Source organism: Mucilaginibacter litoreus (genome assembly GCF_042676805.1).
Lineage (GTDB): Bacteria > Bacteroidota > Bacteroidia > Sphingobacteriales > Sphingobacteriaceae > Mucilaginibacter > Mucilaginibacter litoreus.
Window position 1 is genome coordinate 115343 of sequence record NZ_JBHTHZ010000012.1, and the last position, 48724, is coordinate 164066.

Genomic DNA, 48724 nt, shown 5'->3' on the forward strand with positions numbered 1-48724 from the left:
TGGCTGATAGCGGCACGCATTGCTCTTGCTTTACGCATTGCAGCAAACTGCGGCGAGTTAGGGTCAAATGCCCGGCGTTGTCCCCGTTGTTGTGGTTTAGCAGCTTCCATTTCGGCAAGCTGCTCGTCGGTATAGCGTTCCAGATCGGGCTTGGTTATGCGTTTTAAAGTGTTTTGCGTGTCAAATATCACTATTTTACCGGCAAGCTTACCTTTGTATTTGTCCAGATCAGTAGTCGTATCGGCTTTAACCAATATTACTTCGCTTTTTATCGGGCCGTTGGTTCCGGGTGTCCATGCCTTTGGTATCGCTATAATGGCATGATAGTAAGGTACGGTAATGGCAGCATAATTTTTTTGCACTTCCCAGCCTTTACCGAATTTACCCCACGGCTCTAATTTTGCATTTGCAAGTCCCCAGCTCTTCAGTTGGTTAACCGCCCATGCCTGCGCTTTTTTCAAACCCGGTGAATTTGCCAGTCGCGGCCCGGATACATCGGTCAAATAAAATGCGGTTTCCATTACTTTGGAGTGGTTTAAGCCCTCCTCGCGAATTTTTGAAATAGCGGCCTGATCAACGGTTTCCTGCGCAAAAGCAGTACCCGCCAAACCCGTTACCGCCAAACAAGTGTAAAGTAGTTTTAATTTCATAATGAGTCAGTTAGTTTAACAACAAACAAACTTATTCAATTAGCATTGTAAAAAGCTACACTTCGGTTTAACAAAGTTGTTACACGTGTAAGAAATAATCGATAGAGGCTGGAAATTAATCTAATCCCGGAAATACACTTTTTTAATTTATCAGCAGCTTATACCCCCTGCCATGCACGTTAATGATCTCGACAGACGGGTCATCCCTTAAATATTTTCTTATTTTGCTTAAAAATACATCCATGCTACGACCGTTAAAATAATTATCGTCATGCCAGATGTTCAATAGCGCCTCTTCGCGGGTGAGCACTTCATTTCTTTTTAAACACAGCAGGCGCAGCAGCTCCGCCTCTTTGGTTGATAATTTCTGGATCTGATCTCCATGGGTGATCATCTGTGAGGTATAATCAAAATTATAATTGCCCAGTTGAAATTGTGAAGGTGAATCCTGTGTTTTTTTATCCGCGTTTTCAGCGCGCTTCAATAAAGCGTTTATACGCAGTAACAGTTCTTCGATGCGAAAAGGCTTGGTAATGTAATCATCGCCGCCAAGGTTAAACGCCTGGGTCTTATCCTCAATCATGGCTTTGGCGGTAGCAAAAATAATTGGCACCTGCGGGTTTACTTTTCGTATATCCTTACCTAAGGTAAACCCGTCTTTTTTGGGCATCATCACATCCAATATTACCAGGTCGTAAGTTTGTTTTGTGAAAGCGCGCAGGCCTTCTTCTCCGTCGGGGCTTAGGGTTACGTCAAACTTTCCCTTAAGCTGCAGATAGTCCTGCAGCAGCAAGCCCAGGTTCGGGTCATCTTCAACAAGTAATATTTTTTTCATATATGTTAGTCAGGATGCCTGCCAAAAGCAAACCCCAATCATTTATCAGGTATGATACTTATTATACGACGCTAAGCTTCAGCACTTGTTACAATGTGCCAAATTTTAATTCAAACTCAGATCCTTTATCTTTTTCAGACCGTACGCTTATTATGCCTTCCAGCCTTTTTACAATCGTATTCACATAGCTTAAGCCCAGGCCAAAGCCTTTTACATCATGCAGGTTACCGGTTGGTATCCGGTAAAACTGCTCAAATATCTTTGTCTGCTGGTCGCGGCTCATGCCAATACCTTTATCAGCAACTTTTATGATCAGCTGCCCGGCCTTGTTCAACGTGCTTATGGTTATTTCGGGCGCCTCTTTGCTGTATTTCAGCGCATTATCTATCAGGTTGTACAGTACGTTGCTAAAATGCAGGTCATCTGCCATGATTACCGGGTTATGCGCATCCAGATGAAGATGAGTAACCGCGTTGTACTTTTGAATTTTTAACGCCATGCTATCCAGCACAACGGTTATCATCTCGTTAACATCAATCTCTTTTTTATTAAGCTTAAAGTCGTTTTTCTCTATACGGGCTATGTTCAGTACACGCTCTATATGGCTGCCTAACCTTACGTTCTCTTCGTAAATCACATTGGCCAGCCTTGCAACCCGGTTTTTATCTTCAGCGATCTCGTCGTCTTTAAGGGCCTCGCTGGCTATCATGATGGTTGATACCGGAGTTTTAAACTCGTGGGTCATGTTGTTAATGAAATCTATCTTCATCTCAGATACCTTCTTTTGCCGGATGATAGAGAAGATGGTATAGCCAAAGCAAAATATCAGCACGAAGAGCAGGCCTGCGGTTGTGCTCATGGTAGCCGTCATGTTGCCTAAGATGAACGAGTTTTTTTGCGGAAATGATATTTTTATTTTACCGGGGTCGTTGATCAGTTCGTTACTGAAAATGGCCTTTTGATAGGTGTTGGCGGGAATAAACACCGGCTTTTGCCCCTTGGTATCCATAGCGCTTGAAAAGATAAGCGAATCGCTACTGGCGGTGCTCACCTCGTAGCTGAAAGGCAAAAATATGCCGCGGTTATGCAGCTCAAAACGCAACAACGAATCTATCCATAAAGGGTTGATGCGCTTATCAAGCGGCTCGTCAGATTTACGGTATTCTTCGGCCAGGTTGGCAATAACATTAGAAGGCGCCTTTTGCTTGCTTGGTAAATTAGCAATAGAATCGGCCTCAAGCATTTTTTTAACCTGCGAAAGCTGCTTTTCTTTTTGCAGGCGCTGCTGCTCGCGCACCCAAAGCGGGTTTAACTGTCTGGCAGAAATAACCTGTTTGCCAAATTGCGGGTCGATGTAGGTTGCATAAAGGGTATCGTACTTATATAATTTACGTTTTGGGCGCGGTGGCGTCTTCACAATCTCAGGGATGAACCGGCCATGGACATCGCCATATTCATCGGTAAACTCCTCAATGCGGATCCTTAAGTTTACCGATCCCTGCTGCATCAGGCTATTGATCTCATCGTCGGCCTTTTTATGCATGATCATGCGTTTAAGGCTATCCCGCAGCATAGCCAGTTTCTGCATCCGTTTACTTTGCTTTTTAACAATGCTTAATGAATCATCTGCCGGATACTTTTGCCCGTTGATACTGATCTCTGTTTTTTTATCACCGGCGTTTATATGGCTGATAGTAAAAATACGCTGCGATTTTGCATTTAAAAAGTTGATGGCATCCTGCTTTGAAACTTTACTTACCACGCTGTTAAGCGCCTCGTTAACCGATTGGTTAAACAACTCCGACTGCATCTGATAAGATTGCCGCAAAAAGTATAATTGCATGGCAACTACCCCAAGCAGCGCAAAACCCATCAACCCTATAATTAAACCTATGCTTCTTTTTTTCATGCAAATACAAAAATATCTGAAAATAGCAGCCCCGGAATGCTTTTAACAATTTTTAACAAATGCACATATGTGTTTAACAACTTGATTAATAACTCTTTTATAACTTTGTATCATAAAACTCACCTCAGCAGTAATCATAGTAATGAAAATAATTAATAAACCGGGATTTGAATTTGTGTTTACCTTGAGCCTGATGGGTATACTTGTATTGCCTTTGCTTGTATTTTCGCAAAACAAAAAAACGATCAGCATTAAGATTATCAATACTGATACCACCGTTAATGGAGTTGATATTAAGAAACTGTCTGAAGGCGAACGAAAAGAAGCGCTTGCCGCTATCCAGGACATACCCACTCCTCCACCGGTTCCCGAAACGTTTGCAAAATCTAACGCTACCATCTCTATACAAGCTGACACCAAAGCGAATAAGAATGTAATTATAGAAAGAAGAATAAGAACTAACGTTGAAAAACCAGTTAACGCCGCAGTTAAAGAGAATGACAGCACACAAGTACGTGTGCGGCTTAAAAAACTGAACGGTAGCGAAGGGGCTTTTACTTATCGCTTTGATAACGATTTGCCTCCTTTAGAAAACCATATCAATAAACTAATGCCTCACGGGCCGGATCATTCTTTTAATTTCAGAAACCGCAACTCTCAAAATTTTAATTACAGCAATACGGATAATGATGGCATCAGCACTACTATTAGTTATAGTGTAAATGATGCTGATGCAGAAAAGCTTAAAAAACTTACCGGTGCAGGTAAAGCAACGCTGGAGGTTAGCGATCTTAATTTGAGTTACGAATTCAGTACCGGTAAAACCATATTGACGTTGACCTTACCTTCCCCCGGCGCTGCAGAATTGAAACTTACCAACAGTAACGGTAAACAACTATGGGCAGATAAAATCTCGTCGGCCGGTTTCACTAAAAAGTTTGACCTAACGCTTAATGGTGTTTACTATCTACAGATTAAACAAGGTAATAAGGTTGCGCTTAAAAAGATAATAAAAGAATAGTAGGCGGTTTGAAGTCAGTATTTGGCGGTTAGCCGTTTGAAAAATAACAAAGCCCTTTCGATACTCGAAAGGGCTTTAATTTTTTGCCTGCTCACTGCAAACTTAAAACTGCCAACTAATTAAAACGGCAGATCGTCATCATCAGGTGCAGAGCTGATATCTGCAGGTGCCGCATATTCAGGTGCAGAGCTGCTGCCAGCACCGCCTAATACATTAACGCGCCAAAGCTGCAGGGAGTTAAAATATGTTTTTTTGCCTGTTTTATCCGTCCAGGGACGGCCTTTAAGATTAAAGAACACCTCTACATCGTCGCCAACTTTTACACTGTCAAGCAGGTTGCAGCGGTCTTGTATGGCCTCAAATTTTAAGTATTCCGGATATTGAGGGTTTTCTATGTATTCAAGTATTAATTCTCTCTTCTTTAACGACTCGGTAACCTGTTGGGTAGCCGACACTTCATGTACCTTACCTTTAACTTCCATAATTCAGAAATATTTAAAATGTAAAGTTAATAACCTAAAATTAAATAGCGGCGTATTTAATTCATAAATTCGCAGAATTATTATGCAAGTTTTCCACACTGAAAGTAAGATCATTATCACCTGCAATAAACGGCTTTCGCCATATCTGCAACAGGAAGTTGAAGCCCTTGGGTACAAGCCAACACGCGTTTTTTCTACCGGCGTAGAGCTGCAGGGAAACATCACTGATACCATCCCGCTAAATTTAAACCTGCGTTGTGCCAGCCAGATACTTTACCTGCTGAAAAGCTTTGAAGCTGAAGATCCGCAGGAGCTATACAACGAACTGGTAAAAATTGAATGGGAAGAGCTGATTGATTTTACCGGCTATTTTTCGGTAACATCCAATGTTAACAACAAGCACATCACCACCCCGCTTTTTGCCAACGTTAAGGTTAAGGACGCTATTGTTGACAGAATTAAAGATAAAAAAGGCATCCGCCCAAACTCCGGAGCCGATGTTAACAAAACTGTTGTGCACCTTTACTGGCAGGACAATAAAGCTGATGTTTTTCTGGATACTTCCGGCGAAACTTTGGCTAAGCACAGCTATCGAAAAATACCGGGCAAAGCCCCCATGCTCGAGGCTTTGGCTGCTTCAACCATCATTGCTACCAATTGGGACCGTAACAGCCATTTTATTAACCCCATGTGCGGCTCGGGTACGCTGGCTATCGAGGCCGCTTTATTGGCAACAGATAAGCATCCGGGCCTGTTCAGAATGAATTATGGCTTTATGCATATTATAGGTTATGATGAGCAGGTGTTTTTTACCGAACGCCGCAAGCTTAAGGATAAAGCGAAGAAGGCCGTGAGCTTTAAAATAATTGCTACTGATATTTCGGCTGATGCTGTCGATGTGGCCCGCCGCAATGCAAACACCGCCGGTGTAGAACATTTGATAGATTTTGACGTTTGTGACTTTGAAGAAACCGATGTGCCTGAAGGAAGCGGCGTTGTGATGTTCAACCCGGAGTATGGCGAGCGTTTAGGCACTCATACCAAACTGGAAATTACTTACAAACGCATAGGCGATTTTCTGAAAAAGAAATGCCTGGGTTATCGGGGCTATGTATTTACAGGGAACCCGGACCTGGCTAAGAAAATAGGTTTAAAAGCATCGCGAAAGATTGAATTTTACAACGGCAAGCTGGATTGCCGCTTATTTGAATATGAGCTGTACGAAGGCAGCAAACGAGAACAAAAAGAACAATAAATGAAAAAAATACTTGTAATAGCATTACTATTAGCATCATCGGTTTACTGCAAAGCGCAGCAGGAGTTAGCTTTTCCATTCCAGGGAGGGGCATTGATCATGAACCGTTTTTTTAAGGACAGTATTGCTATAAGCCCCGAAATGATAGCAAAAAAAGCATCGGGCGTTGCCGTGTTTAAATTTACTGCAGATATAAACGGTAACCTGCAAAAAATAGTGATTTATTATGCCGACGATTACGTGCTGACCATGCCAGTGATTGAAGCATTAAAAAAATCAACCAAAAAATGGATCATCCCTGATAAGGAAAAATTCCATGATTTTATCATACCATTTTCCATCAGCTATAACAGCCCGTCAACCAACCAGGCTGATGTACAAAAGGCAGCATACGAATTCTACAAGAAACGCAAGCCTATTTTAGCGAACGACCAAATACCGCTCAACTCGGCTACTTTGCTGCCTACTGTGGTGGTTAAGTATGACTTAAAATAAGGTTATTTAAGATGTTAATAAATGGGCTGCAGATTAATATTGCAGCCCCTTTTTATTTTACAGGCTTATCCACTGTTATTTATTCATAAATAACGGCACATCATTACGGTTTATATTGCATAGCATCAAGGAAATCCTTATGCCGAAAAAAATTTAATTTTAAATGTAACTTCTAAAATCCGCAATTAAATTAATCTCGTTAGTATAGCGATGTCACAATTGTTTAATACTAATGAATAATACGCTGAGCAAAAAGGTTAAAGCAATAGCGGCTAACATACGCAGCCGGCGCGAAGAGATGAATTATACGCAAGAATATCTGGCCGCAAAACTTAACATATCACAAAACGCTTATAGCAAAATCGAGTTGGGATATACTAAAATCACTGTAGAACGCCTTTTCCAGATAGCAGAGATCCTGGGTGCCGAATTAACTGAACTCATTATGGCTGATAATGCTGAGGCAGCCTGATTTTTTAAAGCTTACCTTAAAAAACAATGCTTTATATTTACAGCAGCAACTGTAAGTATGAACAATGATATTATCATCAATAAAACGGTATCTTTTGTAAAGGACACCCTTAAAAATGCTGAAAGCGGGCACGATTGGTGGCATATCAACCGGGTTTGGACCAATGCCAGGCACATTGCGGCAGCAGAAGATTGCAACCTGCTTGTTGTAGAACTGGCCGCTTTGTTGCATGACATTGCTGACAGCAAATTTCACAATGGCGATGAAGAAATTGGCCCCCAAACAGCAGGAAACTTTTTAAAAACCATTGATGCAGATGCACAAACTATTGAACACGTGCAGCAAATTATACGCTATATGTCGTTCAAGGCCAGCTTTAACAAATCGGGCTTTCACTCGCCTGAACTGGCCATTGTGCAGGATGCCGATCGCCTTGATGCTATAGGCGCTATCGGGATTGCACGCGCTTTTGCGTATGGTGGCCATAAAAACAGGGAGATCTATAATCCCGAAATTGAACCTAACCTCAATATGTCTAAAGAGGAGTACAAAAGCTCAACGGCCCCTACCATCAATCATTTCTACGAGAAACTTTTGTTACTTAAGGATAAAATGAACACTGCCGAAGGTAAAAGATTGGCGATGGAAAGGCATGAGTTTATGGAGCAATTCCTAAAGCAATTTTACAGCGAGATATCATTGCCCTCATTATTTTAAGCTTTTAATCATGAAAAAATCTCTTCTATTATTATCGTTAACAATATTGTTAACAAGGCTTTGCTATGCCCAGGATTCGTTAAATCAGCGCTTCAATGTGCATTTCCAGCAAACTATCATCTCGCAGTATAAACCGGCTTTCAGCGCTTCGTATACCGGCAACAACAGCCTTATCACTAATCAGGAAACACAAACCTCGCTAACAACCACACTCTTCGGCGGGGCCCGGTTATGGAAAGGTGCCGAAGCGTATTTTAATCCGGAGATGTCTGGGGGCTCTGGTTTAAGTAAAACATTGGGCATTGCCGGCTTTCCAAACGGCGAAACCTTTAGAGTTGGTGGTGCCGAGCCTAAGATATACATAGCGCGCCTGTATTTTACCCAAACATTTGATTGGGGTAGCGATAAGGAATATGTGAATGACGATGTAAATCAGCTTGGTGGATGGAAAAGCAAAAGATACCTGAAACTGACAGCCGGCAAGTTTGGCATGGCCGATTTTTTTGATGGAAATGAATTTAGCCATGATGCCCGTTCGCAATTCATGAATTGGAGCCTGATGGATAATGCCGCCTGGGATTACCCGGCCAACACGCGAGGCTATGTGTTTGGTGCAATTGCCGAACTTGGCCAACCCAACTGGGCGCTGCGCTTTGCCTTTACCATGACCACTACCACTGCCAACGGTGCTATCTGGGATGAGCGCCTTGGACGCGCCAACACGCAAACCCTGGAATATGAGAAACGCTATACACTTGATGGCCACAACGGTACCGTAAGGTTGTTAGCATTCAGAAACAACGGTAAAATGGGCGTATACCGGCAGGCATTCAACTCAAATCCAGCGGCACCGGACGTTGATGCTACACAGGCCTATGGCAGGCATAAGTATGGCTTTAGCATTAGTGCCGACCAGTATTTAACCAATGACTTTGGCGTATTTGCTAAAGCAAGTTATAATGATGGAAAGACCCAAACCTGGGCATTCACAGAGATTGACCGATCTTTAAGTTTAGGAGCGGTACTCAGGGGCAGTTCATGGCATCGTGCGGATGATGAACTGGGGTTGGCATTTGTGGGCAATGGCATCTCACGAGATCATCGTGATTACCTTGCAGAAGGTGGCTATGGCTTTATCATCGGCGATGGCGCGCTCGATTATTCGCCGGAACTGATAGCTGAACTTTATTATAAACTTAACGCTTATCAACATAAATTGTGGCTATCTCCTGATTACGAGTTTATTGCCAACCCAGCCTATAATCATGCCCGCGGACCAGTTAATGTGCTTTCATTAAGGGCGCATGTGGAGTTTTAATGGCTTATAAAAATTAGCAATTAAACCTTAAAGCGTTAAAATCATCCTATTAGCAACATGAAGACTTTTTTTTCAGCTATTATATTATTTGTTAGCACTGCAGGTGCTTTTGCACAATCGGCAAATGATATCACCAAATCAAAGATCAGCTTTGAACTAAAAAACCTTGGTATTAAAACCGGTGGTACAATTGATAAGGTACAGGCTAACGTGCAGTTTGACCCTGCACAGCTTGCAGGGAGCAAGATTGAAGCGGTTGCAGAAGCTGCATCTATCAATACCGACAATTCCATGCGCGATAATCACCTAAAAAATGAGGATTATTTTGATGTAGACAAATATCCGAGGATAACCATGTCGTCCACCTCGTTCAGGAAAAAAGGCAATGGATTTACAGGTTTTTTCAACCTCACTATTAAAGATAAAACCAAATTGGTTGAGGTACCATTTACTTATACCACACTAAGCAACGGGCACCTTTTTAAAGGCAGCTTTAAAATCAACCGTAAGGATTTTGGCATAGGCGGCAACAGCATGACTATGAGCGATGAAGTGACCGTAAATATTGAAGCCGAAACCGCTAAATAATAACAATATTTTAATACCTCTACGCGTGGTTTTATAGTATCTTTATGTTATGAAATTGCGCGTTCTCATTTTAATAAATGCTGCAGCTGTTGCTATTACTCTTTCGGCTGTAAACTATTATTTTCAGCATAAATGGTACGATATGATGGTGACTTTCCTGGTTACCTTTATTACCAGTTATATTGTTTTTTACTACCTGATAGAAAAGTACATCTACTCAAAAATTAAACTTATCTATAAACTTATACATAACCTTAAACTCGGGCGCGACTTGCGCGATGCGCTTGGCGAGCATGTTTCTGCCGACCCGATCAATGATGTGGAGCACGAGGTAAAAGAATGGGCAAAGCAAAAGAAAACCGAGATTGATGAGTTAAGAAAACAGGAGAAGTTTCGTCGCGATTTTCTGTCAAATATCTCTCATGAATTTAAGACGCCGCTTTTTGCCATACAGGGATACATTGAGGCATTGCAGGATGATGGGTTTGAGGACAAGGAAATGGCTGCCCAGTTTTTAGAAAAAGCATCTAAAAATGTCGACCGCCTAAGCTACCTGATTACCGACCTGGACGAGATATCAAAACTTGAAAGCGGCGAGATACCCATTAACTATACCAAATTTAAGATCAATGATCTGATAAAAGAGGTTTTTGAATCGCTTGAACTGAAAAGCAAGCAACACAATATTAAATTAACGTTTAAACAAAAATACGATGAAGGTATTTTTGTAAATGCCGACCGCGAAAAAATAAGGCAGGTTTTAGTGAACCTGATTGATAATTCTTTTAAATACGGGAAAGAAGGCGGTAACACATCGCTAAGTTTATTTGTATTGCACGACCAGGTATTGATAGAAGTTACCGATGATGGCATAGGCATTGAAGAAAAGTATCTCCCACGCCTGTTTGAGCGCTTTTTTCGTACAGACACTAGCCGCTCCAGGCAAATAGGCGGCTCTGGCCTTGGTTTGGCCATTGTTAAGCATATTATAGAAGCGCATCAGCAAACTATCAATGTACGCAGTACCGAAGGCCTAGGTTCTACATTTGGATTTACACTGCAAATTGCCAAGCAAACCCTTCCGTTTCCCAATATCCCAGTGTTAAAAAGTTAACATTAACTTAACATTACAACCGTACCTTTACTGAAATTTAACAAGTCAAAATGTCACTTAACAGTATATTTCAGTATTTTGTACCAAAGGACAAAAAAACATTTTTCCCTTTATTTGAGCAGGCAGCAAGCAACGTAGTAGCTATGTCTACTGTATTGGTTGAGGCAGTTAACTCAAATAACCCGGCTACAAGGGAAGAACTTTTCAGGCAGATTGACAAGCTTGAAAACAAAGGCGATGAATTAACACACCAGGTATATCTTGAACTGGGTAAAAACTTCATTACCCCTTTTGACCGTGAGGATATCCATACACTGGCTACAGCTATTGATGATATTGCTGATTATATACATGGCGCCGCCAACCGCATGAACCTGTATAAAATAGATGATTTTAATGAGCATATCCGCAAATTATCTGAACTGATACTGCAGGCAGCTAATGACCTGGAAAAAGCCGTACGTGAGTTGAAAGACCTGCGTAATGTACGTGCGATTGCAGACTCTTGCATCCGCATTAACAGTGTTGAAAACCAGGCCGACTATGTATTTGACCGTGCCGTTGCCGACTTATTCCTTTACGAAACAGATGCCATCCGCCTGATAAAATATAAAGAAATACTATCTGCACTTGAAACCGCTACAGATATGTGCGAGGATGCAGCAAATGTAATGGAATCAATATTAATTAAAAACGCGTAAGCAAATCATCTAACATTTTTTAAATGGTTACCATACTTCTTGTTACTGTAGTTTGCCTTGCAATTATTTTTGATTTCATCAACGGTTTTCATGATGCAGCCAACTCTATAGCCACAATAGTTTCAACTAAGGTATTAACGCCTTTTCAGGCAGTATTATGGGCAGCGTTCTTCAATTTCCTGGCTTACATTGCCGTTAGGTACTGGGGCTTTCATGGTGGTAATTTTGAGGTTGCCAATACAGTTGCCAAAACCGTTTTGATACAATACATCAACATACATGTGGTGCTGGCGGGCCTGATAGCTGCCATAACCTGGAATTTAATAACCTGGTGGTTTGGTATACCCTCAAGCTCTTCGCATACGCTGATCGGCGGATTTGCCGGTGCCGGCATGACCAACGCCCTGCTAATGGGCGCCAATGCTTTTACGGCTGTAAATACCAAAGTAGTATTAACCACTATAGCATATATCTTTCTGGCTCCGTTTATCGGGCTTTTTATTGCCTACGTTGTAACTATCCTGATCTTGCACCTGTGCAAAAATGCGCGCCCTGCAAAAGCCGAAAAATGGTTTAAAAGCGGGCAGTTGGTATCGTCGGCAGCGTTAAGCTTCGCCCACGGTGGTAATGATGCACAAAAGGTAATGGGTATAATATATGTAGCCTTGCTGTCTCAGGATATTATAACAACCGGTACACCAATGCCAAACTGGATACCTATAGCCTGCTACACTGCTATTGCCCTTGGTACCATGTCCGGCGGATGGAAGATCGTAAAAACTATGGGTACAAAAATCACCAAGGTTACCCCGTTAGAGGGTGTCGCTGCAGAAAGCGCTGGCGCTATTACCCTTTTTATAACAGAAAATTTTGGTATCCCGGTATCAACCACACATACCATCACCGGTTCAATTATCGGCGTTGGCTTAACCAAACGTGTATCGGCAGTACGCTGGGGGGTAACCATTAACCTGATTTGGGCATGGATAATTACCATTCCTATCTCAGCACTGCTTGCAGGCCTGGCCTACCTTGTTGTAAGGCACTGGTAACAGCAAACATTTATTGCGCTTCTTTGTAATTTAATTGCTGCCGTTGGCGGCAATTTTTATTTATAGCCACATGAAAAAAATACTTTTACTTATCCCGTTTCTTTTTATAGGCTTATCCGGCTGCGATACACTTAATCAGGTAGCACAAAATACTGTACAACAATATGGCAATCCAACATCTTTGGAAATAAGCAATGGGTTAAAGCAAGCGCTTGAGCTGGGTACCGGCAAAAGTTCCGATCAACTTTCAGCGGTAGACGGTTTTTTTAAAAATGCAGCTATCAAAATATTATTCCCGCCAGAGGCCCAAAAGGTTGAAAGCACTTTACGCAGTATCGGACTGGGTAAACTTGCCGATAACGTAATATTATCGCTTAACCGCGCAGCAGAAGATGCAGCAGGCCAGGCAAAACCCATTTTCGTTAACGCCATAAAGCAGATGACCATCCAGGATGTTACCAATATACTTTTAGGCAGCCAGGATGCCGCTACGCAGTATTTCAGACGTACAACCACACAGCAGTTATCTTCTAATTTTAAACCGGTTATACAAGCCAGCCTTAACAAGGTGGGTGCAACAAAATATTATAGTGATGCAGCCGCCGCCTATAATAAAATCCCGCTGGTTACCAAGGTCAATCCAAACATTAGTGATTATGTTACCCAAAAGGCTATTGACGGCTTGTTTACCGTAATAGCCGGCGAAGAACTGAACATCCGCCAAAATCTATCAGCACGTACCACACCACTGTTGCAAAAAGTATTTGGCTATTACGATAGAAAGAAAAAATAACCAGTAATCAGGCCTATTCTTTGTTGCCGAATTTTACAATAACAACAACTTTTTCAGGTTGGCCATTAGCATTACCCAACCATTTTGGCCCATTTTTAATTAAGTCGATGGCATTGTTGTCAGCCCTGGTATTCAAGCTTTTAGTGACAGCAATATCTGCGATAGTGCCATCTGCACTTATTGTAAGCTTCAGGCCAACTGTTCCGGTTTTGCCATCGGTTAGCTTAGCCTTATCATCCAGATAACGCTTAAATGCTTTCCACCCGCCAACCGGGTAAGCTTTGTTGCTGATGCGCTTTGCTGAATAGCCTGCCACAACTACTTCACTCAGCGCGCTTTTGTCTACCTCAAGCTCTACCTTAATACTGTCAGATCTTTTAACATTAAGCGTTTGTCCGGTATAGCCTAAATAGTTAACGGAAACCTTATCATCCTTCTTAACATTGGGCAAGGTGAATTTTCCATTAACATCGGTTTGTGTAGCAGCAGAGCGGCCTTCTACCTTGACTATGGCCCCTGGCAAAGGCAAACCGTCTGTATGGCTTAGCACTACACCTGTAAGGCCCGGCGGAAGATTTGCACCCATTAAGGCTGCGTCGCCACGCCTGTCGCGTTCCTTATAGCTTGCACCTTTTGCCTTGCTGTTTAGCACCGTCACATTTGCTGCATTATTGGTAACGGCTATATGTTCTCCCCCTAAAATGGTATCCTGCTTTTTTGCATCCATAAGATCTTCAGCTACGGCTGCTTCCAGGGGGCTTACCTCAGGGCTTTTTACTTCTGGTATAACAGGCGGCCCTGCCACCTCTTTTTCTTCAGTTAAGGCGCGGGGGGCTGTAAGCTTTTGTCTGGACTGATTAAAAGCTATACGGTTATTTAGTTTCTTACTGCTTTTAATTTGTACAGATGATTGCATTTGTTGTTCCTGTTCTTGACCTGTAGCAGCCAGAACCGGTTGCTCTGTTTTTTCAACAGGCTGCGGTGCAGTAGTTGTAGCTGGCCGAGTCATGGCAACTCTTGATTCTGCCGGAACTACATCATTATTTTTAAGCAATAGTACGACAACGGCAAACCCAATTACCGAAGCAGCTATTGCAGTAAGAGCCCACGGTGTTAAACGTTTTACCTTAGTGCCTGTACGAGTACTTAAACGTTCGTGCAAGGCAGTTAAATTGGCTTCCTGGGCACTTTCGGTATTACCGTAGCCTTCCAGTGCATCCATCAAAAACGGATCGTCCTGAGTCTCGCGTTCAAGTTTGTGCATAGCTTTAGCATCAAGCTTGCCTGCAAGGTATTGTTGTATCTGCGATATGTTGGCACGTTTATCTTCCACCGTTTTTTTCGAGGCAAATTTTAAGGTTGCGTTTGCCGTTTTGTATATAGCTTTTTACTTCATTCATACTATAGCCGGTTTGCTCGGCTACTTCTTTGTAACACTTTTCATCAAGGTAAAATAACCTAACGCTTTGCTTCTGCGGTGGCGTCAGTTTATCCAGGCATTGTTCCAGTGCAAGAATGGCCCTTTCCCTATCCTCACTATCAGGATGCACAACCGGTGTAAATTCCACAAATTCATCCAGGCCAACCGTTTCCATCTTTTTTGACGAACGCAGTTGCATAAGGCAGTAGTTTCTGCTAAGCACATAAAGCCAGCTTCTGAACTGCTGAATATCATGCTGATGCACCTTTTGTGCCAATTCTTCAAAAATGCTCATAACAGCATCCTGCGCCTGTTCCTCTTCTTTTAGATATTTTAAAGCAACACCATAAACCAGCGGCATATAACGCTCATACAAGCTACCCAGCAGCTTTAAATTGCGCGTGCGCCGATAGCTGCCCAGTAGTTGTTCATCGTCGGTATCTTCAGGTTTAATTGGCTTGGTAAAAAACTTCATCAAGAAAGAACTGCAAAATATATTTTTTTTATGGCTTACGGAAATGGTTATCAAGCCGCAGAATCACGTAATGAACCGATAATACAGACTGGGTAAGCATGGCCCCCGGTAATATTCATTATTAGGCAACAGCCGGGCTTTGTCCAAAGGTTTTGCTTAACAGTTCATACAACTCAGGGTGCTTAGCCTGGAGTTGGTCTGGTTTCTCAAAAAAATACTCGGATACTACGGCAAAAAACTCAGCCTCGTTCGTCGCGGCGTAGGGGTTAATATCCGAGTGCCCCGCTTGGATCTTTTGTATTTCCCGGTGCATCATCTGCACCCAGGGCCTTACATACTCATGCGGCAGAAAGCCTTCGGGTATGCCATCGGTAGCGCCATCGGCTTTGTCTAACAGATGCACAAATTCATGTATACCTGTATTTTCTTTGCCGCTGTTTTTTGAAAATCCCTTAAGCAGGGCGTTACGCGATAATATCATTTGCCCGTTCATGTAACCGCTGCCTACCATTCCCATTATATTTCGTTCATCGCCTTCAAACTGAAAATCCTTATCAAAAGTATCAGGATACAACAATACGTTAGTAACGTTGCGGTAAGTCCAATCCTTAAAACCAAATATGGGTATTACTGCACTTGCGGCTATCATAATGCGGTCGGTATCATTAATCTCAAGGCCAACACCTTCAATATGTACCGCATCTAAAAATTGTTCTATTTTATCCTCAAAGTAAGCCTGATCAATAGCCGGCAGCTTATTATAAAAATCAATATGCTGTGTTAACAGCTTTTTCTGGTCATCGGTTAAGATAACTTGTGTTAAAGCGCCCCTTTTCTTTCTTCGCTGAAACAGCGAATAACTTATAACAATGGCTATGAGGATGGCTAAATATATCATGATGTAAGTTAATAACTAAAAAGCTTGCCAAATAACCTTGAAAACAAAAAAGAGCGATGGATAACCACCGCTCTTTTTTTGACTTTCGACTCCGGACTTCCAACTCCGGGCTTCCTGCTTATTATATCAACAGCCTTACCGGCTCTTCTAATAAAGATTTAAGTGTTTGCAGGAATGCAGCACCTGTTGCACCATCAACCACACGGTGATCTGCGCTTAAGGTTACCTTCATGATATTGCCTGGCACTACCGCACCATTTTTAACTACAGGCACCTGCTGTATACCGCTAACTGCAAGGATACAGGCATTTGGTGTGTTAATAATAGCGGTAAACTCATCTACGCCAAACATACCCAGGTTTGAGATAGTGAAGGTTGATCCTTCCATCTCTGCTGGCTGCAGTTTTTTAGATTTTGCTTTACCGGCAAACTCTTTTACTTCAGTAGATATGTGGCTAAGCGATTTGCCATCTGCAAATTTAACGACAGGCACCAATAGGCCTTCGTCAACAGCAACGGCTACACCAATATGTACATGTTCATTAGTGCGTATGGTATCACCCTGGAATGATGAATTAATAGCCGGATGCTGCCTTAAAGCAACCGCTACGGCTTTCACAACAAAATCGTTAAATGATATCTTAACCGGGGCTATCTCATTCATTTTGTTACGGGCGGCAATAGCCTGATCCATATCGATAGACATGGTAACATAGAAATGAGGAGCAGTAAACAAGCTTTCAGACAGGCGGCGGCTAATAGCTTTACGCATCTGGGTAACCGGCCTTTCGCTGAATTTCTCTTCGCCTGTAAAGGTTGGCAATACTACAGGTGCTTTTGCGCCTTGTGCAGCTTCTGCTTTTGATGCACTTTCAGATGCAGCTGCAGGTTTGGCTGATGGTGTATAGCCTTCAATATCTTTCTTAATAATGCGGCCGCCTTCTGCAGAGCCTTTAACATCATTAAGGTTAATGCCTTTATCTTTCGCTATTTTACGTGCTAACGGAGATGCTTTTACACGGCTGTCATCAGCGGTAGAACCGCTTGCAGCTTCAGGTGAACCTTTAGACTCTGCGGGCGCTTCAGATTTCTCTGAAGTTTCTGCAGGTGCAGTTGCCTGTCCATCTCCGCCATCAGCATTATCCAGTAAAGGTTGTATATCTGTACCTTCTTTACCAACAATCGCAATAATATCGTTAACCTTTGCAGCCTCACCTTCTTTTACACCAATGTACAGTAGCGTACCCTCTTCATACCCCACAACTTCCATAGTAGCTTTGTCTGTAGCAACATCAGCCAATGAGTCGTCAGATTTCACTTTATCGCCCACTTTGAAGTTCCATTTTTCAATAGTACCTTCTGTCATGGTATCGCTAAGCAATGGCATACGTATTACCGTAGCCGGTATGCTTGATGTATCAACTTTGGGCTGTGCCGATGCCGATTTTTCGGCAGTAGCGGCAGGTTTGTTATCTTCAGCAGGAGCAGGCTTTTCTTCTGTTTTTGCAGGCTCGGCACTGCCTTCGCCTTCTAAAGCGGCTTTATAATCTTCGCCTTCTTTACCTAAAACGGCAATAACGGCATCAACAGGCGCCGCGCTGCCTTCCTGTATACCAATATACAGCAATACGCCATCCTGGTACGATTCAAAATCCATGGTGGCTTTATCGGTTTCAATCTCGGCTAATACATCGCCCGATTTTACCTTGTCGCCAACTTTCTTATGCCACTTAGCTACCACGCCTTCTGTCATGGTATCGCTCATTTTAGGCATTTTTACTACTTCAGCCATATACTGTGATGAATTTTGTTAGATGTTTTTATTTCAAAATGGTTAGTCGCGGATGTAAGGATAATCCTGTTGTACGTATACATCAGTATATAACTCTGATGCTTCTGGCCATGGCGACTCCTCAGCAAATTTAACAGCCTCGTCAACCTGTGCTTTTACCTTTGCTTCTATTTCTTCAAACCATTGGTCGTCAGCATAACCATTTTTTTGTATGGCAATTTTTACAGATTCAATTGGATCTTTTGCTTTATAGCTTTCCAGCTCTTCTTTGGTACGGTACTTTTGCGGGTCGCTCATGGAGTGGCCTTTAAAACGATAAGTACGCATTTCAAGAAAGGTAGGGCCTTCGCCGCGGCGTGCGCGTTGCACAGCCTCGTCCATAGCGTTATGTACAGCAACAGGGTCCATACCATCTACAGGTGACGACGGAATACCGTATGGCAAGCCCAATTTATAAATATCAGTTTGGGCGGTGGTACGCTCAACAGAAGTACCCATAGCGTAACCATTATTTTCGCAAATAAAAATTACAGGTAATTTCCAAAGCGCTGCCATGTTAAAGGTTTCTGTTAAAGCACCCTGGCGTACTGCACCGTCGCCCATATAAGTAATGTTAACATTATCGGTGCCCTTGAATTTTTCGGCAAATGCAATACCTGCACCTAGTGGTACCTGGCCACCTACTATCCCATGCCCGCCATAAAAGTTATTTTCTTTATCGAACATGTGCATAGACCCACCTTTACCTTTAGAGCAGCCGGTAGCTTTTCCATACATTTCGGCCATTATAGCATTGGGTGAAGTACCTTTTGCCAGGGCATGCGCGTGGTCGCGGTACGCGGTTATCAGGCTGTCCTCATGACGGATCACCGACATTGCGCCAGCCAAAACAGCCTCCTGACCAATATAAAGATGACAAAATCCGCGAATTTTTTGCTGACCGTAAAGTTGACCGGTCTTTTCTTCGAATTTACGCATTAATAGCATAGACTCGTACCACATCAGGTAGGTGTCTTTGGTTATTTCGATTGAACTCATTTATTAAATAAAGTTTCTATGAGAAAGTGCAAATCTAATTATATCCTGCAAATAACCGAAACTGCAACGAATTTGTTGTAAAGAATTATTGTACAACAAAGGTTATTTATTATCATTCAGAATTGTTGCACCACCTAATTGCAAAATTTCATTTTATACTGCTTCAATAATACATATAAATGTATTGGACAGTTTTATACTTTCCACAATAATGTTTCACCTAAAAAAAGTTATGCATGCATAGATAAACTACCTTCTCACATCTCTTTTTTTACGATACGCAAACAAATATTAACATTAGTTTAAAAAAATAAACTTTAACGATTTTTAAATTTTATTTGGATAATTAAAAATTATGGATAGTTTTGTATTCAACAATAGACATACTGTCCAATTTAAGAAACATTTGTCGTCCTAATTCGGCAAAATCAAGTGATTAAATGAAGAAATTTACAATTGCTATTGCATTATTCCTGAGTGTTTTAGCTGCACAGGCTCAAACAAAAAATGTTCCAAACCAAGCTTCAGACAATGAGGAGCAAGAAAGTTTAGCAAAGGATTATCTTTCGCAAATTATGGGTGTTGCAATGTCTGCGACATCAAACATGAAACTTTTTCATTTTGTATACGACTGGATAGGCACCCCATACCGTTTTGGAGGCAGCTCAAGAAAAGGCATCGATTGCTCTGCATTTACAAAGCAGTTATATAGCGATGTGTTTAACCTTTCGCTTCGCCGCAGCTCAAGGGATATGTTTAGTATGGTTAACCCCATCAGCAAAGATGATTTGAAAGAAGGCGATCTTGTTTTCTTTAAAATTCACAGCCGTAAAATATCACACGTAGGTATTTACCTTGGCAACAACAGGTTTGCTCATGCATCCTCCCGTGGCGTTGCCATCAGCAACCTTGATGAAGCTTATTACAAACGTTACTTTTACAAAGGTGGCCGTATATTAGAATCTTTTAAAGATGAGTTTTCATCTTCCAAATCTTCAGAAAAATTTGAAGAAGAACCTGCTGACTAATTAAACCTAAATTAAATACATCAATCCTTTCGCTTAATAGTGAGAGGATTTTTTTGCTTAATGGCACTTAGACAGATATTGATTTTTACCGGTGTAGCTGCCATGCTTTTAGCAGCCTGCACACATCCGGCTGCAATCAAACAGTTTTCGAAGCAAGGTAAAAATATGGTAGCCGATAGGCTTGCAAATATCAACACGGATACCATTGCTAATGACACTACTGTAAATATTGCCGCGGTAGGCGATATCATGCTTGGATCATCCTATCCGGATAGCTCGGGATTACCGGCAGACAAAGCCACGGGTACATTTCAATATGCCTTGAACGACCTTAAGAAAGCCGACATTGCATTTGGCAACCTCGAAGGTGTATTACTTGATACCGGCGCACCTGTAAACTATAAATTGAAATTTCGTAACAAAGGTTATTTATTCAGGATGCCCGAAGAATATGGCGGTATCTTAAAAAATGCTGGCTTTAACCTTTTAAGCGTTGGGAACAACCACTCTAATGATTTTGATTATGCCGGGCGCAAAAGCACCATGAAAATTTTGGATAGTTTGGGGATCCATACAGCCGGTTTCAAAACACATCCATCAAAAACTTTTACTATTAAAGGAGTTAAATATGGGTTCTGCGCATTCTCTCCAAATGCTCAAACCGTTCCATTACTGCAAACCGGTGCTGCTAAAAAGCTTATTGCTGAGCTGAAAGCCGCCAGTGATGTGGTTATTGTATCTTTTCATGGCGGTGGCGAAGGAGCGGATTTTGAACACGTGAAAGATAGTACCGAGGTTTTTAAAGGTGAGAACCGGGGCAATGTCAAACTGTTTGCACATGCTGCGATAGATGCAGGCGCTGATCTTGTACTCGGGCATGGGCCGCATGTTGGCCGTGCCATTGAAGTATATAAAAAGCGCCTTATTGCCTATAGTTTAGGCAACTTTGCCACTTATAAAGGCGTAAGCGTAAGTGGCGTTTGCGGGCTGGCACCATTACTTAAGCTAAAGCTCAGTAAAAAAGGTGAATTCCTGAATGGCGAAATCCGTTCCTACCGCCAGGATCATTTTGCCGGTGTTACGCCAGATACACTTAAACGCGCCATGCTGCGCATTAAAGCACTAACCCAGGCAGATTTTGTGCAACCCGGTATAATGATATCAAACTCGGGGTATATAGCCCCGGCTAATGCCAACTAAGCTTCGTCTTTAGTATTCCGTATAAGGCTTATGCCGGTTGAAAAGAAAATGATTGAGATGATGCCAACCACTATCAATGTTGTTGCTGTACCTGCATGCTGAATAATTTGCGCCCCTGTATAAAGCAGGCCAATTATACCAATCACAGTCAGTATTGTTCCAAAAGTACGTTTTAGGTTCATATTGTTATGTTTTAATACTTACCTCACATTAACCATATAATTTTTGCTTTGTTTTATAAGAATGTATGTATTGATTGCATAGTTATTATCATTAATTTGTAACTTTCGCACGCCTCGATGTATGATTTAGCAATAAATAACGTTAGAGGTATTGTAAGTGCCTCGCATTTACATTGTGATAAGGTTTAGGTTGAAAGTCCCCGGGCAGCGAGTGCCCGGGGCTTTTATTATCCCCTGTAAGCTTAAAAGAGTATTGTTAGAATTAATGAGCGAGTTGAAACAAAAACTTCATCAATTATGCGTTGCTTATGTACAATCGCGGATTGCAGCCGCCGGGCAGGCAATAACAGAAGCACAGCAGGCACAGTTGGATGATACCAAAAGCAGCGCGGGAGACAAATATGAAACCGGCCGGGAAATGGCTCAACAGGAAAAAAACCGCCATACGGCACAATTGAACGAAAGCAATAAATTATTGATAGCGTTAAACCAGATCCCTGTAAACGGCACATCTAAAACCGCTGAAAACGGTAGTATTATTTATACAAGTAACGGAAACTTTTATCTCTCGGTAAGCGCCGGTAGCATTACTATCCGGGGGGAAAGCTTTTTTGCTGTATCCCCGTCATCGCCAATTGGTGTAAAATTGAAGGGCCGGCAAGCCGGTGATGAGTTCATCCTGAATGGAAAAAACTACCGGATTATTAGTGTGAAATGATAAAAAATTTCAGAACGCACTTATTTTCAGAAAATAAAAACAATTAGTTTGATAAATATTTTGTACAAGTGATTAATTTCTATTCTATATTTGGGAAAAACAAAACAAAATGACAGGCAACAACCTGGGCATTATTAAACTATTTTTTGATGAACATATTCGTTGGAAGCCTTCCTTATTCATTACAGGAAGCAGATTTGCAAGAGCTTTTTGAAGCTTATGGTGAAGTAAGCACCGTTAAAATTATTATTGACAGAGAATCCGGAAGAAGCAAAGGTTTTGGATTTGTTGAAATGCCGGATGATGAAGCAGCTCAAAAAGCGATCTCGGGCTTAAACGGATCACAAATCAGCGGCCGCTCAATTGCTGTTAGCCAAGCGGAAGATAAAAAAGGCGGCGAGCGCAGAGGCGGTGGCGGTTTTGGCGGCGGTAATCGCGGCGGAGGCGGTGGTTACAGCGGCGGCGGAAACCGTGGCGGCGGCTATGGCGGTGGCGATCGCAGAGGCGGTTATTCAAAAGATAGCGGCAGAGACAATCGCTGGTCATAATATTAGTAAATAAAGGCATCGTATATTGGGCGATGCCTTTATAGCTTACACGCTATCAAATTTGTTAGCGTGCTTTTTTATGCCTTATCTTTTAGGCTCAATATGCGTTGATGTAAACAAGTGTGCCTGCTGCAATTTTATTTTAACAAAAGGTATAGCGGCTCCCGGCTTTGATACTTTTTACTATTTTTGTCAAAAAAATTAATATCAGATGAGCGAACTCATTAAAAAACAAGTAAGTGATGCAAAAGCATTGATGGAAAAAGCTATAAACCATACTGATAACGAATTGAACAAAATTCGTGCAGGCAAGGCAAGCCCATCAATGCTGGATGATATAGTAGTTGAATATTATGGCACCCCTACACCACTTAGCCAGGTGGGTAGCGTAAACACTCCGGATGCACGTACCATAGTGGTACAACCATGGGAAAAATCTTTATTGTCGCCTATTGAAAAGGCTATTAAAGAAGCAAACCTGGGTGTCAATCCTCAAAACGATGGTGTTATCATTCGTATCAATGTACCACCGTTAACTGAAGAGCGCCGCCGCGACCTGGTAAAAAAATCAAAAGGGGAAGCTGAAAATGGTAAAATCGCTATCCGTAATATCAGGAAAGATGCTAACGAAAAAATCAAAAAATTGAAATCTGAAGGCGTTTCTGAAGACGAAATAAAAACAGGCGAGGCTGAAGTACAAAAATTAACTGATGCTTTTATAGTTAAAGTTGATCAACTTGCTGAAGTAAAAGAAAAAGATATCATGACTGTGTAATTACAGCTTAAATTATTGTAAAAAGGGATGGATTAAATTCATCCCTTTTTTATTTATTAATATTTTGTAATACATTTGCGTAATCAATTACGTAATTAAGATTACAATGGAATTTTACAATAAAGTTGGTAAGATGGCGCTGGGAAGCCGTCTGCGCAGATTAAGCGAAAAATTAAGCGAACAGGCTGGCGAGGTTTATAGCCTTTACCATATTGATATGAACCCGAAATGGTTTCCGGTATTTTATGCTTTGGCCGAGGGAGAACCAAAATCAATCATGCAAATCGCGTCAGAAATTGGCCATTCACATCCTTCAGTAAGTACTATAGCTAAAGAAATGGTGAAGTATGGCATAGCCAAAGAAGTAAAGAGCAATACCGACGGACGAAAAAATTACCTGACCTTAACTGATAAAGGCTTACAGATCAATCAGCAGATACAGGTTCAGTATGCCGACGTAAACGCCGCTGTAGAAAACGCTTTGGCCGAAACACAGTATAATATCTGGAAAGCCATTGAAGAATGGGAGTTTTTGCTCGAACAAAAAAGCCTGCTTAACCGGGTAAAGCACGAACGCAAGCAACGGGAACAAAGCCATGTACAAATCATCGATTATACACCTCAACATCAGCAAGCCTTCAGGCAGCTGAATGAAGAGTGGATAACAACCTGGTTTAAAATGGAAGAATCGGACTATAAAGCGCTTGATCACCCTGATGAATATATTATAGATAAGGGCGGGCATATCTTTATCGCTTTATACAATGAAGAGCCTGTAGGTGCATGCGCCCTTATTAAAATGGACAACAACATGTATGAACTGGCCAAAATGGCTGTATCGCCTAAGGCAAAAGGAATGGGTATAGGATTTTCCCTCGGTCAGGCTTGCATAGAAAAGGCTAAAGAACTGGGTGCCGAAAAATTATATCTTGAAAGTAACACTATCCTTAAACCGGCTATAAGTTTATATCACAAGCTGGGGTTCAAAAAAATAACAGGCATTCCGTCCCCTTATGAAAGATGTAATATCCAGATGGAAAGGGAATTGTAACAAAGCAATACCATTTGCCGGTACCAATAATTAACATCAATGTCAAATTAAAGGGAATGAGCTACATAGCCGTTGTCTTTATATATTTTTGCCATTGAGAAAATGAATATACTTATAAATTATTTGAAAAAGCACCGCTGGATAGTAGTGCTTGCACTGTTTTTAGCCGCGATGAATATAGGGTTCTCTCTGTTAGACCCATATATTACCGGCCGCATTGTAGATAATGTTATTGAAAAGCGCGATGCCCTGCAGGAAGATGAATATCTTCACCGGGTACTCACCTTAGTAGGTTTAGCTATTGGGGTTGCCATGGTATCTCGCATAGCTAAAAATTTTCAGGATTACTTTACCAATATCATTACCCAAAAAGTTGGTGCCGAAATGTACGCCGATGGTTTGAAACATTCGCTGGAGTTGCCTTACCAGGTGTTTGAAGATCAGCGCAGCGGCGAAACGCTTGGCATCCTGCAAAAAGTACGTTTAGACTGCGAAAAGTTTATCACCCAGTTTATCAGTATCCTGTTTGTATCACTGATAGGGATGGTATTTGTGATGGTATACTCGGTATCGGTAAGTTACCAGGTGCTTTTAGTGTATGTGGCGGCTATCCCGATCATATCATTTGTCAGCATGGCCATGAGCCGCCGTATTAAGCGCATTCAGCGCAATATAGTAGCAGAGACCACAGCACTGGCCGGCTCTACTACTGAGTCGCTCAGAAACATCGAGCTGATCAAAAGCCTTGGCCTGGCCAAACAGGAGATTAAACGCCTTAATACCACTACTTACAAGATCCTTGACCTGGAGCTTAAAAAGGTAAAGTATGTACGCAGCATGAGCTTTGTGCAGGGTACTACGGTCAACCTTGTTCGTAGCGCCATGGTAGTGGTTTTATTAATGCTGATATTTAAAGGCAGCATATCCCCGGGCCAATACTTTAGCTTTTTGTTTTACTCTTTTTTTCTGTTTAACCCGCTGCAGGAATTGGGTAACGTTATCTTAAGCTGGCGTGAGGCGGAGGTATCTTTGGCTAACTTCAAAAAAATATTGAGTACGCCGATAGATAAAAAGCCTGAAAAACCTGTGCTGTTAGAAAAAGTGCGCAAACTCACCTTTAGCGATGTAAGCTTTAAACACCTTACCGCGAACCGTAACGCGCTTAACCATATCAGCTTTAACACCAACACCGGCGAAACCATCGCATTCGTCGGGCCATCTGGCTCGGGCAAAACTACATTGGTTAAGCTGTTGGTTGGCTTGTATCAGCCGTTGCAGGGTAATATTTTATATAATGATATACCAAGTAATGAGATTGACCTTGACCAGTTGCGTGAGCGCATAGGCTTTGTTACGCAGGATACACAGCTATTCTCAGGCACCATACGCGAGAACCTGTTGTTTGTACAGCCTGACGCTACTGATGAAGAATGCATGAGCGTTTTGCAACGCGCTGCCTGCCAAACACTGATGGCACGTGCTGATAAGGGGTTGGATACTGTTATTGGCGAAGGCGGCGTAAAAGTATCGGGAGGCGAAAAACAAAGATTATCTATTGCCCGCGCCCTGTTACGCAAACCGGATATACTGGTATTTGACGAGGCGACATCATCTCTCGACTCTATTACTGAAGAGGAAATAACAGGTACCATAAGGGATGTTTCTGTTTTACATGAACACATCACTATCTTAATAGCGCACCGTTTATCAACTATTATGCATGCTGATTGTATTTTTGTGCTGGAAAAAGGCAACATAGTAGAATCGGGTAAGCATCACGATCTGATTGACCAAAAAGGATTATACTACGCCATGTGGCGCCAGCAGATCGGCGAAAAGCATACGGTAGATGCGTAAGACCAATAACCTGTCACTTTGAACGGGGTACGAAAAGAAATCTTGTTAAATATGCAAAGTTCATAACGCTCTAACAAGATTTCTCACTATCGTTCGAAATGACAGCTTAATATATAATAAAGCCCTGCCGGTTATCCGGCAGGGCTTTTTAACTATCTTGAAATTTGATGTTATTTCACCAATGTGCCAATAGGCTCACCGCTGGCTATTTTCATAAAGTTGCCCTCTTTGTTCATATCAAAAACAATGATAGGCAGCTTATTTTCCTGGCACAACGTTATAGCCGTCATATCCATTACGTTCAAGCCTTTATCGTACACCTCTTGAAAACTGATTTCGTCAAAACGGGTAGCAGTAGGGTCTTTTTCGGGGTCGGCGGTGTAAATACCATCTACACGGGTGCCTTTTAATACTACGTCGGCTTTTATCTCTATAGCGCGTAACGAAGCTGCTGTATCGGTAGTAAAGTATGGGTTACCTGTACCGGCACCAAAAATCACTATCTTACCACACTCTAAATGGTGCATGGCGCGGCGGCGAATGTAAGGTTCGCAAATCTGCTCCATTTTGATAGCCGATTGCAGGCGGGTATCCACACCAATACTTTCTAATGCGTTTTGCAGAGCCATACAGTTGATCACAGTTGCAAGCATTCCCATATAATCGGCCTGGGCACGCTCCATGCCTGACTTTTCGGCGCTTAAGCCCCTGAAAATGTTTCCTCCTCCAACTACAATGGCAATCTCAATTCCCTGATCTTTTACTGCTTTTATATCCTGCGCATATTGCAGAACCTGCTTGTTATCGATACCGTACTGGCGTTCGCCCATCAAGGATTCGCCGCTAAGTTTAAGTAGGACTCTTTTATATTTCATTTATGAGGAAGATTTATCAAAAATAGATAATAAATACAATTGTTAAAATTTTAAGTGCTAATGATTGATGAATTGACCGTTCAACACGGTATTTAACACTTTAAATTCATCATTAAAGATTATTAAGTCGGCATCAAAACCAGCAGCTATGCTGCCTTTTGTTTGCCTTTTTGCTAATTGCGCCGGATATAACGATGCCATATTTATCGCTTCGGCCAACCCGATACCCACTTTTTCAACGCAGTTTTGAACAGCTTTAAGCATGGTAAGGCTCGAACCGGATAGGGTACCATCGGGCATTACATATTTATCTCCCTCCAACCTGTGCTGATATGCACCTTCTGTTGCTTCAGTTACGGCATCAGTTATCAGGAACAGCCTGTCGCCCAACTCGCGTTTTGCCAAACGTATCATCGGCCAATCCACATGGTTACCATCTGCTACTATGCTGGTATACGGACGCTCCTCAAATATAGCCGGTATGTACCCCGGTTCGCGGTGATGCATTTGCGGCATGGCATTAAACAGGTGGGTGACCGCCGGAATAGGATTATTCAAAAACTTTTTGCCCTGCTCATAAGTAGCATTGCTATGGCCGGATGATATGATAATACCCTGATCATCCAAATAATCAATCACTTCCTGATCCTGCAATTCAGGTGCAATGGTCATCATTGTGATAACACCATCAGCCTGCTCAACCCAGCTTCTAACTTCAGTCAGGGTAGCTCTTTTAATAAACTCAGCCGGATGCGCGCCACGTTTAGCTACATTCAAATAAGGCCCTTCCAGATGCAATCCCCAAAAGTTACCGTTTGCCTGCGCACGATAGGCTTTAGCAGATTCAATACCCGCTTTAACAACCTCGTTAGTATTAGTACCAATGGTAGCAAAAAATCCGGTGGTGCCTTGCCTCAGCAGGTCGGCTTCCATTTGCTGCAATGCTGCAACTTCCGGTTTACCGGCAAATAACTTACCGCCACTGCCATATATCTGCAGATCAATTAAACCAGGCGCAAGGTAGGCGCCATTAAGATCATGCTTTGTAGCGAGCGACGGAATAGCATTTTCATTGATGATTGCTGCGATTGTTTTGCCATCAATTAAAATTGCTTTATCATCACTGATAACGCCGTTTGTAATGAGCCTGAGGTTATGAAGTGCTATCATGTTGCTAATGTATGTCATGTTGAATTTATTTCAACATCTTTCATGATAATGATTTTGCGATAGCTGTTTTCATGTCTGATCCTTAAACAACTTCAGTAGGACGAACCATGTTAAAAATATTGCAAAAAAAATCCCCCTCGTTTAAACGAGGGGGATAATATAATTAAGCTCCTAAGGCTACCCGCTTAAAGGCGGTAACTGTGAGGCCTTTTTCAATTGAGTCAAGGAACTGACTAACGTTCTTAGATGAGTCTTTAACAAACTCCTGATTCAATAAAGTAGAATCTTTATAGAACTTGTTCAGTTTACCGGCAGCAATTTTTTCAACCATTTCTTCTGGCTTACCTTCTGCACGGATCTGGTCTTTAGCGATAGCTAATTCACGCTCTATGGTAGTAGCGTCAACGCCATCTTTATCAACTGCCACAGGGTTCATAGCAGCGATCTGCATAGCCACGTCTTTACCAGCTTCGTCTGCACCGGCAACAGCTTTGTTTAAGCTAACCAATACACCTAAACGGTAGTTACCGTGGATATAGGCAACAACTTTTTCGCCTTCGATAACTTCATATTTAGAAACGCCGATCTTTTCTCCGATTTTCCCGGTTTTTTCAACGATAGCGTCGCTGATTTTTAAGCGTGAGTTTTCTACGTCTACTTCAAGGTTATTCAGCTCTTCAATAGAAGCAGGGTTATTTTCAACAGCTGTATTAGCTATCTGGTTAGCAAAAGCAACAAACTCAGCATTTTTCGCTACGAAGTCAGTTTCGCAGTTAAGCTCGATGATAACGCCACGTTTGAAATCTTCTGAAGTACGGGCAATAACAACACCTTCGTTAGACTCGCGGTCCTGACGGCTGGCAGCAACTTTAGCGCCTTTTTTTCTTAAGTAATCAATTGCAGCTTCAAAATCACCGTTGGTTTCGGTCAAAGCTTTTTTGCAATCCATCATACCTGCACCGGTTTGCTGGCGCAGTTTATTTACGTCTGATGCAGAAATTTGTACTGTAGACATTTTTTTGTTTTTTATAAGTTAAAAGTCGCAAGTATTAAGTCTTTAGTCGGATTTACTCGAGACTATTGACTTATTACTTACGACTAAATAATATTACTCTTCTGTAGACTCAGCAGTTGGGGTACCGGCTTCAGCTTCTTCGGCTACTCTTTTAGCGCCGCGTGCACCTGAAGTTGTTTCCGGTTGATCAGCTTTAGCTTTTGCTGCTGCTGCTTCTCTTTCAGTTTCGTCTTCTTTCTCGCGTTTGCGCTCATCTAAACCTTCCTCAATCGCTTTGATGATGATACCGGTGATCAATGAAATTGATTTGGTAGCATCGTCGTTAGCAGGGATCGGGAAATCGATGTTAGACGGATCAGAGTTGGTATCAACCATCGCGAAAGTAGGGATGTTAAGCTTTAAAGCTTCAGATACCGCGATGTGCTCTTTCTTAACGTCGATGATGAATAAAGCAGCTGGTAAACGGTTCAGATCAGAAATACCACCTAAAAGTGTTTCTAATTTTACACGCTCACGCTGGATCATTAAACGCTCTTTTTTAGAAAGGATAGCGTAAGTACCGTCTTTAGTCAGTTTATCGATGTTTGACATCTTTTTGATTGACTTGCGTACGGTAGCAAAGTTGGTTAACATACCACCTAACCAACGCTCGGTGATGTAAGGCATGTTTACGCTTTTTGCATAATCGGCAACAATATCCTTAGCCTGTTTTTTGGTAGCTACGAATAATACTTTACGGCCTGATTTTACTATTTGTTTGATAGCTGAAGCAGCTTCTTCAACCTTAGCTAAGGTTTTATTTAAATCGATAATGTGGATACCGTTGCGCTCCATGAAAATGTACTGAGCCATTTTCGGATCCCATTTGCGGGTAAGGTGACCAAAGTGTACACCTGCATCCAGTAAGTCCTGATATGTTGTTCTTGCCATTGTTTGTGTCCTCCTTTGATATTAACGTTTACTGAATTGGAATTTCCTGCGTGCTTTTCTGCGGCCTGGTTTTTTACGCTCAACCATACGGTCATCACGTGTCATTAAACCTTTAGCGCGTAACGCTGGTTTCTTATCAGCATCAAGTTCAACAATGGCTTTAGCGATAGCTAAACGAACGGCCTCAGCCTGGCCTTTGATACCACCGCCTACTACGTTTACTTTAACATCATATTTACCTGCAGAACCAGATACTTCTGTAGACTGCATAACAATGTATTGTAAAGGCAAGGTAGGGAAATATTCTTTGTAATCTTTACCGTTAACGGTAACTGCACCATTGCCTTCGCTTAAGTAAATGCGGGCAACAGCGGTTTTTCTTCTGCCTGAAGTGTTAGTTGTTGGCATTGTGTTTTTTCTCCTTTAAAATTAAAAGTTAAATGGTTTTAGGATTTTGAGCGGCGTGTGGATGCTCGGCACCGGCATAAACATGCAGGTTACCATAAATAGCACGGCCCAAACGGTTTTTAGGTAACATACCACGAACCGCTTTTTCAATTACGCGCTCAGGATGTTTTGCCATTAACTCCTTAGGAGAAATGAAACGCTGACCACCTGGGTAACCAGTGTAAGAAACATATTGCTTGGTGGCAAATTTGTCTCCGGTCAGTTTTACCTTGTCTGCATTAATAACAATTACGTTATCACCGCAGTCTACGTTCGGGGTGAACCCTGGCTTATGTTTACCTCTGATCATCATAGCGATCTTAGTACACAAGCGCCCCAAAATCTCATTGTTAGCGTCAACAACAACCCATTCTTTATTAACGGTTTTTTTGTTGGCTGAGACAGTTTTGTAACTTAACGTATTCACTTGCTTTAAATTAAATAATTAAACTTTTTTATAAACCCCGCTTTTACGGGACTGCAAAGATACGCTTAATTGTTTAACTTACAAGTGGGTTGTGCTTTTATTTTAGCGAAGATAGATAACTTATTTAAGCCGTTACAAACAAGAAGAACTAATATACATCGTTATGAGTGCCGACGTCCAAAAGTAAAATAACTTCTTTATTGATGTCTGTTAAATCAGTTTCGATAGTAAAAATGATTCTGCAATCATATCCGCAGGAACATGCTAAATAGGCAGCGAGTTTTCCACTTAATTTATGTGTTCTTAGAGATGGATGATAAACATCCAATTCCATTTTACTAACAGTTTTAAGAATCGCGGATTTTAATGATTGATTATTATTTGCAAATTTCTTATAAGACTTTTCAAAAGCTTTAGATAAAACCAATTACGCTGCATGGTAACCTTGCTGATTATAGCGAATTTAATTTATCTATGACTTCTTCGGCTGATAAAGCAGTTAGTTTTCCGGCATGATAATCTTTTAAAGATTGTTTAGCCTTTTTAGAAACTTCATCTCTGCGAGCTTCAATCTGTCGCTTTTGCAATATTTCAAGCAACATTTCCCTGGATGTAAAATCCAGTTTCATAATATCTTCAAGCATAGAATTTATCGTTACCATATCAGTGTCTTTAATACAAAAATAATAAAATCATTTATCTCACCTTTTCTCCACCCTGTCATAAAACCCGCCGAATGAGTTAAGTTTCACGGCATCCTCGTTGAAGAAATCGCCCGGGAAGCCTAACTCTATTTTACTTGCTTCATCAAGCTTGGCGATATGCGCTGCAGATAAGGTTACATCAACAGTTTTAAGGTTATCTTTAAGCTGATCAACTTTAGTAGCGCCTACGATAGGTATGCACTGAAAGCCTTTGCTCATTGTCCACTGCAGGGCAACATGGCTTTCAGATACGCCCAACTCCTGCGCTATTTCCATCACCACGCGGGTAATTTGCTCGGCTTTCTCATTCAAGCGTTTGCTGTCGGGTTTAATGCGTCCTTTCTCGCCTTTTAGGTATTTACCCGTTAAGGCGCCACCGGCAAGTGGGGCCCATGGCGTCACCGTCATACCGAAGTGTTTAGCCATCGGGATCAGTTCGCGCTCGGCAGTACGGGCCAGCAAGCTGTATTCCACCTGCAAGGCTATAAACTGGCTCCAGCCCATCAACTCGGCAAGGGTATTGCCTTTTGCTACTATCCATGCAGGTGTATCGCTTATGGCAGCATAATTAACCTTACCCTGGCGTATCAGATCGTCCAGGCCGCGCAGCACCTCGTCAATGGGGGTAATATCATCCCATATATGCAGGTAAAGCACATCTATAAAATCTGTTTTTAAACGCTTAAGGCTTTCCTCAACGCTCCGCATCATGTTTTTGCGGTTATTGCCACTTGCATTGGGGTTGGTTTGGTTATCCTTTAAGGTATATTTGGTAGCCACAACAAAATAGTCGCGGTCATGGTTGCTCAGGTAGTCTCCTATAATCTTTTCGCTTGTTCCCAGTTTGTAAATATTGGCCGTATCTAAAAAGTTGCCGCCGGCTTCGGCATAGGCATCCATAATTTTAAAGCTGGTATCGGCGTCGGCCCCCCAGCCGGCTTCAGTGCCAAAGCCCATGGTGCCTAAACAAAGTTCGGATACTTTAAGGCCCGAGCGGCCAAGCAGTTTGTATTTCATAACATTAATGTTTCCTGGTAAACGTTACAGCAAAGCTGCTGTTTTAAAAGCTTAAATAAAAGCGCCGGTAAACAATAAGCTTAAGCCAATTGTAAATATTAACAAACATTAAACCCATGAAGATCATCAACACCGATAAACCCATACAGGCAGCACAATATGCCGAATACCTGCGCAATAAGCTAAACCCATTATTTAAAGAGCGCAGGCATCTGGATATTGACTTTGACATTGTTGATACTGCAGATAGTATTCAAATACTTTATCCTGAGCTATACGATGGTTTTTTGTTCCGTTATGAATTTAAGGGCGATGAAATAGATGTGATCAAATCAGAACATTATACAGATGATGTAAATGTGCTGACTATGGAAGATATCCTTAACAGCCTTTACATGGAGTACCCGGGAAGGGATAATATAAGTTTTATTGAGGAGGGGTCTTGAAATAGATGTAATTTATTTCCTAAATATTTTTTGATTTAAAGACGTATATTTACATATGTTCCCATTCTTTTTGTTTATTGTTATTGTAGCACCCTTTATAACATTAACAATTGTGCTGTTTTATTTTAAGAGAAAGGGCGAGTTACAATCAAAGTATAGTCGGTTACCATATTCAACATTGTGTCTTTCTATAACAAGCACTTTAATGGTTTCCTGGGCTTCATATTGCTTAAATAGGGCAAAAAATTATTCTTTTCAAGGTGTCATTGAAAAAGCCTATTATGAAAAACCTAAACAAATTCCATATATAACTATAAATGGCAAGGAATATAGTTTAACTTACATGAATTATAATGATTATGATACTATTGTTGCGGGGGATTACGCTATAAAAAAACCGGGGGCATTTAAATTTAAGTTAATCAAACAAAAAAAATAAGGCCTTTACGATCTGTAAAGGCCTTTCTTATAGTTTAGCGGTATCTCTATCCGTTTATCCAGCTGAATTTATACTCCAGCATTGGGTTCTTCATGCGTTCAGCTACGCGTAACAGACGGTCTGGCAGGGCCATAATGTAATCGCGCGCTTTCTCGCCGTCTTCCTTCAGGTCGGTTACGCTGGCAATATGCCAGTCGGCAATCAGCTCTTTCAATATATCCACATAGTCGATAGCTGTGTAGATGCCTAAACGTTGTGCCGCATCGGTAAAATGCCCAAATGTCTGGCCTATCTTCATGCCTATCTCGCGTAAAAAATGAGCGGGCATTACAATTTTTTTACGCATCATATCTTCAAAAGCCAGCATAGCTTCGTTTGCATCTACTTCAAAGGTACGTTCGATAAAATATTTATAGGCTTTAGCATGCCTTGCTTCGTCGCTGGCAATAACACCGCACATTTTAGAAAGCAGGGTATCACCGGCCTTTTTAGCCTGCGAAGCTACCCTGCGGTGCGATACGTTAGTAGCAAGCTCCTGAAACGAGGTGTAAATAAAGTTACGGTACGGGTCATGCCCGGTACCAATATCAAAACCATCGGCAATTAAATACTGTGTGGAAACTTCCATGGCGCGCATATTTACACGGCCTGTAAGGTAAAGGTACTTATTCAGCAAGTCACCGTGCCGGTTCTCTTCGGCGGTCCAGTGGCGGGTCCATTTCATCCAGCCGCCTTCCTCGTTATCGCTAACGCCCTCAACCATGGTCAGCCAGGATTCATAAGTAGGCAAAGCTTCTTCAGTAATAGTATCACCTATCAATACAGCAACCAGGTCATAAGATAAGCCTTGGGCACTTTCCTGCAGCTCTTTTATTTCGCTAAAAAACGTTTCCCTGGAACTATCCGGCAAAAAGTCTGACGGTTGCCAAATTGTGTCAATCGGCTTCAAGTACTCGTTCATCTTTTCAAGCATGAACTTTTCTATATGCTTCATTACCTCTCTGCGTTTTTCTTCAAAAAATTTCATATATCCTTATTACTGTGCAAAGTTAATCATTTAAGTGGTATTTATTTAGAACCAGTATATTCAATTGCTTGTTTCAGGTCACTTGATTTTTATTTATATCGGTTTAATACAATAAGCGGCAGTAAATATGTAAAGTATGCCTATTGTCTTACGGTAAGCTACTTTCTAAGGTTTATAATGTCTTCCATTTTATAACCAATACAACAGCGGTTATCTATGTCCACACAAAATGGTTGTATTTAAAAGAAAACTTTAACACCAACGTTTCGTATAAATTATATTGAAATTAACCATAAAGAAACGCCCTTATGCCGCATTCTTTATATTGAAAATGATGTTGATTTATTTTTATAAGAGGCGGGCATTGTTCCAAAACTTCATCAATGTGTGTAATTACTTTCTCAACAACCAAACGGTCATTACAAAAGCATTACCACGTTATTTTTTATTGAACAAAGCCCATAGCTTATGATCAAAAACACTCATTTGAATAATTTAGGCTGTGTTTTTATAAAAGGGTTGATCTGCCATATAACGGGCATAATCTATTTTATAAAAATTCAGCTTTCTAAATATCACCGGTTATGCTACTTAAATATGCTTGGATTGTTTTTTGCTTATTACACTCTTAAATTTAAAGCAAAACTAACAAGCAACTTAAAATTAGGTGCTGATGTTTATTTGGGTTGCTTTGGTAGTAATAAAAGCCTGATTATATTATTATTGATTAAATATTTATAATACCGAATGATTGTTCAGATTTCTAAAGAAGAGTACAGGAAGGAGATATCCAAAAAAGCATGGTATCAAACTAATAATATTATATGGTCAATTATCTGTTTATATCCCCTGTTCAGTGTAATCGACTTTATATATGCTGAAAATATCTGGCTGCAGTTTTTTATCGTACGCATTATAACGGTATTGATCGTATTAGGGCTTTATAGCGTATTTCAAACCAGGAAATACAATTACCGTACATTGCTTCATATCTGCTTTTTCCTGCTGTCTGTCACTGCGGCATTGCTATGCAATATTGTTTCCATTCAGCAACAAACCACTTATTTTCTTCTTTACGCTACAATCATTTTATTTTTTAACCTGCAAATTTTCTGGGAAGCTATAAATTCCATTATCCAGGCTTTAATAGCTTTATTATTGCTTACTATATTTTACCGCATTTTTAGTGAGTATACCATAGACCTGGTGATGAGCAACGGCGGCATACTTTTTTTCATTATTGCGTTCATATCCTGCCTTATTCCTAACGTAAGGTATAAGGTGATAGCCCGCGATGTACGTTCGCAGATACTTATCGAAAAATCTAACGAGCAGCTTAAAGAACAGAACAAAAACATCAACGAGAAAAACAATATCATCGACCGCCAGTATGAGCAGTTACGTAAGCTTGACGATCAGAAGAACAGTTTCATCAACATTGCAGGGCATGATCTGAAAAACCTGATAGGGCAGATTATTATGAGTAACAATATGCTCAGGGACGAGGATTACCGCCTAAGTACAGATCAGAAAGAATACAGTGGTTACATAGCTGAATCGGCCGAAAAGATGCAGTATATGCTTAACAAACTAATGGATGTTAAGGAGATCGAATCGCCTGAGATGAAATTTAACATGGAGATCTTTGATATTAATGCCGAAGTAACCCATGTATTTAAAGGCTTGCAGGAAACCGCCCACATGAAAAACATCCATTTAATTGATAACATTTTAAAGCTTCCGCTCAATGTTAAACTTGATAAAGTGTTTGTAGGGCAGGTTTTCCAGAACCTGTTATCAAATGCCATCAAATTTTCGCAAACCAATAACAGCATTAAGGTAGTTACCAGCTTACAGCGCCAGAAATTTGTTTTTGAAATTATTGATGAAGGCCTTGCCATTGGCCAGCAAGAGCTGGACATGATGTTCAATAAACTTAAAACCTTAAATGATGCCTCGGGCAATATCGAGAGCCGCCTGGGTTTGGGTTTATCAATAGCTAAACTGATGGCCCAGGAACTTGGCGGCGAACTTACCTATCGCAGCGATGATAATGGCAACTACTTTAGGGTTGAATTTTACGTAATAAACTAACGCTTATAACCGAACTAACTATAATATCTGATGAAAAGATTTTTAACTCTTCTGTCTTTCATACTTTTCTGCACCACTGTATACGCGCAAAACCAAAAGATCATATCATTTAAAGCGTTGGGGCATAACGATGACGAGCCGATATTCGGCATGAGCGGCGCTACATCATTTTATGTTAAAATAACGCCTCAGTACCAAATTTCAGGCAGCAAGCTGGTGATCTATCTGGAGCCATCGCAGGCTTTAGTGCGCGATAAGTCTTACGTCAACTTATTCTTAGGTAATAAGCCGGTTTACAGCGGGCACTTAACTAAAGATTCTATCCAGCGCTTACAGATCGACTTATCTCCGGCCGACGTATCTGCTGATAATTTTCTTAAAATACAGATCAAAACATCGCTGACCATAACAGACGACCAGTGCCGCGACCTGGATAACCCTGCCATGTGGGTAAAGGTTAAAAATTATTCATACCTGTCGCTTATAAAAAGTAATAAAAACTTCTTTTCAAACATCAATATAAGTAACTGCTTCGACTCTAAAACTGCCATTGTTTATAACAGCAACCCTACACTGCATGATCTGAAGGCCGTTGCATGGTCATACGCCAGGCTTAAAAAAACGCAGACTAAAAACATTGGCGTATATGATATTAAAAACCTGCCAGATAGTGTAAGAAATTACATCATGGTAGGTACGGTTAATAAACTACCTGCAGATAAGCGCTCCCTTGTAAAGGTTACGCCACAAAATAACCAGGGCTTACTTTACCTGCACAAATCGGTAAGTACGGTTACGGATACCGTAACCCGTATGGTTAACAATAATGGGCGTTTTGTACCGGTAAAAACCGTTTCACAGGAAGTTGTGCCCAACGAGATTTTATTTGTTACAGGCGGCGATGATGCTGGATACGAAAAAACCATTACCGCGATGGGCAACATGAATGTGCTTAACTCTACCTTTGGCGATTACCTGCTGATCAATAAAGCGCAAAACACATTCTTTAAAACCATCGACGAAAACCGCTCAAAACTGTCACTTAAGCAAATTGGCGGCGTCAGCGACTTTTTATCAGGCATTGGCTCACTCAAAAGCGCCTTTAACTTTAAAAACTCCGACTTTAGTTTTACACCGAAAGAAGTTGAGATACGCATTGTTGCCAATTACAGCAGCCTTAATCCCGGCGACCGTGGTTTTTTTAACATTTATCTAAATGGCTTATTGTTGAGCAGCGAAAAGCTTGATGCATCCGGCAAGCTAAATACATCAGTCACCATTAACAGGTATCAGCATCATAAATATAACACGCTTGAGGCCGAGTTTAGATTTTACCCCAACAGCGGTAACTGTAAAAACAGTTTTACCAATTACTTTGCCGAGATTGATGTAGATAAATCATACCTGGAATCTAAAAACCCGTTCATCACCAGCGACCTGAGCTTTTACCAGTATCCGGAAGCTTTTAACAGCGGTACAACACGCGTAATAGTATCTAAACCCTACGCTAAATATGCCGCCGGCGCCATGGGCGAGATCATTTATGAGCTTAACAACAACATCAACGCAAATAATTTCCCGGAGTTTTCTTACTCTGACGAAGTTAACGCATCAGATCTGAAAAAGAACAATGTGATCGCGTTGTTAGCTCAAGACGACAAGCTGATGCATGAGTTCCCGGACGCGCCTATAGATTTTGAACGGAATTTCAGGCTTTATAATACTGATAACAATACCGTAGTTTATTCGCTATCTGATACCACATCCAACGGCCTGGCGCAAATATTTTACGGCCGCAGTAATAACGCCACCCTGGTGCTTACCGCTACCGGCAAACACCTGGCCGAGGCATTCCTGGCCGCGTCAAAATCAATAACCGAGCAGTTGTCTACATTGTCCAGCAACGTATGTATATCTGATGTTAACAACAATAAGTACCTGTTCAACATTAATAAATCCAGCGAAAACCTTGAATACATAGATACCAAAAGCGCCCTTACCCGTTTTTGGGACAGCTACAACCTGTACATACTGTTAGGCATACTTGTACTCATCTTGCTATCGTTCTTATACGTACGCTCCAGGGTGCAAAAATCGCAGGAGTTGTTTAACGATTAATGATTTTTATACCAGTTTTACTGTAAGCATTTAAAAACAAGAGGATCATTAATGAGTATATCCATTCCTGAATTGTTAACCAATGACGGGTTTATCACTGCAGGTGAGCGCAAAGCGATTGAAGAATACGCTGCCGAGTCGGGGCTATCCTTCATCAAGATCGCGCTTACCTCGGGGTATATCTCACGTAAAAATTACGACCGTTCGCTCATCAATGCGGGTATAATCATCCAAGAGCATCCGCGCGATGAAGCATACGACCCTGAAGTACTGAGCAGGCTTGATCTGCCGTTTGTGCATGACCGCCTTGCCCTGCCCCTGCGTATTGAAAACGGCAAGGTGGTAACACTTATGGCAGCTCCGGACGACCAACTGGTAATCGACTTTGTAAAGTTTACTTATGATATGGAACCGGAGGTGATCATCACCTCCGACCTTGATATTACCTGGCTGAGCAATAAACTGCTTGGCGAGCGCTATGTTAAATCATCGGTATTTGAGCTGCTTAAACGCGACCCGGACAGCTCGGCCGTTGTAACCTTTTCTACCGCCCAGCTTATATTCATTTTCGTGCTGATAAGTTTGGTTGCCATAGGGCTGGTGCTGAGTTTTAAAAATACATCCATCATCATTAACGTACTTATCAGCTCTTTTTTCCTGGTAGCGATAATATTCAAACTGTTCCTGGCATTGGCAGGCTCCAGGTTTGAGCTGCACCAGGCCGTAACTCGTAATGACCTGCGGGGGATAAAGGATGATGAATTACCCATCTACACTATACTGCTGCCGGTTTACAAAGAAGATAAGCTGATAAAAAAGCTGATCTGGAACCTGCAGTCGATAGATTATCCGCGCCATAAGCTGGATATTAAGCTTTTGATAGAGGAGGACGACGATAAAACCTTCAACGCGGTAAAAAACCTCGATTTCCCCGCCGTGTTCGAGGTGATCGTTGTGCCTTTCCACATGCCTAAAACAAAACCAAAGGCATGCAATTACGGGCTGCATTTTTCCCGTGGAAAATATCTTACCATTTACGATGCCGAGGATATCCCCGATACCGATCAGCTTAAAAAGGTAGTAGCGCTGTTCAGTAAGCTCCCCGAAAATTATATATGCGTACAAAGTGCTTTAAACTATTTTAACCGTAATGAAAACTTCCTGACCAGGATGTTTACCCTTGAGTACTCTTACTGGTTTGATTATATGCTGCCCGGGCTGGATACCCTTGATATCCCTATCCCTCTGGGCGGAACCAGCAACCACTTTAAATTACAGGAACTGGTTGACCTGGGCGCATGGGACCCTTTCAACGTGACTGAAGATGCCGACCTGGGCGTACGCGCCTATGCAAAGGGTTATAAAATCGCTATCATCAACTCCACCACCTACGAGGAAGCCAACAACGAGCTCTTCAACTGGATACGCCAGCGTTCGCGGTGGATAAAGGGCTACATGCAAACTTACTTGGTACACATGCGCGACCCGGTAGCTTTATGGAAAGAAATTGGCTGGCGCGGATTTTTAGGCTTTAACTTTTTTATAGGGGCAACGCCGGTAACCTTTTTGGTTTACCCGCTGCTGCTTATAGTTTTCATCTCCTACGTAGTGTTTGATCTTTCGGGCATCCGAACGCTGTTTCCGGATTGGGTACTGTTCATGTCGATATTCAACCTTATGGTGGGCAACATCCTCATGATCTACGTAAACATGATAGCCGTTTTTAAACGCCGCTATTACGAGCTGATATTATTTGCCGTAGCCAACCCTATTTACTGGTTAATGCACTCCATAGCAGCTTATAAGGGTTTATACCAACTGGTGGTTAAGCCTTTCTACTGGGAAAAAACCAATCATGGCTTAAGTAAAGTAAACAACCCAATCAACGTTGTCAAATAAATGAAGCTTACCGGTACCATATTCCTCATTATAGTAACCATTATACTGGCAGCTTATTACCTGGTATGCGGGGTTTACCTCAATCACCTTAATTATTATAACCACGAGTCGTTATTTTATATCGAAAAAGCCCGGATCGTGTTTGAGGGCGTGGGCAACCGGCTTAAAACCATGGGCCTTACCGCGCCGCTGATACCCTTTTACGCTACTTTTATATTCACCCCGGTAAGTTATACGCTTGCGCCTGTGCTGGCATCGGCAATTGGCACGGCTGTTCTGTTTTACATAATAGCAAGTACCGTAGCCAGGCGATTGCATGACGAAGGTTATATACTGCTGCTGTTGTTACTATTCTTTGCCCACCCGGGGCTGATCTATTCGGCGGCATCCGGCAAAAATATTTATCTCATATTGATATTCTTTTTCCTGTTTTTCCTCAACCTGTTCAAATTCTATCGCTCAAATACTACCTTCCACGTATCCATAGCCAGTATATGCCTGGTAGCGCTTATATTTTGCGATTATAAGTTTGTATGGCTAACCCTGTTTTTTTTACCGCTGGTGCTGGCCATTACCATACACAGCTTAAACCTGGGCGAGCAGGAATCTATTTTCAGGCTGTTCCAGAGCTTTAACAGCCCATCATTAAGGCGTAAACTTATCAATAAAACGTTCGCGCTGTACATCATCATTTTCGCGCTGCCCCTGGTAGCGGTACTGTGCTATAAGCTGCTTAACCTTACCCACGCCAGCGACCTGAACTACTTTTCGGAAAGCCCTTACGCTACCTGGAACGTGCTGATTGATAAACTGAGCTTCGACCAGCAAACCACCAACACCAATTACAAGATACCTGAAATCTCCCTGCTGCTATCTGCCCGGGTGCTGTTGTTTTGCCCCATGATACTTATCGCTGTATACCTTTACCGCGAAAGTACCTACCAGGCCCTTACCATAATCATACCCTTCGCGTTCATCGAGTTTTTACACATTAAATACGATAAGGTTTTTTTGGCTTACCAGTATTACCTGATGTTTATTATACTGGCCTATTTGAGTGTGATTTTAAAAGCCCGGACGGTAAAAAACCAAAAGGCATTTAAAATTGTGCTGCTGTGCGTCATTCTTTTCCAGCTTTATTTTGGCTGGTATTACCTGCGCACATCAAGCATCCCCGAGGAGCAGAACTTTACAAAAGTACTGGTAGACCGCACGGAGGATAACGTAGAATCGGACGATATTGAGATTGCCGGCTACCTGAACAGCCTGCCATCAGAAGCCAGGGTACTGGCCGACGACGCCATTGCCTATCCTATCATCGCTTTTACGACTGATATTAAATCCATGATCATGCCGTACCAGGGCAATTTTCTGAGCGCGCTGGAGTCGCCGGATAAGTATGTGGATTATGTTATTGTAGCCACTGCCGATAACAATGTGGCCGGATACACGCAACTGAACAATAAGTACATCACCACCATCCGCAAAACTATTCCCGACTTAAATTTCCGCAAGGTATTTGAAACCCACGACTGGACGGTTTACCGCGTGATCACCAACGCCAGCGGCAGCGAGTTTGGAAGAATGTTGGGGAGGTAGTTTTTTTGTAAACGTTCTTTCAGCGCATTTCGGCTACAGTAGCCCCGCTATCTGCTCATACGCCGAAGGCCTTAGGCGCATGGCAGGTATTTGCTGCTATCGGGTTTAGATTGAATTGGGGATTTAAACAATTTATCTTACCGAGCTTTGTCATTCATTGTTTAGATGAGGAATCTCTTTTGTTGATATAGTTATTCTTTGTTAATTTACAATTATTACCAATATGATTCTAAAACTTCTTAAGCCTAAACAATCGTTAAATAAAGCCTATCTCAAGGAAAAGATAAGCCGTAATAATATCGAATTATTTAAAACTCAGTTTACAGAATTATTAGATAAAATTAATGCAAAAGGAGATGAAGAACATCTAAAATCGCTTATTGCAGATTTTTTAAAGCTTACTTGGTATAACAACTCACAGCATCAAATAAATCCAATTGCTAAGAATGATTTAGTTATTCATACCGGGAAATCACCTAATGACCCATTCGCAGCAATATTAGAAGTTAAGCGACCTGGTAATACTAGCGAAATGATATCTGCCAGCAACGCCAACCTTAAGGCTTTTCATGAACTTGTATTATATTATTTGGATGAACGGGTATCTAATAACCGTAATGAGCTTAAGCAATTAATAATTACTAATATTTATGAATGGTACATTATTGATGCTAATGAATTTGACAAAAAGATATATCGTAATACAGCTATCAAAAAGCTTTACGAGCTAAAAAAAGCTGATGGCAAAGATAACCCATGGTTTTATGATGAATTGAAAAAGCTGCTAACTGCAAACGAGGGACTTTCATTTGAAGCTACATTTTTTGATTTACTTGATTATAAAAAGATTTTAATTAATACGAGCAATAAAGATGACAAAGGCCTCATTGCATTATATAAAATACTTTCTCCAGTACATTTACTAAAACTGCCTTTTGCCAATGATAGTAATACACTTCAACCTAAATTTTATTCTGAATTATTACATCTAATTGGGCTGTATGAGTACAAAGAGGGAAGTAAAAAGCTAATAAGTCGAAAAAAAGATGGAGAACGCAACGCTGGTTCGTTATTAGAAAATACTATTGTACAATTAGATAGCCATGATAAAATATCGCGACTGGATAAACCATCGCAATACGGAGATACTTATCAGGAGCGCTTATACGCTGTTGCGCTTGAACTGGTAATTACCTGGATTAACCGGATATTATTTTTAAAATTGCTGGAAGCCCAACTAATCAATTACCATAAGGGCGACCGCAGTTATACTTTTTTAAACACAGATAAAATCAAAGACTTTGATGATCTTGATAAATTGTTTTTTAGAGTACTAGCTAAGATACCTGCTGAACGAACTGGAGATATTCAAAGGCTTTTTGATAAAGTACCGTATTTAAACTCTTCTTTATTTGAGCCAACCGATTTAGAGCATCAAACACTTTTTATAAATGGCTTAGAAGATTTTGTACAATTGCCAGTTTTGAGAACAACGGTGTTAAAAGATGCAAAAAGCAAAATACTTAAAGGAAATTTAAATACGCTCGATTACCTTTTCGCTTTTTTAAATGCTTATGATTTTAGCAGTGAAGGAAGCGAAGAGATACAAGAAGATAATAAAACGCTGATAAATGCCTCGGTATTAGGGCTGATATTTGAAAAAATCAACGGTTATAAAGACGGCTCATTTTTTACACCTGGCTTCATTACCATGTACATGTGCCGGGAAACCATCCGCAGAGCGGTGGTACAAAAATTTAATGAAGCCAAAAGCTGGGAATGTAAAAACTACAGCGAAATATATGATAAAATAGCAGATAAAATAGAAGCTAATAGCATAATCAACAGTCTTAAAATATGTGATCCAGCGGTAGGATCCGGACACTTTTTAGTATCAGCCTTAAATGAGATTCTTGCTATAAAAAGCGATTTGAAGATATTACTCGATCAAGATGGCCGTACTTTAAGAGATTACAGTATTACGGTTGAAAATGATGAGCTAATTATCACCGATGTTGATGGTGATATTTTTGAATATAACCTAAAAAGTAAAGAAAGTCAGCGCATCCAGGAAACACTTTTTCACGAAAAACAGATCATCATTGAAAACTGCCTTTTTGGTGTAGATATTAATCCCAATTCTGTAAAAATTTGCCGGTTACGCTTATGGATTGAGCTATTGAAGAACGCCTATTATAAAGCTGGCGGGAATGAGTTGGAAACCCTACCTAATATCGATATCAATATTAAAGTTGGAAACTCCTTAATAAGCCGTTTTGCATTAGATGCCGATTTAAAGCAGGCGTTAAAAAACACTAAGTGGAACATTAACGATTATAAAATAGCAGTTGGCGCTTATAAAAATGCAACTAATAAGGCTGAAAAGCGTGAATTAGTAACACTCATTGAAAGTATTAAAACTAATTTTCGTTCATCTATAAGTCGTAATTCAAAAGAATATAAAGAGTTAAGTAAGTTACGCGGGCGACTTGATAAATTGTTAAGTACTAACGAAGATCTTTTTGGTAACAAAAAAAAAAGTAAAAAAGATTTAGAACGGGAGCAACTTAGACTGACGCGTTCTATACAAAAACAAGAAGAAATCATTAATGAAATCAAAAACAACAAAATCTATGAAAATGCATTTGAGTGGCGTTTTGAATTTCCCGAGGTGTTGGATAATGACGGACTTTTTGTTGGATTTGATATAGTTATTGGCAATCCACCATACGGAGTTTCAATTAATGTTGGCTTAGCAACTTCAGAAAGTTACATTCTATTTTATATTCAAGGAATAGACATACTTAAGACTAAGGGGCAGTTAGCATTTATAACGCCAGATAGTTGGGCGATTAATAACAACGCCATAACTTTACGTAACAAATTCGTTAGTGAAGGCATGCTTTATATTATAAGAGATGTATATAAAGTTTTTCAGGATGCGCCAGATGTATGGTGTAATATTCTCTTTTTTAATAAGTCTGTTTATGATGGCCTTCTACAAATTATTAGAGACAAGCCTTATGATCAAAAATGGTTTAATTTTATAACAAATTGGTTACGATTTAAATCATTGAAAGGCTCGAAATGGTTTATAAACATAAACGAAGACTTTGATAACATATTCAGCAAAGTAGATAAAAATGAAAAAATAAGTAGTTTTTGTGAAATTAACAGAGGTTATAGCCCTACTCCTAACGAGAAAAATCTTGTGACAACTAAAACACAAAGACAGGTAATTGGTGGTGAGGACTTTGGAAGATATAGTTATAAAATAAAGCCCAAATACTTAATAGATACTTTTCAAAAAAGCAAGGATTCTATAAAACAAACATTACAAAAACCGTTTATTGGTATACAAAGGATAAGAACAAATAGTTTAAATTTTGAAAGCAGATGGTTAGTATGCCAAATATTTAATAAGGGTTATGTCCCAATTGATTCCATTAGTTATTTAACAAATAAATCAAAATATCACCTAAACTATTTTCTTGCTATTCTTAATTCTAACCTAATAAATAAGTACTATAAATTTCATTATACTGATAAAAATGTTAAACCACTTTATCTTAATGAATTGGGTTTTGCTATACCAACTGATGATATACATCTTAAAATAGTGAGAGATGTTGATGAAATATTGCAATTGAAACTTAATAATCATGATACCGCTGATTTGGAAAAGGAAATTGACGGATTAATTTATGATTTATACAATCTAACAGCTGAAGATATTAAAACTATAGAAGGTACAGGAAACCTTTAATTAAAGTTTACATTTAAATAAAATACTAATGATGTCAGAAGGTAATATTTTTATAAGTCACTCTAGTAAAGATCAGCAAATTGTATCTGCCTTTATCGAAAAAATACTCAATTTGGGATTGGGAATAAACAGAGATGATATTTTTTATACATCAGCAAAAGATACTGGTCCAAAAAGTGGTGTTGACTTTAAAAATACCATTAAAGAGAGAATAGTTACTTCTGTTGCAGTTATACAGATAATCACTACTAGTTACAAAGAAAGTGAAGTTTGTTTAAACGAAATGGGTGCGGCATGGGTGCTCACTGATAATGTAATTCCATTTATTTTAGAACCAATACATTTTGAATCTGTAGGATTTATACACAATACAACTCAGATTCTAAAACTTAATGAACCTGATGATTTATTTAAATTTCAGGACGATCATCCTGAGTTGTATACAAAAAAAATAAGTCAATCTAATTATCACAAACAAGTGTACGACTTCATTAAATTTTTAAAAGAAGGGAATTATAGATTTGGTGGGCATGGGCGCTTCTAATCATAAAGTTACTTCCTCATCAACTTATTAACACTTCCCAACGAAACATGCAACTCTTTACTTATTTGCCGCTGAGTAAGTCCTTTAGCTGCCAGTTCGGCTACTTTTGGTGCTGACAGGTCGCGGTTCAATAGTTTACGGGTACGCAGGTGCAGGCGTTCGTGGCTGTTGCCTTTAAACTGTACCTGCAAAAAGTTATGTGGTTTGGTGATGCGGCAAAGGCATACATTGTCTTCGCCGTAGACCTGCCCGGTGCTTCGCTGTTTGATTTGTTTGAGGTAACGCAGCTGAAGGTCGGCGCTGCTGGTGCCAATGGCAAAGGCGCTATCGGCCAGGTTGATGAGCAGTTTGCTGCCATGCAGATCGTTAGCCGAGAGCGGCGCGCCGGGGTTGCGGCGCTTAGGCGTGTGTGCCAGTACCAGGATGGATAGGTTATAGTCGGTTTTAAGCGCTTTAAGCTTTTTGATAAGGCTAAGCGCCACCGCGGCGTTCTCGGTGCCGCCGCGCAGGCAACTGATGTTGTCTATAACGAGCACGGTGGCCTTTACCAGCTTAATTTTATACTCAATGCCGGCAATAACATCATTATCATAGTTGCTGTACTGGTCGGCAAGGATATTATCGGGGTTAAACTGTGCACGGAAAAAATTATCGTTAAACGTATAGTCGTCCCCGGCATGGGTATAGCGCTGATAAAATTGCCTGGTAGAAAGTTCAAAGTCAATATACAGCACTTTAGTGGCCCCTGCGTTCAGGGCGAACGGCGCGATAGGCTGTCCACGGGCAATACTGTCGCCAATCTGAACGGCCAGCACGCTTTTGCCAACGTTGGTATCGGCAAACAGGATACAAAGTTCGCCCTGGTGCCAAAACTCGCCAAAAAGCATTTTAGATTCGGGCTCACGTTCGCCAAGTTCCATCCAGCGGTTGCCTGTCCCGACAGTAAACAGGTAGCGGCATGCCTCAGGGTCTGAAAGGGATGCGTTCACCTGCTTTTTTCTTTTAGCAGGGCGGTAGGTTAAACCCCTGGCCTCGGCGCGTATCCTTTCTATATACTCCGGCCGTTCGGCTGTATGGTATGGTGTCATGTTTTTAAGTTTGAATGGGTAATAAAAGCTGGGATAATGTCCGGATGATTTTAACTGTACCGAACATCCGACTGATGGTTCAAAGAGTACGGAATGTACCTTATACACAAATATAACCTTTGTAACTATGATAGGTGGTGACAGTGTTATGTCAGTGCGGGTTATCGAACCATTAACCCGCTTTGACAGGTCTTCGGCAAGCTCACACGGACACACTTATTGATTCATGGTGAGCCCACCTTTTGTCATGGTGAGCCTGTCGAACCATTAACCCGCTTTGCCAGGTCTTCGACAAGCTCAGACGGACACTTGATTAATGTTGAGCCCATTTCTTGTCATGGTGAGCCTGTCGAACCATTAACCCGCTTTGACAGGTCTTCGGCAAGCTCAGACGGACACTTATTGAGTCATGTTGAGCCTATCCTTTGTCATGGTGAGCCTGTCGAACCATTTAACAGCGCTGACGCGGTTATGTCACCAATATTTTGATAGATCTGATGCAGAGCGGTTTGCGCGTGTTCACGTTGTTCACCTGTGTGTTCGTGAACATGGAGTTAGGTGCGGCTTGCGGTGATGGGGCAGGCAACCCGCAACCCGCAACAGGCAACCGCTTTAAACGCAGAAAACCCTTCATCTTTTGGATGAAGGGTTACTGATAAAGGGTGGCACCGACCTACTCTCCCACATTTTACTGCAGTACCATCGGCTCTGGCGGGCTTAACTTCTCTGTTCGGA

47 protein-coding genes and 1 rRNA gene (1 of these 48 only partly in view) are annotated in these 48724 nt (G+C 41.1%); 26 read left to right on the plus strand and 22 right to left on the minus strand.

Features of this window, described 5'->3' with window-relative positions:
• The 3 genes from ACFQZX_RS13245 to ACFQZX_RS13255 all read right to left on the minus strand — a co-directional run.
• Nucleotides 1-650: the start of a M28 family metallopeptidase gene (locus ACFQZX_RS13245; protein ID WP_377116079.1), read on the minus strand. 922 nt of this gene lie to the left of the window's left edge; the window shows 650 of its 1572 coding nt (coding positions 1-650); its start codon is at nucleotides 648-650; its stop codon lies beyond the left edge, outside the window.
• 142 nt (nucleotides 651-792) lie between these two features.
• Nucleotides 793-1485, minus strand: a complete 693-nt coding sequence (locus ACFQZX_RS13250; protein WP_377116081.1) for a response regulator transcription factor — start codon at nucleotides 1483-1485, stop codon at nucleotides 793-795.
• Nucleotides 1486-1573: 88 nt separating this feature from the next.
• Entirely contained in the window at nucleotides 1574-3394 is a 1821-nt protein-coding gene (locus ACFQZX_RS13255) for a sensor histidine kinase (protein WP_377116083.1), read from the minus strand.
• A 142-nt stretch (nucleotides 3395-3536) separates the two neighbouring features.
• Between ACFQZX_RS13255 and ACFQZX_RS13260 the strand changes: the two genes are divergently transcribed.
• Complete coding sequence (locus ACFQZX_RS13260; RefSeq protein WP_377116085.1) at nucleotides 3537-4415, plus strand: T9SS type A sorting domain-containing protein; 879 nt, start codon at nucleotides 3537-3539, stop codon at nucleotides 4413-4415.
• A 119-nt stretch (nucleotides 4416-4534) separates the two neighbouring features.
• Here ACFQZX_RS13260 and ACFQZX_RS13265 read toward each other — a convergent pair whose 3' ends face one another.
• Nucleotides 4535-4897, minus strand: a complete 363-nt coding sequence (locus ACFQZX_RS13265) for a DUF3127 domain-containing protein (RefSeq protein ID WP_377116087.1) — start codon at nucleotides 4895-4897, stop codon at nucleotides 4535-4537.
• Nucleotides 4898-4979: 82 nt separating this feature from the next.
• Between ACFQZX_RS13265 and ACFQZX_RS13270 the strand changes: the two genes are divergently transcribed.
• From ACFQZX_RS13270 to ACFQZX_RS13315, 10 genes are all read left to right on the plus strand, one after another.
• Nucleotides 4980-6152: a THUMP domain-containing class I SAM-dependent RNA methyltransferase gene (locus ACFQZX_RS13270; RefSeq protein ID WP_377116089.1), complete on the plus strand. Its 1173-nt coding sequence runs from the start codon at nucleotides 4980-4982 to the stop codon at nucleotides 6150-6152.
• Nucleotides 6153-6647 carry a hypothetical protein gene (locus ACFQZX_RS13275; protein WP_377116091.1) on the plus strand — a complete coding sequence of 165 codons (495 nt, stop codon included), beginning with the start codon at nucleotides 6153-6155 and terminating at the stop codon, nucleotides 6645-6647.
• 232 nt (nucleotides 6648-6879) lie between these two features.
• Nucleotides 6880-7119, plus strand: a complete 240-nt coding sequence (locus tag ACFQZX_RS13280; RefSeq protein WP_377116093.1) for a helix-turn-helix domain-containing protein — start codon at nucleotides 6880-6882, stop codon at nucleotides 7117-7119.
• 57 nt (nucleotides 7120-7176) lie between these two features.
• Nucleotides 7177-7836, plus strand: coding sequence for an HD domain-containing protein (locus ACFQZX_RS13285; RefSeq protein ID WP_377116095.1), 660 nt, complete (start codon nucleotides 7177-7179; stop codon nucleotides 7834-7836).
• A 10-nt stretch (nucleotides 7837-7846) separates the two neighbouring features.
• Nucleotides 7847-9154, plus strand: coding sequence for a carbohydrate porin (locus ACFQZX_RS13290; RefSeq protein WP_377116097.1), 1308 nt, complete (start codon nucleotides 7847-7849; stop codon nucleotides 9152-9154).
• A gap of 57 nt (nucleotides 9155-9211) precedes the next feature.
• The gene (locus tag ACFQZX_RS13295; RefSeq protein ID WP_377116099.1) at nucleotides 9212-9742 is read left to right on the plus strand and encodes a YceI family protein; all 531 of its coding nucleotides are present in this window, start codon (nucleotides 9212-9214) and stop codon (nucleotides 9740-9742) included.
• 49 nt (nucleotides 9743-9791) lie between these two features.
• A complete protein-coding gene (locus tag ACFQZX_RS13300) occupies nucleotides 9792-10856 on the plus strand; it encodes a sensor histidine kinase (RefSeq protein WP_377116101.1) in 1065 nt (354 codons plus the stop codon).
• 50 nt (nucleotides 10857-10906) lie between these two features.
• Entirely contained in the window at nucleotides 10907-11557 is a 651-nt protein-coding gene (locus ACFQZX_RS13305) for a DUF47 domain-containing protein (protein WP_377116103.1), read from the plus strand.
• Nucleotides 11558-11580: 23 nt separating this feature from the next.
• Nucleotides 11581-12609, plus strand: a complete 1029-nt coding sequence (locus tag ACFQZX_RS13310) for an inorganic phosphate transporter (protein WP_377116105.1) — start codon at nucleotides 11581-11583, stop codon at nucleotides 12607-12609.
• Between the two features lie 70 nt (nucleotides 12610-12679).
• A complete protein-coding gene (locus ACFQZX_RS13315) occupies nucleotides 12680-13402 on the plus strand; it encodes a DUF4197 domain-containing protein (protein ID WP_377116107.1) in 723 nt (240 codons plus the stop codon).
• A gap of 13 nt (nucleotides 13403-13415) precedes the next feature.
• Here ACFQZX_RS13315 and ACFQZX_RS13320 read toward each other — a convergent pair whose 3' ends face one another.
• From ACFQZX_RS13320 to pdhA, 5 genes are all read right to left on the minus strand, one after another.
• Nucleotides 13416-14735: a carboxypeptidase-like regulatory domain-containing protein gene (locus tag ACFQZX_RS13320; RefSeq protein WP_377116109.1), complete on the minus strand. Its 1320-nt coding sequence runs from the start codon at nucleotides 14733-14735 to the stop codon at nucleotides 13416-13418.
• Nucleotides 14725-15297, minus strand: coding sequence for an RNA polymerase sigma factor (locus ACFQZX_RS13325; RefSeq protein WP_377116111.1), 573 nt, complete (start codon nucleotides 15295-15297; stop codon nucleotides 14725-14727). The genes ACFQZX_RS13320 and ACFQZX_RS13325 overlap by 11 nt, the downstream gene beginning before the upstream one ends.
• 121 nt (nucleotides 15298-15418) lie before the next feature.
• Nucleotides 15419-16195 (minus strand): M90 family metallopeptidase, encoded by a 777-nt coding sequence (locus tag ACFQZX_RS13330; RefSeq protein ID WP_377116113.1) that lies wholly within the window; start codon nucleotides 16193-16195, stop codon nucleotides 15419-15421.
• Nucleotides 16196-16316: 121 nt separating this feature from the next.
• Nucleotides 16317-17987 carry a pyruvate dehydrogenase complex dihydrolipoamide acetyltransferase gene (locus ACFQZX_RS13335; RefSeq protein WP_377116115.1) on the minus strand — a complete coding sequence of 557 codons (1671 nt, stop codon included), beginning with the start codon at nucleotides 17985-17987 and terminating at the stop codon, nucleotides 16317-16319.
• 42 nt (nucleotides 17988-18029) lie between these two features.
• A complete protein-coding gene (gene pdhA / locus ACFQZX_RS13340) occupies nucleotides 18030-19025 on the minus strand; it encodes a pyruvate dehydrogenase (acetyl-transferring) E1 component subunit alpha (protein WP_377116117.1) in 996 nt (331 codons plus the stop codon).
• A gap of 440 nt (nucleotides 19026-19465) precedes the next feature.
• Between pdhA and ACFQZX_RS13345 the strand changes: the two genes are divergently transcribed.
• Complete coding sequence (locus ACFQZX_RS13345) at nucleotides 19466-20053, plus strand: C40 family peptidase (RefSeq protein WP_377116119.1); 588 nt, start codon at nucleotides 19466-19468, stop codon at nucleotides 20051-20053.
• A gap of 60 nt (nucleotides 20054-20113) precedes the next feature.
• Nucleotides 20114-21253 carry a CapA family protein gene (locus ACFQZX_RS13350; RefSeq protein WP_377116121.1) on the plus strand — a complete coding sequence of 380 codons (1140 nt, stop codon included), beginning with the start codon at nucleotides 20114-20116 and terminating at the stop codon, nucleotides 21251-21253.
• Here the strand turns inward: ACFQZX_RS13350 and ACFQZX_RS13355 are convergent.
• Nucleotides 21250-21435: a hypothetical protein gene (locus ACFQZX_RS13355; protein ID WP_377116123.1), complete on the minus strand. Its 186-nt coding sequence runs from the start codon at nucleotides 21433-21435 to the stop codon at nucleotides 21250-21252. The two genes, ACFQZX_RS13350 and ACFQZX_RS13355, sit on opposite strands and share 4 nt — an antisense overlap.
• Nucleotides 21436-21700: 265 nt before the next feature.
• Between ACFQZX_RS13355 and ACFQZX_RS13360 the strand changes: the two genes are divergently transcribed.
• From ACFQZX_RS13360 to ACFQZX_RS13380, 5 genes are all read left to right on the plus strand, one after another.
• Nucleotides 21701-22153: a 3-oxoacyl-ACP synthase gene (locus tag ACFQZX_RS13360; RefSeq protein ID WP_377116125.1), complete on the plus strand. Its 453-nt coding sequence runs from the start codon at nucleotides 21701-21703 to the stop codon at nucleotides 22151-22153.
• Nucleotides 22154-22302: 149 nt separating this feature from the next.
• Nucleotides 22303-22701, plus strand: coding sequence for an RNA recognition motif domain-containing protein (locus tag ACFQZX_RS13365; RefSeq protein WP_377116127.1), 399 nt, complete (start codon nucleotides 22303-22305; stop codon nucleotides 22699-22701).
• A gap of 211 nt (nucleotides 22702-22912) precedes the next feature.
• Nucleotides 22913-23476, plus strand: a complete 564-nt coding sequence (gene frr, locus ACFQZX_RS13370) for a ribosome recycling factor (RefSeq protein ID WP_377116129.1) — start codon at nucleotides 22913-22915, stop codon at nucleotides 23474-23476.
• 106 nt (nucleotides 23477-23582) lie between these two features.
• Entirely contained in the window at nucleotides 23583-24527 is a 945-nt protein-coding gene (locus ACFQZX_RS13375; protein ID WP_377116131.1) for a bifunctional helix-turn-helix transcriptional regulator/GNAT family N-acetyltransferase, read from the plus strand.
• A gap of 102 nt (nucleotides 24528-24629) precedes the next feature.
• Nucleotides 24630-26384: an ABC transporter ATP-binding protein gene (locus tag ACFQZX_RS13380; RefSeq protein WP_377116133.1), complete on the plus strand. Its 1755-nt coding sequence runs from the start codon at nucleotides 24630-24632 to the stop codon at nucleotides 26382-26384.
• A 170-nt stretch (nucleotides 26385-26554) separates the two neighbouring features.
• Here ACFQZX_RS13380 and pyrH read toward each other — a convergent pair whose 3' ends face one another.
• The 9 genes from pyrH to ACFQZX_RS13425 all read right to left on the minus strand — a co-directional run bounded on the left by pyrH (nucleotide 26555) and on the right by ACFQZX_RS13425 (nucleotide 32969).
• On the minus strand, nucleotides 26555-27259 hold the full coding sequence (gene pyrH / locus ACFQZX_RS13385; RefSeq protein WP_377116135.1) for a UMP kinase: 705 nt from the start codon (nucleotides 27257-27259) through the stop codon (nucleotides 26555-26557).
• Between the two features lie 57 nt (nucleotides 27260-27316).
• Nucleotides 27317-28429 (minus strand): N-acetylglucosamine-6-phosphate deacetylase, encoded by a 1113-nt coding sequence (gene nagA, locus ACFQZX_RS13390; protein WP_377116137.1) that lies wholly within the window; start codon nucleotides 28427-28429, stop codon nucleotides 27317-27319.
• Between the two features lie 163 nt (nucleotides 28430-28592).
• Entirely contained in the window at nucleotides 28593-29444 is an 852-nt protein-coding gene (gene tsf, locus ACFQZX_RS13395; RefSeq protein WP_377116139.1) for a translation elongation factor Ts, read from the minus strand.
• A 93-nt stretch (nucleotides 29445-29537) separates the two neighbouring features.
• Entirely contained in the window at nucleotides 29538-30374 is an 837-nt protein-coding gene (gene rpsB, locus ACFQZX_RS13400; RefSeq protein ID WP_377116141.1) for a 30S ribosomal protein S2, read from the minus strand.
• A 21-nt stretch (nucleotides 30375-30395) separates the two neighbouring features.
• Nucleotides 30396-30782 carry a 30S ribosomal protein S9 gene (gene rpsI, locus ACFQZX_RS13405; RefSeq protein WP_377116143.1) on the minus strand — a complete coding sequence of 129 codons (387 nt, stop codon included), beginning with the start codon at nucleotides 30780-30782 and terminating at the stop codon, nucleotides 30396-30398.
• Nucleotides 30783-30810: 28 nt separating this feature from the next.
• Nucleotides 30811-31248: a 50S ribosomal protein L13 gene (gene rplM / locus ACFQZX_RS13410; protein ID WP_377116145.1), complete on the minus strand. Its 438-nt coding sequence runs from the start codon at nucleotides 31246-31248 to the stop codon at nucleotides 30811-30813.
• 148 nt (nucleotides 31249-31396) lie between these two features.
• A complete protein-coding gene (locus ACFQZX_RS13415; RefSeq protein WP_377116147.1) occupies nucleotides 31397-31675 on the minus strand; it encodes a type II toxin-antitoxin system RelE/ParE family toxin in 279 nt (92 codons plus the stop codon).
• 25 nt (nucleotides 31676-31700) lie between these two features.
• Nucleotides 31701-31892 carry a hypothetical protein gene (locus ACFQZX_RS13420; RefSeq protein WP_377116149.1) on the minus strand — a complete coding sequence of 64 codons (192 nt, stop codon included), beginning with the start codon at nucleotides 31890-31892 and terminating at the stop codon, nucleotides 31701-31703.
• A 57-nt stretch (nucleotides 31893-31949) separates the two neighbouring features.
• Complete coding sequence (locus tag ACFQZX_RS13425) at nucleotides 31950-32969, minus strand: aldo/keto reductase (protein WP_377116151.1); 1020 nt, start codon at nucleotides 32967-32969, stop codon at nucleotides 31950-31952.
• 116 nt (nucleotides 32970-33085) lie between these two features.
• Here ACFQZX_RS13425 and ACFQZX_RS13430 point away from each other — a divergent pair, with 116 nt between their 5' ends.
• Together ACFQZX_RS13430 and ACFQZX_RS13435 are read left to right on the plus strand one after the other, a co-directional pair.
• Nucleotides 33086-33415, plus strand: coding sequence for a hypothetical protein (locus ACFQZX_RS13430; protein WP_377116153.1), 330 nt, complete (start codon nucleotides 33086-33088; stop codon nucleotides 33413-33415).
• A 205-nt stretch (nucleotides 33416-33620) separates the two neighbouring features.
• Nucleotides 33621-33854, plus strand: a complete 234-nt coding sequence (locus ACFQZX_RS13435; protein ID WP_377116155.1) for a hypothetical protein — start codon at nucleotides 33621-33623, stop codon at nucleotides 33852-33854.
• Nucleotides 33855-33900: 46 nt separating this feature from the next.
• Here ACFQZX_RS13435 and ACFQZX_RS13440 read toward each other — a convergent pair whose 3' ends face one another.
• Entirely contained in the window at nucleotides 33901-34881 is a 981-nt protein-coding gene (locus tag ACFQZX_RS13440; RefSeq protein WP_377116157.1) for an acyl-ACP desaturase, read from the minus strand.
• Nucleotides 34882-35628: 747 nt separating this feature from the next.
• Here ACFQZX_RS13440 and ACFQZX_RS13445 point away from each other — a divergent pair.
• The 6 genes from ACFQZX_RS13445 (at nucleotide 35629) to ACFQZX_RS13470 (ending at nucleotide 46901) form a co-directional block, all read left to right on the plus strand.
• Entirely contained in the window at nucleotides 35629-36975 is a 1347-nt protein-coding gene (locus ACFQZX_RS13445) for a sensor histidine kinase (RefSeq protein WP_377116159.1), read from the plus strand.
• Nucleotides 36976-37005: 30 nt separating this feature from the next.
• Nucleotides 37006-39093, plus strand: a complete 2088-nt coding sequence (locus tag ACFQZX_RS13450; RefSeq protein ID WP_377116161.1) for a cellulose biosynthesis cyclic di-GMP-binding regulatory protein BcsB — start codon at nucleotides 37006-37008, stop codon at nucleotides 39091-39093.
• A gap of 51 nt (nucleotides 39094-39144) precedes the next feature.
• Nucleotides 39145-40992, plus strand: coding sequence for a glycosyltransferase family 2 protein (locus ACFQZX_RS13455; RefSeq protein WP_377116163.1), 1848 nt, complete (start codon nucleotides 39145-39147; stop codon nucleotides 40990-40992).
• Nucleotides 40993-42591, plus strand: a complete 1599-nt coding sequence (locus ACFQZX_RS13460) for a hypothetical protein (RefSeq protein WP_377116165.1) — start codon at nucleotides 40993-40995, stop codon at nucleotides 42589-42591. It abuts the gene before it with no gap.
• A gap of 223 nt (nucleotides 42592-42814) precedes the next feature.
• Nucleotides 42815-46357 carry a type IIG restriction enzyme/methyltransferase gene (locus ACFQZX_RS13465; RefSeq protein ID WP_377116167.1) on the plus strand — a complete coding sequence of 1181 codons (3543 nt, stop codon included), beginning with the start codon at nucleotides 42815-42817 and terminating at the stop codon, nucleotides 46355-46357.
• A gap of 28 nt (nucleotides 46358-46385) precedes the next feature.
• On the plus strand, nucleotides 46386-46901 hold the full coding sequence (locus ACFQZX_RS13470) for a toll/interleukin-1 receptor domain-containing protein (protein WP_377116169.1): 516 nt from the start codon (nucleotides 46386-46388) through the stop codon (nucleotides 46899-46901).
• An 8-nt stretch (nucleotides 46902-46909) separates the two neighbouring features.
• Here the strand turns inward: ACFQZX_RS13470 and ACFQZX_RS13475 are convergent, their stop codons facing one another.
• Nucleotides 46910-47989: an AAA family ATPase gene (locus tag ACFQZX_RS13475; RefSeq protein WP_377116171.1), complete on the minus strand. Its 1080-nt coding sequence runs from the start codon at nucleotides 47987-47989 to the stop codon at nucleotides 46910-46912.
• A 660-nt stretch (nucleotides 47990-48649) separates the two neighbouring features.
• Nucleotides 48650-48724, minus strand: a 5S ribosomal RNA gene (gene rrf, locus ACFQZX_RS19510); the annotation flags it as partial.

Bases quoted from the DNA above. Each gene is read 5' to 3' on its own strand.
- ACFQZX_RS13250 (WP_377116081.1), bottom strand. From the start codon at position 1,485: ATGAAAAAAATATTACTTGTTGAAGATGACCCGAACCTGGGCTTGCTG.
- ACFQZX_RS13255 (WP_377116083.1), bottom strand. From the start codon at position 3,394: ATGAAAAAAAGAAGCATAGGTTTAATTATAGGGTTGATGGGTTTTGCG.
- ACFQZX_RS13260 (WP_377116085.1), top strand. From the start codon at position 3,537: ATGAAAATAATTAATAAACCGGGATTTGAATTTGTGTTTACCTTGAGC.
- ACFQZX_RS13265 (WP_377116087.1), bottom strand. From the start codon at position 4,897: ATGGAAGTTAAAGGTAAGGTACATGAAGTGTCGGCTACCCAACAGGTT.
- ACFQZX_RS13270 (WP_377116089.1), top strand. From the start codon at position 4,980: ATGCAAGTTTTCCACACTGAAAGTAAGATCATTATCACCTGCAATAAA.
- ACFQZX_RS13275 (WP_377116091.1), top strand. From the start codon at position 6,153: ATGAAAAAAATACTTGTAATAGCATTACTATTAGCATCATCGGTTTAC.
- ACFQZX_RS13280 (WP_377116093.1), top strand. From the start codon at position 6,880: ATGAATAATACGCTGAGCAAAAAGGTTAAAGCAATAGCGGCTAACATA.
- ACFQZX_RS13285 (WP_377116095.1), top strand. From the start codon at position 7,177: ATGAACAATGATATTATCATCAATAAAACGGTATCTTTTGTAAAGGAC.
- ACFQZX_RS13290 (WP_377116097.1), top strand. From the start codon at position 7,847: ATGAAAAAATCTCTTCTATTATTATCGTTAACAATATTGTTAACAAGG.
- ACFQZX_RS13295 (WP_377116099.1), top strand. From the start codon at position 9,212: ATGAAGACTTTTTTTTCAGCTATTATATTATTTGTTAGCACTGCAGGT.
- ACFQZX_RS13300 (WP_377116101.1), top strand. From the start codon at position 9,792: ATGAAATTGCGCGTTCTCATTTTAATAAATGCTGCAGCTGTTGCTATT.
- ACFQZX_RS13305 (WP_377116103.1), top strand. From the start codon at position 10,907: ATGTCACTTAACAGTATATTTCAGTATTTTGTACCAAAGGACAAAAAA.
- ACFQZX_RS13310 (WP_377116105.1), top strand. From the start codon at position 11,581: ATGGTTACCATACTTCTTGTTACTGTAGTTTGCCTTGCAATTATTTTT.
- ACFQZX_RS13315 (WP_377116107.1), top strand. From the start codon at position 12,680: ATGAAAAAAATACTTTTACTTATCCCGTTTCTTTTTATAGGCTTATCC.
- ACFQZX_RS13325 (WP_377116111.1), bottom strand. From the start codon at position 15,297: ATGAAGTTTTTTACCAAGCCAATTAAACCTGAAGATACCGACGATGAA.
- ACFQZX_RS13330 (WP_377116113.1), bottom strand. From the start codon at position 16,195: ATGATATATTTAGCCATCCTCATAGCCATTGTTATAAGTTATTCGCTG.
- ACFQZX_RS13335 (WP_377116115.1), bottom strand. From the start codon at position 17,987: ATGGCTGAAGTAGTAAAAATGCCTAAAATGAGCGATACCATGACAGAA.
- pdhA (WP_377116117.1), bottom strand. From the start codon at position 19,025: ATGAGTTCAATCGAAATAACCAAAGACACCTACCTGATGTGGTACGAG.
- ACFQZX_RS13345 (WP_377116119.1), top strand. From the start codon at position 19,466: ATGAAGAAATTTACAATTGCTATTGCATTATTCCTGAGTGTTTTAGCT.
- ACFQZX_RS13350 (WP_377116121.1), top strand. From the start codon at position 20,114: ATGGCACTTAGACAGATATTGATTTTTACCGGTGTAGCTGCCATGCTT.
- ACFQZX_RS13355 (WP_377116123.1), bottom strand. From the start codon at position 21,435: ATGAACCTAAAACGTACTTTTGGAACAATACTGACTGTGATTGGTATA.
- ACFQZX_RS13360 (WP_377116125.1), top strand. From the start codon at position 21,701: ATGAGCGAGTTGAAACAAAAACTTCATCAATTATGCGTTGCTTATGTA.
- ACFQZX_RS13365 (WP_377116127.1), top strand. From the start codon at position 22,303: ATGAACATATTCGTTGGAAGCCTTCCTTATTCATTACAGGAAGCAGAT.
- frr (WP_377116129.1), top strand. From the start codon at position 22,913: ATGAGCGAACTCATTAAAAAACAAGTAAGTGATGCAAAAGCATTGATG.
- ACFQZX_RS13375 (WP_377116131.1), top strand. From the start codon at position 23,583: ATGGAATTTTACAATAAAGTTGGTAAGATGGCGCTGGGAAGCCGTCTG.
- ACFQZX_RS13380 (WP_377116133.1), top strand. From the start codon at position 24,630: ATGAATATACTTATAAATTATTTGAAAAAGCACCGCTGGATAGTAGTG.
- pyrH (WP_377116135.1), bottom strand. From the start codon at position 27,259: ATGAAATATAAAAGAGTCCTACTTAAACTTAGCGGCGAATCCTTGATG.
- nagA (WP_377116137.1), bottom strand. From the start codon at position 28,429: ATGATAGCACTTCATAACCTCAGGCTCATTACAAACGGCGTTATCAGT.
- tsf (WP_377116139.1), bottom strand. From the start codon at position 29,444: ATGTCTACAGTACAAATTTCTGCATCAGACGTAAATAAACTGCGCCAG.
- rpsB (WP_377116141.1), bottom strand. From the start codon at position 30,374: ATGGCAAGAACAACATATCAGGACTTACTGGATGCAGGTGTACACTTT.
- rpsI (WP_377116143.1), bottom strand. From the start codon at position 30,782: ATGCCAACAACTAACACTTCAGGCAGAAGAAAAACCGCTGTTGCCCGC.
- ACFQZX_RS13420 (WP_377116149.1), bottom strand. From the start codon at position 31,892: ATGCTTGAAGATATTATGAAACTGGATTTTACATCCAGGGAAATGTTG.
- ACFQZX_RS13425 (WP_377116151.1), bottom strand. From the start codon at position 32,969: ATGAAATACAAACTGCTTGGCCGCTCGGGCCTTAAAGTATCCGAACTT.
- ACFQZX_RS13430 (WP_377116153.1), top strand. From the start codon at position 33,086: ATGAAGATCATCAACACCGATAAACCCATACAGGCAGCACAATATGCC.
- ACFQZX_RS13435 (WP_377116155.1), top strand. From the start codon at position 33,621: ATGGTTTCCTGGGCTTCATATTGCTTAAATAGGGCAAAAAATTATTCT.
- ACFQZX_RS13440 (WP_377116157.1), bottom strand. From the start codon at position 34,881: ATGAAATTTTTTGAAGAAAAACGCAGAGAGGTAATGAAGCATATAGAA.
- ACFQZX_RS13445 (WP_377116159.1), top strand. From the start codon at position 35,629: ATGATTGTTCAGATTTCTAAAGAAGAGTACAGGAAGGAGATATCCAAA.
- ACFQZX_RS13450 (WP_377116161.1), top strand. From the start codon at position 37,006: ATGAAAAGATTTTTAACTCTTCTGTCTTTCATACTTTTCTGCACCACT.
- ACFQZX_RS13455 (WP_377116163.1), top strand. From the start codon at position 39,145: ATGAGTATATCCATTCCTGAATTGTTAACCAATGACGGGTTTATCACT.
- ACFQZX_RS13460 (WP_377116165.1), top strand. From the start codon at position 40,993: ATGAAGCTTACCGGTACCATATTCCTCATTATAGTAACCATTATACTG.
- ACFQZX_RS13465 (WP_377116167.1), top strand. From the start codon at position 42,815: ATGATTCTAAAACTTCTTAAGCCTAAACAATCGTTAAATAAAGCCTAT.
- ACFQZX_RS13470 (WP_377116169.1), top strand. From the start codon at position 46,386: ATGATGTCAGAAGGTAATATTTTTATAAGTCACTCTAGTAAAGATCAG.
- ACFQZX_RS13475 (WP_377116171.1), bottom strand. From the start codon at position 47,989: ATGACACCATACCATACAGCCGAACGGCCGGAGTATATAGAAAGGATA.